Origin of the sequence: Streptomyces sp. NPDC005181 (genome assembly GCF_040608395.1) — a bacterium.
GTDB lineage: Bacteria > Actinomycetota > Actinomycetes > Streptomycetales > Streptomycetaceae > Streptomyces.
Genome location: NZ_JBEXID010000003.1, coordinates 170,508 through 218,092, shown reverse-complemented (window position 1 = coordinate 218,092; position 47,585 = coordinate 170,508). Strand labels below are relative to the sequence as shown.

The following is a 47,585-nucleotide window of genomic DNA, read 5'->3' as shown; positions in this document are numbered from 1 at the left end:
AGGCATTTTCAGCCCGTGCCGCTAGCCGCAACGCGCTGACCAGCATCGATCCCCGACCTGACCCACCGAAACCCCGCCGAACTGTGGAAGCCGGGCCCTATCCGTGTGATGAATGCGAGCAGTGGTTCGCCGCCGTGCGGGGCGGAGCGCGGGTCGGCGAGCCAGGCATCCATCGCGGCCGGTTCACGGGCCGCCACCTCATGCAGGGTCAAGCCGCGCCAGCGGCCCATGTCGCAGTCGCGCAGGGCCGGTTGGGCCATGGGGGCGTAGCCGAGCGCCTCCCCGGTGGCGCGGCTGCGTGCCGTCGGTGAGCAGTAGCGCAGTTCGGCGGCGCCCAGGGGCACCAGGGCCTGCGCGGCGAGCTGCACCTCGTGCCAGCCGGCCTGGTCGAGCGGCCGGTCGTCGTCGAATCGCTCGGCGAGCAGAGAGGAGCTGCGCGCCGCGGCGACGAGCGAGACTCGAACACTCATGGCGGAGATCGTGGAGCGGAACGCCGCCCAGGTCAAGGGGGAGCCTCGTCAGACGGATCCGAGGGCGTCGAGCCGGAGGTACATCCACTTCTCGGGGTTCCGCAGCGGCTTGAACCCGACTCTCTCGTAGACCCCGTGGGCGTCGTCGGTGGCGAGCGTGAGCCTGCGGATGCCGGTCGGGGCGAGGTGGTCGCGCACGGCGGCGGCGAGCCGGGTGCCGAGACCGTGACCGCGGGCCGGCCGCTCGACGTACACATCACAGAGCCAGGCGAAGGTGGCATGGTCCGTCACCACCCGGGCATAGCCGACCTGCTCCCCCGAAGTGGTGTCGTACGCACCGAAGTTGAGCGATCCGGCGATGGCCAGGTCCTGCTTCTCGCGGGTACGGCCGAGGGCCCAGTAGGCGTCGGTGGAGAGCCAGTGGTGGATCCGGGCCGGGTCCAGCCGGGCCGGATCGGACGAGATCTCGTAACGCTGCCGGGGGATGTCAGTCATGTCCGGAGGATAGGTGGTGCGGGCCGGGGGCGGCGAAGAGCTTGTCGCAGGCGGCGCGCAGCCGCCGTACGCCCTCGGTGATCTCGCCCGCTCCGGCGACCGCGGCGAAGCTCAACCGCACCTGGGCGGACGGGGGTTCGGCGCAGTAGTAGGGACGGCCCGGTGCGATCGCGACGCCCGCGCACAGGGCTGCCGAGACGAGCGCCACTTCGTCCGGGCCGGTTTCGGCGTCGGGCAGCCGCAGCCAGAGACTGCCGCCGCCCGCGGGGACGTGCGGGAGCTGGAAGTCGGGCAGTTCCAGCCGCAGCGCGGCCGTCATGGCGGTCCGCCGGTTCTTCAACTCGGCCGATACGGACCGCAGATGGTGTCCCCAGGCCGGAGAGCCGACCAGTTCCAGAGCCGCTTCCTGGAGCGGGCGGGGGACGAAGAAGCTGTCGACGACCTGGAGGGCGCGCAGCCGTTCCAGTACCGGGCCACGGGCGGCCAGCGCTCCCACCCGCAGGCTGGGCGAGGTGACCTTGGTGAGGGAGCAGACATGCACGACGACGCCGTCGGGGTCGTCGGCTGCGAGGGGCGCCGGCAACGGGCCCGCGTCGTCGTGGACGAGCCGGCGGGCGAAGTCGTCCTCGACGACGAAGGCCCCCGCCTCGCGGGCGATCCGGACGACCTCGCCGCGCCGGCCCGGAGCGAGGACCGCACCGGTCGGGTTCTGGAAGAGCGGCTGGCACACGAAGACACGGGCGCCGGTGGCCCGGAAGGCGGCGGCGAGCAGTTCGGGTCGCACCCCGTCGGCGTCGACCGGCACCGGGACCGGCCGCAGTCCGGTGGCGCGGGCGGCCGCCAGCATGCCCGGGTAGGTGGGCGATTCGACGAGGACGGGGGCGCCGGGCGGGGCGAGGGCGCGCAGGGCGGTGGTCAGGGCGCTCTGGCCACCCGCGGTGATCAGCACATCGGCAGCGGTGAGCGAGGGCCCGATCTCGCGGGCGAACCAGGCGCGCAGTTCGGTGAGGCCGTCGGTGGGCGGGCGGCCCCAGGCGCCGGGGCGGCGGCCGGCCCGGGCGAGGGCGGCGGCGAGTGCCCGTTCGGGCTGGAGCGTGGGGTGGAGGTAGCCGCCGTTCAGTTCGATGACACCGGGCGGCGGTGCGGTGAGCGTGACCAGGACACCGGACGCGTCGACGGTACGCGGCACGGACTCGGGGCCCCCGTCACCGTTGAGGGAGATCTCCTGCCAGGAGGTGTCGCCGGGCGGGGGCACGTCGGTACGGGGCTGCGCCCGGAAGGCGCCGGAGCCGGGGCGGGTGACGACAAGCCCCTCGGCGGCGAGCTGCGCGATGGCCCGGGAGACGGTCACGGGGCTGACCCGGAAGCGCTCCACGAGGGCCCGACTCGACGGCAGCTTCCCACCGGGTGAGTAGCGGTTCAGCTCGCCACGGAGGGAACTGGCCAGCCCGGTGACGCTGTTACGCTCTTGCATGACAACACAGGATAGCGCTACCCACCCTGCATCGATAGCGATTGTCCCGCCGACCGGCAGGAGCGGCACTCTTCTCGCCGGGCTCGGCGTCGTCGCCTTCTCACTGACGTTTCCGTCCACCGTCTGGGGGCTGGAGAGCTTCGGACCCTGGTCGCTGGTGACCCTGCGCAGCCTGCTCGCCGCACTGATCGCGGGCGGCGTGCTCCTGGCCGGACGGGTCCCGGTGCCGGACCGCCGCCACTGGAGCGGGCTCGCGGTCGTCGCGGGCGGCGTGGTGGTGGGCTTCCCGCTACTGACGACGCTGGCCCTGCAGACCTCCACGTCGTCGCACGCGGCGGTCGTGGTGGGACTGCTGCCGCTGACCACGGCGGTGTTCTCGTCGCTGCGGACCGGGACGCGTCCGCCGCGTGCCTTCTGGATCGCGGCGCTGGCCGGGGCGGCCGTGGTCATTGCCTTCACCGTGCAGCAGAGCGGCGGCGCGCTGTCCGCGGGCGATCTGTATCTTTTCGGCGCGCTGCTGGTGTGCGCGGCGGGATACACGGAGGGTGGCAGGCTGGCGGCGGTGATGCCGGGGTGGCAGGTGATCGGCTGGGCGCTGATCCTCGCGGCGCCGCTGATGGTGGCGGGCGCGGCGGTCGCGCTCTCCTTCGAGCCGGTTCGGCCGACCGCCCACGGGATCATCGGCCTGGTGTGGGTGGCGGTGGGCTCCACCTTCGTCGGCCTCTACGTCTGGTACCGCGGCATGGCGGAGATCGGTGTTCCGCGGGCCAGTCAGCTTCAGCTCGCGCAGCCGCTGCTGACCCTGGTGTGGTCGTTCCTGCTGCTCGGCGAGGAGGTCTCGGCGGCCGCGCCATTGGCGGCGGTGGCCGTGCTGGTCTGCATCGCGGCCACCCAGCGGTCGGGGGCCCGGCGGTAGTCCGTCCGGTGCACGCGGGCGTCCGGTCATAGACTTGTCGACAAGGACCGCCACCCGTGAGGAGGTCACTCCCGATGGAGGCACACCCGGGCGACCGGCTGCTGACGCACGGCAGGACCGTGGGCCAGCCCGACAGGGTCGCAGAGATCGTCGAAGTGCTCGGTGACGGGGGCGCTCCCCCGTACCGCGTCCGCTCCGACGACGGACACGAACACCTGGTTTCACCAGGTCCTGACACCGTCGTCCAGCACACCGTGGTCCGGCACCGGGGCCCGGAGACCCCGTAGGGCCCCCGGGCGGACCATCCCCGACCGCAACCACAGCCAGGTGCGCTCCCCTCCGGCCCCTCGGGTCAGCGAGGAGGGCGCACCCTGTGTCGATAGTGGTCGGCGACCACGTGAGCCATCGTGCCGATCCGGTCGGTCACGACGTCCTTCCCGGAGAAGTAGACATGGCCGCGGACCCCGTCGTAGGCGGCGGCGAAATCGAGATGGCGGGAGAGCTCGGCAGGGTCCTGCCAGGCGGCGGGCTGGGCCGGGTCGCCGGCCTTGTAGAGCGCCTCGCCGACGAAGAGATCGACGCCGGTGCCCCGTACGACCTCGTCCCACCAGGGCAGCAGCTTGGCGTAGTCCGCGGCGGCGAAGCCGATGTTCCAGTAGACCTGCGGGCAGATGTAGTCGATCCAGCCCTTCTTGATCCAGCCGCGGGTGTCCGCGTGCAGATCGTCGTAGGTCTGCACACCTGCCCTGGTGTCCGAGCCCAGCGGGTCGGTCGCGACGTTGCGCCAGACTCCGAACGGGCTGATCCCGAAGCGGACGTTCTTGTTGATCTTCTTGATCCGCTCCGCCGTCTCGCGCACCAGCTTGTCGGTGTTGTCGCGGCGCCAGGCGGCCTTGTCCGGGAAGTCCGCGCCGTACTTCGCGTACGTGGCGTCGTCGTCGAAGACCTGTCCGGCGACCGGGTACGGGTAGAAGTAGTCGTCCCAGTGGACGGCGTCGATGTCGTAGCGGCGGACCGCGTCGAGCATCGCGTCCTGGACGAAGCGGCGGACCTCGGGCAGTCCGGGGTTGTAGTAGAGCTTCCCGCCGTACGGCAGGACCCAGTCGGGATGCAGACGTGCGGGGTGGGTGGGGATCAGCCGGGACGGGTCGGTGTGGTTGGCGACCCGGTACGGGTTGAACCAGGCGTGCAGTTCGAGGCCGCGCCGGTGCGCCTCGCGGACAGCGGTGCCCAGCGGGTCCCAGCCGGGGTCCTGGCCCTGGACCCCGGTGAGGTACTGGGCCCACGGCTCGTAGGGCGACGGCCAGAGCGCGTCGGCGGTCGGCCGCACCTGGAGGATCACGGCGTTCAGCCGCCGGTCGACTGCCTGGTCGAGGTAGGCGATCAGCTCGGCCTGCTGCTCCGCCGCCGTCAGGCCGGGCGCCGACGGCCAGTCGATGTTGGCGACGGTGGCGACCCACATGCCGCGCAGCTCGCGCCTGGCGGCGTGTGAGCGGGCCGCCTGGCCGGACGACGCACCTGGCCGGGCCGCCGGAACAGTCTGCGGTACGGCGACGGCCGCACCCGCCCCGGCCGTTCCGGCCACCACCCCCGCGACCACTCCGGCCGCACCCGCCACAAAGCCTCTTCGGGCGATTTGCCGCATTCCGTTGCCACCTACCGTCTCTGTGTCCTCGTCCGTCACCCTGGTATCCGGGCGTAACGCTGAGCATGCCCGCCCCGGCCCGTCATGACCCGTAGGCCGCGGAGTAACGTCGGGGGGTCGAGGCGCGACCCGGAATCAGACGGGTGTCCGCCGAACGGAGATCAGCGAAAGGCACGAGGTGACGGACTCTATGGCCGACATTGCACGCGTCGGAGTGGTGGGCTGTGGCCAGATGGGCGCAGGCATCGCGGAGGTGTGCGCCCGCAGCGGCCTCGAGGTCAAGGTGGCCGAGACCACCGGCGAGGCGCTGGAGATCGGTCGCACCCGGCTCCACAACTCCCTCTCCAAGGCCGCCGAACGCGGCAAGATCACTGAGGCGGAGCGCGACGAGACACTCGGCCGCCTCAGCTTCACCACCGACCTCGGCGAGTTCGCGGATCGCGATCTCGTCATCGAGGCCGTCGTGGAGAACGAGCAGGTCAAGACCGAGATCTTCCAGGTGCTCGACCAGGTGGTGACCCGGCGGGACGCGATCTTGGCCTCCAACACCTCGTCCATCCCGCTGGTGAAGCTGGCCGTGGCGACCTCCCGTCCGGACCAGGTCGTCGGCATCCACTTCTTCAACCCGGCCCCGGTGCAGAAGCTCGTCGAGCTGATCCCCGCGCTGACCACGTCCGACGAGACGGTCAAGCGGGCCGAGGCCCTGGTGCAGGACGTGCTCGGCAAGCACCCGATCCGCGCCCAGGACCGCTCCGGCTTCGTCGTCAACGCACTGCTGATCCCGTATCTGCTCTCCGCGATCCGGATGTTCGAGTCGGGCATCGCCAGCCGCGAGGACATCGACAACGGCATGGAGCTCGGCTGCGCCCACCCGATGGGCCCGCTGAAGCTCTCCGACCTGATCGGTCTGGACACCGTGGCCTCGGTCGCCGACTCGATGTACGCCGAGTTCAAGGAACCGCTGTACGCCGCTCCCCCGCTGCTCCAGCGGATGGTGGACGCGGGCCGGCTCGGCCGCAAGACGGGCTCGGGCTTCTACCCGTACTCCTGACCGCTGATGGGGCCGCACGGGGCCGGCCAGGGGTGCCCGGCCGGCCCCGCGTGCGTGGCTGTCACGGAGCCCGGGTCCCGTCCGAGCGGCGGTCCGGGCTCACCCCAGCCGTAAGTGATGGAGCATCATCAGCCCGGCCACCATGTTGGCGGCCGGGACCTCGCCCCGGGCGATCATGTCGGGCACCAGCTTGAGCGGTATCCACTCGCGCCGCGACGACTCGAAGTCGTCCTGCGGATGGCCCGTCCAGCTGGCCTCCTCCGCCCAGTAGAGGTGATGCCGGGCGTCGGTGAGTCCGTTCGACGGCTCCACCGTCAGCAGCGGCCGCAGCGGGCCGGGGCGCCAGCCGGTCTCCTCCTCCATCTCCCGGGCGGCCGCGGCGGCGATGTCCTCGCCGTCCTCGACGACGCCCGCGGCCAGTTCCCACCCCCAGCTGTCGGTGATGAACCGGTGCCGCCACAGCAGGAGTACCTCATTGGCCTCGTTGACGACGGTTGCCACGGCGACGGGTCGCAGCCGCACGAGGTAGTGGTCGAGGTGGCGGCCGTCGGGGAGTTCGACGTCCGCCAGATTGACCCGGAACCAGCGGTTTTCATACACCGTTTGTTCGTTCAGATTCGTCCACTGCACAGTTCTGCCACCTTCCGACACGTTGGTGGCAACATCGCAGCAGGAGCAGCCTCGGAGGGGAACGCTCAGAGCGGTACGCGCAGCGCCCCTTCGATGAGTTCGGCGGCCCGCTCCGCATCGGCGCAGCCGCTCGCGATCAGGTCCTTGCGCACCGCCCGCAGCCGGTCCCGGAGCCGCTGCGACTCCATCCCCCGGACCCGTTCCGCCATTTCGGCCGCCGTGCCGGCCGCCCGGTCCGCCTCCCCCTGCCGCAGCTCGATATGGGTCAGTATGGCCAGCCGGTGCACGCGGCCCCGGTCGTGCGCCGGGGTCCGTACCGCCGCGGCGGCGTGTTCCCGCGCCCCCGGCAGATCGCCGAGGCGGAGCAGCGCCTCGGCCACCTGCACATTGACCAGGCCCGGCTCGACGTACCCCGTCTCGTCGGGCTCGTGCCCGGGACGGATGTGCCCGGCCTCGGACTCGGCGCGCCGGATGCACTCCAGGGCGTTGTGGCCGTCGCCGAGATGGGCGTACGCCTTGGCCTGCATCGCGTACAGATCGGCGGCCAGCGCGGGTGTGACGTCCCGGCCCGCGGCCCGCAGCGCCGCTTCCGCGAACGCGACGGACTGCCGGTACTCCGCCAGGAACAGTGACTGGTTGACGAGCAGGGCGATCACATACCCGCCGAGCCCCCGGTCCCCGCTCGCCTTGGCCAGGCGCAGCGCCTGGTGGAAGTAGCGCTGGGCAAGACCGTGCGCGTCGGAGTCGTAGGCGCAGATGCCCGCGACGGCCACCAGCCCGCCGGTCGCCCGGTGCAGCTGGCGGCCCAGCGCATCGCTGTAGCCGCCGCGCAGCAGTGGGGCGGTCTCGGCGTTGAGGAAGCCGACGATGCGGGAACGGGTCGCGATGCCGCCTGCCCTGCGGTACATCAGTTCGTAGTGGGAACGGGCCGCACGCAGCATCGCTATGTCGGCCGGGAGGACGCGGGTCGTACCGGCACGGGAGACATCGGCGTCCTCCGGCGGGTTCTCCCACTCCCAGACGGGCATCACCGCCGTCGTGCCGGTGACGGCCGCCGAGGCGAGGACGTGCGGGCGCTGCTGTTCGTCGGAGCGCCACAGCGCGGTGGCCCGCTCGACGAACCCGGTGAGCGTGGAAGCCGGCACGGGTGAGCTGCCGCCGGGGCACGCCATGCCGATGTCGTCGAGCGAAACCGGCCGGTGGAGCCGGTCGCCGAGCACCTCACAGATCAGGTCGGGCACCCGGCCGCGCGGGCGCTGGCCCTTCAACCAGCGCGCCACGGCAGTGTGTTCGTACCGCAGGGACAGCCCTCGGGCGCACCCGGCCCGGTTGATGTGCGCGGCGAGGCCCGCCCGGGAGACGCCCGCCTCGTCGATCAGGGCCTCGAGCAGAATGTTGGGCTCCATTGCCCCTCCTCCGCCGGACACGCCTTGAGACGTGTCGCCCCAGTGGAGCACGTTTCACACGGGGTGTGAACGGAATGCCCGAACCGTCCCGCTGCGCACTCTGTTGCGCCGGGCCGCTGATCGGTTGAATCAGTCGCCTCGCAAGAGGCGGCCGGGTCGTCTGCTCCCCCTCGTACAGTCGACGACCCGCACCCGCGCCGTTCGCCCTGCCGACCTGCCCGACACTCCGTGGCAGCGCGGGCGGCGCCGGATCGCACGACCCACTGCCCACTGATCGGAGGGTGGCTGCGGGGCCGTACCGGAACCGGGTTCCCCCGGGCCGGGACGGGGCCCGCGTGCGGTCCCCCGCCGTTCTGCGAGCACAGAAGGAGGGGGCGTATCCGGCCACCGGATACGCCCCCTCCTCACCTCTTGCCGTCACGTCCGTCCGGCCCTCGCACCCCAAAGGGCGCGCGCACCTGCCGGCCGGTCACCGTCGGCGTACTACGCTCCGCGCAGCACCGCGCCGGTCTGCTCGGCGGCCAGGGCGACCGCCGCATCGCGGGCGGCCGTGGCCTCGTCGACGGTCAGCGTGCGGTCCGGGGCCCGGAACCGCAGCGCGTACGCCAGCGACTTCTTGCCCTCGCCGATCTGCTCGCCGGTGAAGACGTCGAACAGCCGCAGCGATTCGAGGAGTTCACCCGCGCCGGCACGCAGCGCCTGCTCCACCGCGGTGGCGGGCACGTCCTGCGCGACGATCAGCGCGACGTCCTGGGTCGCCACCGGGAAGGTGGAGATCCGCGGCGCCTGGAGCGCACCGTCGACGGCCTGCTCCAGGAGGTCGAGCTCGACCTCCATGGCGCAGGTCCGCTCCGGCAGATGGAGCTCCTTGACGACACGCGGGTGCAGCTCACCGGCGTGGCCGACGAGGGTCTCCTCGCCGGCCACCGTCACGAACAGCGCGGCGCAGCGGCCGGGGTGCCACGGCGCGTGCTGGTCACTGCGGACGGTCAGCTCGACGCCCGCCTCACGGGCGATCGCGCGGGCGGCCTCGATGGAGTCCGCCCAGTCGGCCGGGCGGCCCTTGCCCCACCAGCCGGCCTGCTCGCGGGCGCCCGCCAGGACGACCGCGGCGCGGCGCGGCTGACGCGGCAGTGCGGCATTGAGTCCGGCGATCTCGTCGTCGGTGGGACGGCGGTCGACGGGCAGCCGTACGGCCTTCGTCTCGTTGCCGGTCGGCCTGAAGACCAGACCGGTCTCGAAGAGCGCGAGGTCGTGGCTGCCGCGGCCGTCGTTGCGCCGCAGTGCGCCGAGCAGGCCCGGCAGCAGCGTGGTGCGCAGCGCAGGCTCCTCGTCGGAGAGCGGGTTGACGAGCTTGACCGTACGGCGGCGGGCGTCGTCGGCGTCGAGTCCGAGCTGGTCGAGCACGGCGTCGCCGATGAACGGGTAGTTCAGCGCCTCGACATAACCGGCTCCGGCGAGCGCCCGGCCGACCCTGCGGTACAGCCGCTGGCGGTCGGTGAGCCCGCGGCCGGACGGCGGCGTCGGCAGGGTGGACGGAAGGTTCTCGTACCCCTCCAGCCGGATGACCTCTTCGGCGAGATCGTTCGGCTCGCTCAGGTCGGGCCGCCAGGACGGCCCGGTGACGAGGAGCTCGTCCTGCCCGTAGACGTCGCAGCCGACCTGCTGGAGACGGCGTACGACGGTCTCGCGGCCGTAGACGACCCCGGCCACCCGGTCGGGGTGGTCCGCGGGCATCGCGATGGTGCGGGGCGCGGACGGGGTCGTGATCGCGGTGACACCGGCCTCGGCGGTGCCGCCGGCGAGCAGCACGAGCAGGTCGACGGTGCGCTGCGCGGCAGCGGCCGCGGCCTGCGGATCGATGCCGCGCTCGAAGCGCTTGGACGCCTCGGAGGACAGCTTGTGGCGGCGCGCGGTCCGGGCGATCGAGATCGCGTCGAAGTGCGCGGCCTCGATGACGACCTCGGTCGTGCTGTTCTCACCGTTCTGGACGTCGGCGATCTCCGTGTTGGCGCCGCCCATGACGCCCGCGAGGCCGATCGGCCCGCGGTTGTCGGTGATGACCAGGTCCTCGGCGTCGAGGACGCGGACCGTGCCGTCGAGCGTGGTGAGCTTTTCGCCCTGCTGGGCGCGGCGCACCCCGATCGGCCCGTCGACGCGGGTGCGGTCGTAGGCGTGCAGCGGCTGGCCGAGCTCCAGCATCACGTAGTTGGTGATGTCGACGGCGAGCGAGATGGGGCGCATCCCGGCCTTCTGCAGCCTGCGCTGCAGCCAGATCGGGGAGCGTGCCTCGGGCTCCAGACCGACGACGGTGCGCGCGGTGAACCTGTCGCAGCCGATCGGGTCGTCGACCTTCACCGGGTAGCCGAACGCATTCGGCGTGGGGACGTCCAGGAGCGCCGGGTCGCGCAGCGGCAGCCCGTACGCGATGGCGGTCTCGCGGGCCACGCCCCGCATGGAGAGGCAGTAGCCGCGGTCGGGTGTGACGGCGATGTCGAGGACCTCGTCGACGAGCTCGAGCAGCTCGATCGCGTCGGTGCCGACCTCGTGCTCCGGCGGCAGCACGATGATGCCGTGCGTACCGTCGTCGCCCATACCGAGCTCGTCGGTGGAGCAGATCATGCCGTGCGAGGTCCTGCCGTACGTCTTGCGTGCGGCGATCGCGAAGTCGCCGGGCAGCACGGCGCCCGGGAGGACCACGACGACCTTGTCGCCGACGGCGAAGTTACGGGCTCCGCAGACGATCTCCTGCGGCTCACCGGTGCCGTTGGCGGAGCCGACGTCGACGGTGCAGAAGCGGATGGGCTTCTTGAAGCCCTCCAGCTCCTCGATGGTCAGTACCTGTCCGACGACGAGGGGGCCCTTGAGGCCGGCGCCGATCTGCTCGACGGTCTCGACTTCGAGACCGACGGCGACGAGCTGGGCCTGTACGTCACGGCCGGTCTCCGTCGCCGGCAGGTCGACGTACTCCCGCAGCCAGGAAAGCGGGACGCGCATCAGATCTCCATCCCGAACGGCCGGGTGAACCGGACGTCACCCTCGACCATGTCTCGCATGTCTTCGACGTTGTGGCGGAACATCAGCATCCGCTCGATACCGAACCCGAAGGCGAATCCGCTGTACTTCTGGGGGTCGACACCGCAGGCGATGAGCACCTTGGGGTTGACCATGCCGCAGCCGCCGAGCTCGATCCAGCCCTCGCTGCCGCAGGTGCGGCAGGGGCGGTCCGGGTTGCCGACGGACTCGCCGCGGCAGACGTAGCAGACCATGTCCATCTCGGCGGACGGCTCGGTGAACGGGAAGAAGTTCGGCCGGAGCCGGGTCTTCATGTCCGGGCCGAAGAGCGCCTGGACCATGTGGTCGAGGGTGCCCTTGAGGTCGGCCATGGTGAGGCCCTCGTCGACGGCGAGCAGCTCGATCTGGTGGAAGACCGGGGTGTGCGTCGCGTCGAGCTCGTCGGTCCGGTAGACCCGGCCGGGGCAGACGACGTAGACGGGCGGCTCCCGGTCGAGCAGTGTGCGGGCCTGGACCGGCGAGGTGTGCGTGCGCAGCACGATGCCGGACTCGTCGCCCGTGGTCGGCTTCTCGTCGGGCGTCGTGCCCTGGACGAAGAAGGTGTCCTGCATCTGCCGGGCCGGGTGGTCGGGCACGAAGTTCAGGGCGTCGAAGTTGAACCACTCCGCCTCGACCTCGGGGCCCTCCGCGATCTCGTAGCCCATGGCCACGAAGACGTCCGCGACGCGCTCCATGATGGTCGTCAGCGGGTGGCGGGCGCCGGCCGGAGTGCGGTCGTACGGCAGCGTGACGTCCACCGCCTCCTCGACCAGCACACGGGTGTCCCGCTCGGCCTCCAGCTCCGTCTGACGGGCGGCGAGGGCCTTGCTCACGGCGCCGCGGGCCTGGCCCACGCGCTTGCCCGCCTCGGCCTTGGCCTGGGGCGGCAGGGCGCCGATCTCCCGGTTGGCGAGCGACAGGGGCGAGGTACCACCGGTGTGCGCGGTCTTCGCCTGGGCGAGCGCGTCGAGGTCGCCCGCGGCGGCGAAGGCGGCGAACGCCTCGTCCCGCATGCGCTCGATCTCTTCCGGTTTCAGTGCCTCGACCTCGACTGGGTCGTACGACTTGTTCGGTGCCGACATCTCTTCCCGTGCTTCCGATTGGCTGATACTGCTCTTACCGGGGGATACCCCGGACCCCCGTGGCCCCGCTCGACGACTGGAGGACACAAAGGTGCCAAGGGTCGAGTCTAAAGGGCCGCGAGGGATCGAAGAAGCCCGCGGGCTGCTCAGGCCAGGTAGGCCGGTGCCCCCACGGGCAGAATAAATCGGAACTCGGCGCCGCCGCCGGGGCCGCGGCCGACCGTGATCGTGCCGCCGTGCGCCTCCACGATGCCCTTGACGATGTAGAGGCCCAGGCCCGTCCCGCCACGCTTGCTCCCGCGCCAGAAGCGGGTGAAGACACGGCCCATCGACTCCTCGGGGATGCCGGGGCCTTCGTCGCTCACGGTGACGGCCGTTCCCTTCTCGTCGCTCGTCGCGGGTGCGACCTCAATGGTGACGGTTCCCTCGCCGTGGCGCACCGCGTTTTCCAGCAGGTTTCCCAGCACCTGGTCGACCTTGTCCGGGTCGGCCCATACCGTGGGCAGCGGCTGCCGGGTACGGACGAGGAAGCGGTCGGGGGCCAGACCGGTCGCGGTGAGGGCCTGGATGTGCCGTTCGACGGCGGCGGAGAGATCGACCGGCTGGCGGCGCAGCTCCAGGCGTCCCGAGTCGATCCGGGAGATGTCGAGCAGTTCGGCGATGAGCCGGGTGACGCGGTTGGCGTCGGCGTCGACGGTCTCCAGCATCAGCCGCTTCTGGTCGTCGGTGAACCGCTCCCACTTGGCGAGCAGGGTCGCGGTGAAGCCCTTGACGGAGGTCAGCGGGGAGCGCAGCTCATGGGCGACGGTCGCGATCAGTTCGGCGTGGCTGCGCTCGGTGCGGCGGCGGGCCTCGGTGCCGCGCAGGCTGATCACCAGCCGGCGTACGGGCCCGGTGGGGTGCTCGCGTACGTACCGGGCGGAGACCAGGACCTCACGACCGCCGGGGAGCAGCAGATTCCGCTCGGGCTGTCCGACCCGGGTGGCGAGGCCGCCGTACGGATCCGTCAGCGCCCACCAGCGGCGGCCCTTCAGGTCCTCCAGCGGCAGTGCGTGTTCCAGCGGGCGGCCGAGAGCGGCGGCCCGGGGGACGGCGGTGATCCGGGCGGCGGCGGAATTGAAGCAGATGACCCGGCCCGTCTCGTCGGCGATGACGAGGCCGTCGGGAAGGTCGTCGGGGTGGATGGCTCCGTCCGCGTCCGAGGCCGTGGTGACGGCCGCGGTGCTGTCCGCGCGGTCGATGTGCGACGCGCGCGGCCTGCTCATGCCGACTGCCATATTCCCGTACCCCACCTCTCGAACCGGTGCAGTGGGCCCCCGAGTTCGTCACCCTACTAGTCGTCGGTGACAGAGCGACACCCTGTGGGAGCGCACCGCTGCGATGCGCCGGGCGGCGGGGTACGGGCCGGGGAGTGCGGGGCGGTCAGCCGGTGGTGCGGCGGGGGCGCTGGGCGCGCGCCGAGGCGTACAGACAGACGGCCGCGGCGGTGGCGAGGTTGAGGCTCTCCGCCTTACCGTGGATCGGCACCCGTACGACGGCGTCGGCGAGCGCCCTGGTCTCCTCGGGCAGGCCCCAGGCCTCGTTGCCGAAGACCCAGGCCGTCGGCCCGCCCATGGTGCCCGCGTCGAGCTCGTCGTCGAGGTCGTCGTCGCCCGCGCCGTCGGCGGCGAGGATCCGTACACCCGCGTCCCGCAGCCCCTGCACGGCCTGTTCCACCGGTACACCGACGGCGACCGGCAGATGGAAGAGCGAACCGACGGACGCACGCACGGACTTGGGGTTGTACAGGTCCACGGAGGCGTCCGTGAGAACGACGGCGTCGGCGCCTGCGGCGTCGGCGCAGCGCAGCACCGTACCGGCGTTCCCGGGGTCGCGTACGTGGGCGAGGACGGCGACCAGGGTGGGCTTCGCCGCGAGGATGGACTCGAACGGCGAGTCGAGGAACCGGCAGACACCGATCAGGCCCTGTGGGGTGACGGTCTGCGACACATCGGCGAGCGTGTCGCCGTCGGCGAGGTGCACCCGGGCGCCGGCCGCGTGGGCGGCGTCGACGATGCCGGCGTACCGCTCGGCCGCCTCGACGGTGGCGAAGAGCTCCAGCAGCGTCGGCTGACCGTCGCTGCCGCGGTGCTCGGCGGCCTCGCGCACGGCCTGTGGCCCCTCGGCGATGAACCGTCGCTCCTTGCCGCGGAAGTTGCGCCTGGCAAGGCGCCGGGCGGCGGCGACACGCGGCGATCGCGGGGAGATCAGTTCGGGGGTGCCCATGGTCGGCGGCGGGCCTCTCTGCGTGCGGAGGTACGGATGAGGCGGAGGTACGGAACATGTCGTCCAACGCACCGGACCCGCAGACGGCGAGCGCCTGCGGGTCCGGCTCAAAAACCAAGAAGTGTGCCCTGGATCAGGCAGCCTTCGGGGCGTTGACATCGCTCGGGAGGGCCTTCTGGGCAACCTCGACGAGGGCGGCGAACGCGTTGGCGTCGTTGACCGCGAGCTCGGCCAGGATCTTGCGGTCCACCTCGATGTTGGCGGCCTTCAGACCCTGGATGAGGCGGTTGTACGTCATGCCGTTCTGGCGGGCAGCGGCGTTGATGCGCTGGATCCACAGCTGACGGAAGTCGCCCTTGCGCTTCTTGCGGTCGTTGTAGTTGTAGACCAGGGAGTGGGTGACCTGCTCCTTGGCCTTGCGGTACAGGCGCGAGCGCTGACCGCGGTAACCGCTGGCGGCCTCGAGGATTGCCCGGCGCTTCTTGTGGGCGTTGACTGCCCGCTTGACGCGTGCCACTTGTTAACTCCTTGTAGCGGGGCCGTGGTTGGACTCACACGGCCCGGAAACGAATTGGTCCCGGTGTGACAGAGGTCGCGCCCCCGGATTCACCGGAGGCCGGGCCTCACTTGCCGAGAAGCTTCTTGATCTTCTTGGCGTCGGCCGGAGCCACGACGACCGTGCCGGTCAGCGAGCGGGTCTTCTTGGACGACTTGTGCTCGAGCAGGTGGCGCTTGCCGGCCCTCTCGCGGAGCACCTTGCCGGAGCCGGTGATCTTGAAGCGCTTGCTGGCACCGCTGTGCGTCTTGTTCTTCGGCATCGCGCCGTTCTCTCCTCGTCAGTGGCGCCCCTCGCGGTGCGGGCACCGGACAACAGGGGCGTCAGATCTTGGTGGGAATTCCGGGGGGACCCGGGGCCGCCTGGATGGCGCCCCCTGAGGTCACGCCTCGGAAGATGTATCGGCCGAAGCCTCGGACTGCGCTTCGGCCGGGGCCTCGGCAGTCTCTTCCGCAGCCTCGGCGTCGGGGGTGTAACCCTGACGCTCCGCCTTGCGAGCGGCCTGGGCCTCACGGGCCTCGGCCATGGCTTCGGTCTTCTTCTTGTGCGGGCCCAGAACCATGATCATGTTCCGGCCGTCCTGCTTCGGGTTGGACTCGATGAAGCCGAGTTCCTCGACGTCCGAAGCGAGACGCTGGAGCAGTCGGAAGCCCAGCTCAGGGCGGGACTGCTCACGACCACGGAACATGATCGTGATCTTGACCTTGTCGCCCTGCTTGAGGAACCGAACGACGTGACCCTTCTTGGTGTCATAGTCGTGCGGGTCGATCTTCGGCCGGAGCTTCATCTCCTTGATGACCGTGTGCGCCTGGTTCTTGCGCGCCTCACGGGCCTTCATGGCCGACTCGTACTTGAACTTCCCGTAGTCCATGAGCTTGCACACGGGCGGACGGGCGGTCGCCGCCACCTCGACCAGGTCGAGGTCGTACTCCTGTGCGAGTTCCAGGGCCTTGGCAAGCGGAACAATCCCGACCTGCTCGCCGCTGGGACCGACAAGTCGCACCTCGGGAACGCGAATCCGGTCGTTGATGCGGGGCTCGGCGCTGATGGATCCTCCTCGGTAGCACCACGCGGCCGTCTGGCGGACAGCCACGTAACGTCTGTTTCGTGAGACCAACCGCACGAGTGCATCAAAAATGCCCCGGACGGGACACAGGCGGGGCTCCTGGAAAACCGGAACACCGCCGCGGTCAACCGCGGGGCGCATCGGGCGGCTCCATCGTCCGTACGGAACGATGGGCGCCACCTGACCGGTGACCTGCCGTCCCGGAGGATGGTCAGGTGGGAGATCGGAGCCTCCACTTGCGGGCCGAGCACATAGATGCCCAGCCGGTCGTTACACCAGGTTAGCAGCTCCCCCGGGGTGGTGCGAACCCGCGCGGGGGTGACGGCTCGTGAAGCTCCCGCGGACGGGGGCCGGCAGGCGTGGGCCTATCGTATGCCTCATGAGTGACGCGACCCCCAGCAGTGAAACCCCCGGCTTCGACGACATGGCCCGCGACATCGCGGAGGTCCCCGCGGTCGAGGTGATCGTGACGGTCGCCGTCAATCTGATGAGCGCCGCCGCCGTGAAGCTCGGCCTGACCGAGGACGGCGACAAGCACAAGGACCTCGACGAGGCCCGCAAGCTGGTCCACGCGCTGGCCGGCCTGCTGGACGCGAGCACCACCGAGATCAGCTCGTTCCACGCGGCGCCGCTGCGGGACGGTCTGAAGTCGCTGCAGCTGGCCTTCCGCGAGGCGTCGCTCGTTGCGGACGAGCCGGGCCAGGGCCCCGGCGAGAAGTACACCGGCCCCGTCTTCGGCTGAGGCCACCCCCCGCCCCTCCTTCCGCTTTCCTCCTTTCGACGACCGTGAGGCCCCTGCCCGTCCGGGCAGGGGCCTCACGGTCGTTCGCGGGCCGGTCGGGTGATCAGCGTGCGAAGAACGGCTCACCCGGTGTGATCGCGTCGGCCGGAAGCAGCGCCAGGTCCAGGCCCCGCACCAGCCGGGCACGCAGCACCTCGTCGGCGGCCAGGGATTCCGCAACCCGGCGGGCCGCCTCGGCAGGGGCCGCGTCGGGCGCCAGGACCAGGGCAAGGGTGCCGCCGGCCCGGCCCGGGACGAGGTGGGCGCGGACCACCGCGGGTTCGGCGGCGACCGCCCCGCGTACCGCGGAGGTGACCGCAGGGTCGTCCAGCGGGTCGGCGCTGGTGCGGCCCTCGGCGAGCGCGAGCAGCGCGGAGCCGGTCAGCTCGAACGCGACGGGACCGGCGAGATCGAGCACCACCGTGTCCGCCTTCTCGTGCGCGGCGGCCTGCAGTGCCTGGTGCAGGGGCACGGCGACGGGGCGGGCCTGCGGGTCCCAGCGCGCCAGCGAGGCGGTCGAGGTGAAGGCGGGCAGGGCGCGGCGGTCCCCGGCCTGGAGGGTGGGCACGGCCATGTCACTGGTCTTCTCCCGGCGCAACCCGGTGTCGTCCTCCTCCACTTCCCCGAGGACGGCGACCACGGGAACCAGGAGGCGGGCGCCCTTCAGCGCTTCGAGGACTGGGCCGATGGCCGTACGGTCCTCGGCCCAGGCGGCGAGTGCCGCGGTCAGTACGGGGTCGGCCGTGCCATCGTCGTCGGAGTAACCGGAGTCCGGAATGTTCTTCTGCGCCACAGGGTGAGCGTAGTCGGTGCGGTTTCTCACGAAGCCCTCAGGTGGACCACAGCTCACGGCCAGGTGCCCTTCCTAACGTCCGGTTCCATGCCCCTGCCGATACCGAAGATAAGTACGAAGATGCGTACGTCCGCACTGTCCGCTTCCGTGACGGCCGTGTTCCTGCTGGCCGGTTCCGCCGCGGGCGGCATGTATCTGGTGGGCCGGGGATCGGATCCGGGGCCCGGCGCCATCGCCTCCGTATCACCGGCCGCGGCCCCGCCGGCTCCGGCCCCGCCGGCTCCGGCAGTGACGAGCGAGGAGCCCGAGGTGGATCTGGACGCGGAGCTGGCCGCGGCCGTGGCACCACTGGCCGGTGACTCCAGGGTGTCGGTCGCGGTGCTGGACACCGCAGGCGGGGCCGGTGCGGTGTACGGGAACCGGACGTACGCCACCGCGAGCATCGTCAAGGTCGACATCCTCGCCGCGCTGCTGCTCCGGGCCCAGGACCAGGGGCGGGAGCTCACCGGCTACGAACGCGGCCGCGCCGTCACCATGATCGAGAACAGCGACAACGCCGCCGCGACCGCGCTGATGCAGGCGATCGGCGGGGCGGCCGGGCTCGACGCGGCCAACACGCGGTTCGGCCTGACCAGCACGGCCGCCGCGGCGGCGTGGGGACTGACCCAGACCACGGCGGCGGATCAGCTGGTGCTGCTGAAGACGGTGTTCGGTACGCACTCGGAGCTGACCGATGACTCCCGTGCGTACCTGCAGAGGCTGATGCGGAACGTGGCGGCCGATCAGCATTGGGGGGTGTCCGCGGCGGGCAGCGACTGGGCGCTGAAGAACGGGTGGATGCCACGGAGCGCCACCGGGCTGTGGGACATCAACAGCATCGGGCAGGTGAAGGCCCAGGGGCACACCTACCTGGTGGCGGTGCTCTCCGCCGGGCAGCGGACGATGGCGACGGGGATCGAGCGGGTGGAGTCGGTCGCGAAGGCCGCGGTCGGGGTGCTCGACGGGGCGCGGTGAGGACGTAGGACGCGGCCGGATATCCGGGTGGCCGCCACGGCTTCAGCGGCGTGCGGAGGTTCTCCTGTCGCGCCACAGCAGCACGGCGAGCGCCAGCAGTACGGCTCCGAGGCCGCCCGCGGCCGGGGCGAGCCAGCCTGCGGGACCGCCGTCCCGGTGCTGCGCGGTGGGACCGGGGCCGAAGTACCGCTTGCGGTAGCCGGCCTTCGCGGAGTCGGCGGAGCCGGCCGACTCCGTCTCCGCCCGCAGACCGGCCTTGCCCAGCTTGCCGCCCGCCTTGATCGCGGCGGCCGGGTCGACGATGCCGTAGCCCCGGGAGTCGTCGCGGCCGCCCGCCGGGGAGCTGCGGGCGGTGTCCGTCAGGAGCTTCTTCACCTGGGCTGGCGAGAGCCCCGGATGAGCGGCCCGGACCAGCGCGACCGCGCCGGAGACGAACGCGGAGGCGGCCGATGTGCCCCACTCGATGTAGTAGTGACGGTCGGGGGCCGGGACCACTATGTCGACGCCGGGGGCGCTGACGGTGGCGTACCAGTGGCGGGTGGAGAACGCCGCGTGGGTGCCGTACCGGTCGACGGCGGCGACCGCGATCACGCCGGGGTAGGCGGCGGGGTACGAGACGTGGTCGCCCTTCTCGCCCCCGTTGCCCGCCGACGCGACGACTACGGCGCCCTTCTTCAGCGCGTACTGGATGGCTGCGTCCTCGCCGCCCTCGGGATGCGCGGACGCGCTGTCGTCGCCCAGGGAGAGGTTGATGACGTCGGCGCCGTGGTCGGCGGCCCAGCGGATGCCGTCGGCCAGGGCCGTACCGCGGGACTCGCGGGCCCTGGCGCGGGACGGGTCGGAGGCCTCGAGGATCACCCGGACGGGGAGGATCTTCGCCTCGGGGGCGATGCCGAGCACCCCGTCGGCGCGGCCGACGCCGTGGCCGCGGCCCGCGATGATCCCGGCCATCGCGGTGCCGTGCCGGGCCCAGGAACGGTCGCCGCGCCCGGCGCCGAAGCCGATCAGGTCCTTGCCGGGCAGCACCTGGCCCGCCAGGTCGGGGAGGCTGTCGTCGACCCCGGTGTCGACGACGGCGACGGTGATGCCCTTGCCCTTGGTGGTCTGCCAGGCCCGGTCGGTGTGGAGCGCCTGCAGCCCCCACTGCTGCGGCCGGATGGTGTCCGCGCGGGCGGGGACGGCGGGGAGCAGCGTGAACGCGGTGGCGGCGCAGAGCGCGCCGAGCGCGCGGCGGTGGCGGCGGCTGTTCATTGCGGCTTCTCCGCGAGGTCGGTGAGCGTCCGGCGCAGCCCGCGCTCGATCCGGTCGGCGATGCCCTTGGCCTCATGGCCGAGGCCGGCCTGGGCGGCGGCCGTGGTCGCGTCTGCGGCGAGCGCCTTCGCGACCGGCTGCGGGTCGCTGACCGTGCGCCCGTCCGCGAACCCGGAGACGGCGAACACGACGACCGGCACCTCGGTCAGCACATGAACGGTCCAGCTGGCGCGCTGCCGGTCGCCGAAGCCGGCGGCGACCGTGCCCTTGACCGCGTAAGTACGGGGCATCAGGTCGGTGCGCGCGTCGAGGTGCTGATCGGAGAATCTGGTGCTCAGCGCTCTCATGGCATCCGTGGAACCCTCGGTGAAGATCATTCCGACCGTGGTGACGCTGCTGGAGGTGGCGTCCACGTAGGTGGCGCGCAGCAGCCGCGCGCAGCCGACCGGGCGGATCGTCTTGAGCAGCAGCGGATCCAGGGCGGTCGCACAGCCGCTGTCCGGGGCGACGGCGATCCGGGTCCAGACCCGGTCCGCTGCCCCGGGCCCCGCGCCGTCCCCCTTGAGGGTGCGGGGGAACAGAGTGTCCACGGGGGCGTTGTGCCAGACGGTGCGCCCCGTGGCGTAGGGGTTGCGCGCACCGGCGTCGGCCGAGGAGTCACTGGTGAGCCAGCTGCCGGTGACCGCCCCGCCGATCAGCCCGAGCCCGAGCACGACGCAGGCCGCCGCGGCGGCGGTCCTTGCGGGGCGGCGGGTACGGACGGGACGCAGCCGGGTGGTGGTCTCGGCGGGCGTCTCGGGCCTGAGGTACGGGTACGGGTGCGGGTATGCGTGGGCGTGCGTCTGCGCCGGCGGGAAACCGCCGCCCGGACGGTGCGGGGTCGCGCCGCCGGGGCGCGGCGTGAGATCCACAGCCCCGACGGGCCGCCGCCGGGTCGCCGGGGGCGGCGCCGTTCCGGGGCGGGACGGGGCGCTGGGCGCCGGGGCGGCGGAGGCCGCGGGCACGACGCGGAGCCGGGTGGTCGTCTCCGCCGGCTGCGGTTCCGGCTGGTACGGGGAGGTCGGGGCTGCGGCAGGGACGTGCGGTGCGTGCGTGGGCGCGTCCTGCGCGGGAACGGCGGGTGCGGTGCGCTCGGGCGCGCTGGATGCGGGCGCATCCGGAGCCTGGCCGGCCTGGGCAGAGCTCCGGGGGGCCGGAGCCGTCGGGTGCGGGCCCGGGGTCGGGGGTGTCGTGGTCGTACGTCCCGGGTTGCCGGGGGCGTCCGGTGTGGCCGCCGGGCGCGGTGGCGCCGTCGGACGGGGCGGGACGGGAGCGCGCTGCGCCTCGGTACTCATCCGCCCCCCTGGTCCACGTTCCGTACCGATCGCGGATCACCGTCACAGGCAGGCCCGTTGGTTGCCGCGTGCCGTTACTCTACGGGCTGGGGCGGGTCCGGTGGGAGCCGGGCGCCGTGCCCCTGGGGGATCTGCCCCGATCGTCCCTCTACCCAGCGGTAGAGGCGTCTGGCAAGCTGCGGCCATGACTGCGCGTGCCGCTGACCGGACCCGTTACGAGCGGGCCACCGCACATCTCGACGCCCCGATCGCGGTAGTCGATCTGGATGCCTTCGACGCCAACGCCGACGACCTGGTCCGCCGGGCGGCGGGGAAGCCGATCCGGGTCGCGAGCAAGTCGGTGCGCTGCCGGACGCTGCTGGAGCGGGTGCTCGCGCGGCCGGGGTTCGCCGGGGTGATGTCGTTCACGCTCGCCGAGTCGCTGTGGCTGGCCCGGGCCGGTTTCGACGACGTGCTGCTGGCCTATCCGTCGGCCGACCGGTCCGCCTTCGCCGAACTGGCCGGGGACCCGAAGCTGGCCGCCGCCGTCACGGTGATGGTGGACGACCATGCGCAGCTGGAGCTGATCGACGCGGCGCGGGCCGGTGGTCAGGAGGAGATCCGGGTCTGTCTGGAGCTGGACACGTCGCTGCGGCTGCTCGGCGGCCGGGTCAGGATCGGGGCGCTGCGTTCGCCGCTGCGCTCCCCCGCCCAGCTGGCGGAGCTGGCCCGCTCGGTGACGCGCAGGCCCGGTTTCCGGCTCGTCGGTCTGATGGCGTACGAGGGGCACATCGCCGGGGTCGGGGACTCGGTCGCGGGCCGGCCGCTGCGTTCCCGGGCGATCCGGCTGATGCAGGCGACGGCCCGCAAGGAGCTGGCGGCCCGGCGGGCGGAGGTGGTCCGGGCGGTGCGGGCGGTGGCGCCGGATCTGGAGTTCGTGAACGGCGGCGGCACCGGCAGTGTGCAGCACACGGCGGCGGAGCCGGCGGTCACCGAGATCGCGGCCGGGTCGGGGCTCTACGTGCCGCGGCTGTTCGACAACTACACGTCGTTCTCGGCCCGCCCGGCGGCGCTCTTCGCGCAGCCCGTGGTGCGGCGTCCCGGCGTGGGAGTGGTGACCGTGCTCGGCGGCGGCTACCCGGCGTCGGGGGCCGCGGGGGCGGACCGGCTGCCCGTTCCGTATCTGCCGGAGGGGCTGCGCTACGACCCGCAGGAGGGGCCGGGCGAGGTGCAGACACCGCTGCTCGGCGCCCCGGCCGACGATCTGCTGATCGGCGACAAGGTGTGGTTCCGGCACGCGAAGGCCGGTGAGCTGTGCGAGCGTTTCGACCAGCTGCACCTGATCGAGGGCGACCGGGTGACGGCGACCGTGCCGACGTACCGGGGCGAGGGGCAGACGTTCCTCTGACCTCCTGACCGGGTGTCAGGGGGCCACGGAACTGCCGACGCCGCCGCTGGTCTCGCTGTCGTCGATCGGCCGGATGGCCCGGGTGAGGGTGTCCATGAGAGAGAGCGGCGGTCCGTCGGGTCCCGCGTCGAAGGCGTAGCGCACGATGACCGGCGATTCGCTGCCGACCGTCGACGGGAAGACGAGCGACTGCACATAGCCGCCGAGGCCCTTGGCCGTGTGGACCCGCCAGCGCACCTCGTAGCCCGTCCGGCCCGCCACGCTGACCGATGCGGACCTCAGCTGCTCGTGGGAGGTGATGCCCCCGTGGATCCGGTCGCCGACGATGTTCTCGTCGTACGCCTTGTCGGCCGCGGTGGTGATGTCCTGTTTGGCCAGGGCCTCGGCGGAGGTGAGGTCCGTCTCGCTCGCGGTACGGGTGGTCACCGTGCCGTGGTAGCAGAAGGCGGAGGAGTCGCCGGGGCAGGTGTAGGAGTTGACCGTGCGCATGGTGAGCGCCTTCTCGACGGTGCTCTCCGGCTTCTCCCAGCCGTCGGGGATCGGCAGCGTGATGCCGTTGAGCTGGTCGACGAGCAGCGTCGGGTCCGTGGTCGGACTGTCCCCGCCGGCCGTGGTGGTGGCGGTGGGGAGCGGTGCGGAACGGGTCGGCCCGGACGACCTGGGTTCCGTACCGGAGTCGTCCCTGCCCAGCAGGACGACTCCGGTCACGGCCGCTCCGACAACGACCAGGGCTGCCATCGCGAGGGCCACGATCCGGGTGCCGCCCCCGCTGCCACGGCCTGCGCTCACGTGCGGGGGTGGGGCCGGCTGCTGCGGTACGGGGGTGTTCGGCCGGGTGTGAGCGGTCCATGCCGTGCCGTCCCACCACCGGTCGGTGCCCGGTGCGGCGGCGTCCGGATACCAACCGGGCGGTGTCGCGTTGCTCATGCCTCCACTCTAGGGTTCCGCCGTCAACGGGAGCCCGGCGCGGGCGGTTTGACATGGGCCGACGTGGAGCCATGAGCAAGCGCGTGCCGAGAGGCCGATCAGACGGGCGTGACGTACGCGCCGGAGATTCCGCCGTCGACAAGGAAGTCCGTGGCGTTCACGAACGAGGAGTCGTCGCTCGCGAGGAACGCAACCGCCGCCGCGATCTCGGTGGCCTCCGCGAACCGGCCGACCGGGATGTGCACCAGCCGGCGGGCCGCGCGCTCCGGGTCCTTCGCGAACAGCTCCTGGAGCAGCGGGGTGTTGACCGGCCCGGGGCAGAGCGCGTTGACCCGGATGCCTTCGCGGGCGAACTGGACACCGAGCTCGCGGGACATGGCGAGCACGCCGCCCTTGGACGCGGTGTACGAGATCTGGCTGGTGGCCGCGCCCATGACGGCCACGAACGACGCGGTGTTGATGATCGAGCCGCGGCCCTGGCGCCGCATATAGGGGAGGGCGGCCTTGCAGCAGAGGTAGACGGAGGTGAGGTTGACGTCCTGGACGCGCTTCCAGGCCTCCAGCCCGGTGGTGAGGATGGAGTCGTCGTCGGGCGGCGAGATGCCCGCGTTGTTGAAGGCGATGTCGACGGAGCCGTAGGTGTCGTACGCGGCCTTGAAAAGGGCCTCGACCTGTTCGGGGTCGGTGACATCGGTGCGTACGAAGATGCCGCCGGCCTCGTCGGCCGCGGCCTTGCCCGCGGTCTCGTCGATGTCCGCGCAGACGACGTGGGCGCCCTCGGATGCCAGGCGGCGGGCGGTGGCGAGGCCGATGCCGCTGCCGGCGCCGGTGATGACGGCGGTGCGGCCGACCAGGCGGCGGCAGATGTTCTCGGTGTCGGTGGTCATGCTGGTTCAGGCCTCCGTACTGATGAAGACGTTCTTGGTTTCGGTGAAGGCGGTGAGGGCGTCGGGGCCCAGTTCCCGGCCGAGACCGGACTGCTTGTAGCCGCCGAACGGGGTCCAGTAGCGAACGCTGGAGTGGGAGTTGACGGACAGGTTCCCGGCCTGGACCGCCTGGGAGACGCGCAGCGCGCGGCCGACGTCACGGGTCCAGATGGAGCCGGCGAGGCCGTACTCGGTCGCGTTCGCGAGCCGGACGGCGTCGGCTTCGTCCTCGAAGGGCAGGACGACGGCGACCGGTCCGAAGACCTCTTCGGTGGCCACGGGCGAGTCGGGACGGGCGTCGGTCAGCACGGTCGGCGGGAACCAGAACCCGGGGCCCTCGGGCGCGCCGCCCCGGATCGCGGTCGCGCCCTCGGGGACGTACGACCGTACGCGTTCCAGCTGGGCCCGGGAGATCAGCGGCCCCATCTGGGTCTTCTCGTCGGACGGGTCACCGACGACGACCGAGGCGACGGCCGGGGCGAGGAGTTCGAGGAAGCGGTCGTAGGCGGAGCGCTGGACGAGGATGCGGGTGCGGGCGCAGCAGTCCTGGCCCGCGTTGTCGAGGAACGCCATGGGGGCGGCGGCCGCGGCGGCCTCGATGTCGGCGTCGGCGAAGACGATGTTGGGGCTCTTGCCGCCGAGTTCGAGGGTCAGTCGCTTCACACGGTCGGCGCACCTGGCCATGATCTGCTTGCCGACCCGGGTGGAGCCGGTGAAGACGATCTTGGCGACGCCGGGGTGCTCGACGAGGGCGTTGCCCGCTTCGGCGCCCGCGCCGGGCAGTACCTGGAAGAGATGCCCGGGAAGGCCCTCGTCCAGGGCGAGTTGGGCGAGCCGCAGTGCGGTGAGCGGGGTGGTCTCGGCGGGTTTGAGGATGACGGCGTTGCCTGCGGCGAGGGCGGGGGCGACGCCCCAGGCGGCGATCGGCATGGGGAAGTTCCACGGAGCGATCACGCCGACGACGCCGAGGGGTTCGAGCAGGGTGAGGTCGATGCCGCCGGGGACCGGGATCTGCCGGCCGCTGAGCCGCTCGACTCCCCCGGCGGCGAATTCGAGCAGATCGCGGACGTTGCCCGCTTCCCACCGGGCACTCGCGAGGGTGTGGCCGGCCTCGCGGACCTCCAGCCGGGCCAGCTCCTCGCGGTGTGTGTCGACGGCGGCGGCAAAGCGGCGCAGCAGGCGGGCGCGGTCGGCGGGGGCCATTGCCGCCCAGATCCGCTGGGCGGCCGCTGCACGGCGCACAGCGGTGTCGACCTCGGCCGCGGTGGTGGCCGGGACGGTCGCGACAACTTCTTCGGTCGCCGGGTTGAGTACCTGGTGCTCGGTGGTCACGGAGTGCCTCACAGACGTTCGAAGGAGCGGCGGAGCTCCCAGTCGGTCACCACGGCGTCGAATGCTTCGAGTTCGACGCGCGCCATGTTGCGGTAGTGCGCGACGACGTCGTCGCCGAAGGCCGCCTTCGCCAGGTCGCTCTTCTCCCAGAGGTCCGCGGCTTCGCGGAGTGTGGTGGGGACGTGGTCGTATGCGGCGGTGTAGGCGTTGCCCTCGCAGGGTTCGGGGAGTTCGAGTTTCTGCTCGATGCCGTGGAGGCCTGCGGCGATCAGCCCGGCGACGGCGAGGTGCGGGTTGACGTCACCGCCGGGCAGCCGGTTCTCGAACCGGGTCGAACGGCCGTGGCCGACGACGCGGAGCGAACAGGTGCGGTTGTCGTGGCCCCAGGCGACCGCGGTCGGGGCGAACGAGCCGGGCTGAAAGCGTTTGTAGGAGTTGATGTTCGGCGCGTAGAGGAGGGAGAACTCGCGCAGTGCGGCGAGCTGTCCGGCGACGAAGTGGCGCATCACCGGGGACATGCCGCCGTCTTCGCCTGCCATCACGTTGCGCCCGTCCGCGTCCTGGAGGGAGAGGTGGATGTGGCAGGAGTTGCCCTCGCACTCATTGAACTTCGCCATGAAGGTGAGCGCGACGCCCTCCTGGGCGGCGATCTCCTTGGCGCCGGTCTTGTAGACGGCGTGCTGGTCGCACGTGACCAGGGCCTCGGCGTACCGGAAGACGATCTCGTGCTGGCCGGGGTTGCACTCGCCCTTCGCGGACTCGACGGTCAGGCCCGCGGCCGCCATCTCGTTGCGGATGCGACGGAGCAAGGGTTCGATCCGGCCGGTGCCGAGGACCGAGTAGTCGATGTTGTACTGGTTGGCCGGGGTCAGGTCACGGTAGTTGCGGTCCCACGCCTGTTCGTAGGTGTCCTTGAAGACGATGAATTCGAGCTCGGTGCCGACGTGCGCGGTGAAGCCGTGCCCGGCGAGACGCTCCAGCTGACGGCGGAGGATCTGGCGGGGCGCGGCGACGACGGGCGAGCCGTCCTCCCAGGCGAGGTCGGCGATGACCATGGCCGTGCCGTCGTTCCACGGGACGCGGCGCAGGGTGCTGAGGTCGGGGTGCAGGGCGAAGTCGCCGTATCCACGCTCCCAGGAGGACATGGCGTAGCCGTCGACGGTGTTCATCTCGGTGTCGACGGCGAGCAGATAGTTGCAGCCCTCCGTGCCGTGTTCCAGGACCTCGTCGAGGAAGAAGCGGGCGGCGAACCGCTTGCCCTGCAGCCGTCCCTGCATGTCGGGGAAGGCCAGGACGACGGTGTCGATCTCACCGCTCTCGACGAGGATCCGTAGTTCCTCGACCTCCAGCGGGGGTGTGCGGTCTGCCACGGGAAGAACCTCCTTCGGTCAGCCGGAGTAATAAGGTATGGGCAAGAACCATTGTTGGGAAGGGAGGACGGGACGTGGCGCAGGAAGGCGAGTCCGCCCGGCACGAGTCCGCGCGGCACCTGCGGCCCGTGCTGCGGCCCGTGCGCGCGGGCAACGGCTTCGAGGAGGCGCTCGAACAGATCCTCCAGGTGGTCAGGCTCGGCCTGGTGCCCGGCGGCGAGCGGCTGCCCGCCGAGCGCGAACTGGCCGAGCTGCTCGGGATCAGCCGGGTCACGCTGCGCGAGGTACTGAAGGTGCTGCAGGACCAGCGACTGGTGGAGAGCAGGCGGGGGAGGTACGGCGGTACGTTCGTGCTCCCCCGCGCCGACAGCCCCGGCGAGGACGAGCTGCGCCGCCGGGTGGCGGCCGTCGACATCGAGGACGTCCTGCGCTTCCGTGAGGTGCTGGAGACCGGGGCGGCCGAACTGTGCGCCACGCACGGCTTGACGGACGAGGGCGCGGAGCGGCTGCGTACGGCTCTGGCTGCGACACACGATGCACCTCTGCCCGACTACCGCAGGCGCGACACCCTTCTGCATCTGGCACTGGCCGAGCTGTCCGGCTCCGCTTCCCTGACCGCGCAGTACGCGGCCGTCCGGGCCACGGTGAACGACCTGCTGGACTGCATACCGCTGCTCGTGCGGAACCTGGAGCACTCGCAGCATCAGCACACCGCGCTCGTCGAGGCGGTGCTCGACGGGGACGCGGAGGCGGCGCGCGCCCTGATGCGCGAGCACTGCGCGGGCACGGCGGCGCTGCTGCGCGGATTCCTGGCCTGACCGCTTGCGCGGCAGCCCGCCCAAAGGCAAAGGTATTCGTCAGCACCATTGAACCTGGTCCGCCCGCAGGCGGCCGACCGGAGGGCCCCGCCATGTCCGTACCGCTCATCGGCGTCACCACCTACCTGGAGCCCGTCGCCCGCTGGGGTGTCTGGGAACTGCCCGCTGCCCTGCTCCCGTCCGCCTACCCCCGGCTGGTCCAGCGCTCCGGGGGCCTCGCCGCCCTCCTGTCGCCGGACGCCCCGGCGCGGGCGGCGGCAGCCGTGGCCCGGCTGGACGGTCTCGTCATCGCGGGCGGCGCCGATGTCGAGCCTGTGCGGTACGGCGCGGAGCCCGATCCGAGGACCGGACCGCCGAACCGGGAGCGCGACGCCTGGGAGCTGGCCCTGCTCGATGCCGCCCTGGAGTCCGGCACACCGGTGCTCGGCATCTGCCGTGGCATGCAGCTCATGAACGTGGTGTTCGGCGGCACCCTGATGCAGCACCTGGACGGCCACGCCGGCCCGCACGGCACGGCCGGGGTCCTCGGCGAGCACCCGGTGACACCGGTGCCGGGGACGCGCTACGCATCGATCGTGCCCGAGGAGTCCCCCGTACCGACCTACCACCACCAGGCCGTGGACCGCCTCGCACCGGACCTCGTGGCGTCGGCCCACGCGGCGGACGGCACGGTGGAGGCGATCGAACTGCCGGGGGCACCGTGGGTGCTGGGGGTGCAGTGGCATCCCGAGATGGGTGACGACCTGCGGGTGATGCAGGCGCTGGTGGCGGAGGCGGCGCGCGGCTGATCGTTCGCCGGCCGGCGGCTACGGCGTACGCATTCCGAGCCTGCCGCGCAGCCATTCCAGCGCCGCCGCCCCCTGCGCGCCCTGGAATGCCCGTACGGTCGGCAGCCCCGGCGGGTCCGGCATCAGCGAGTGCGCGACGAAGCAGCCGGCGAGCGCGGCAAGCACCGCGTTCACACCCGCCGGGTCGGCGGTGTGTCCCAGTGGGTGGGTGGTGAACACGGTGTCCGGGTCGGGGCCGCCCTGGGCCGCCACGCTCGGCAGCATCATCAGCAGATCGAGCCAGGGTGCGGCTCGCAGCGCGTGGGGCCAGTCGACGAACACCACCCGGTCATCGGTGAGCAGGATGTTGTCGGCGCGCAGATCCCCGTGGGCGAGGCTGTCGCCGGTGGCGGGCCCGGCCCACCCGGACTCCAGCTCCGCGAGTACGTCGAGGTGGCGTGCGGCCCACGGGTCGAGCCGACCGGGCGGCCCGTCGGTGTCGCGCGCGGCAAGCAGGGTCCGCCAGCCGCTGAACGTCTCGGCCTCGCTGTCGGCGACGGCGGGCGCCTCGATCGGTGCCGGGGTCAGGGTCCGGTTCAGCTCGCCGACCGCTGCCAGGACCCGGTTCAGCTCGGCGGGGATCCAGGGGATGTGTGGCTGCCGGCCGTCGATGTCCTGGAGGACGAGGGCGACCCGGGTGCCGTCGTCGTACGACCCCAGCAGCCGCGGTACGGCGGCGTCGGGCGGGAGAGCGGCGGTGTTCCGGGCCTCGGCGCGGTGCAGGTCGGGGCTGCCCGGGTTCACCTCGGCGCTGACCGCCTTCACGAACGCGCGCCGGCCGTCGGCGAGCCGGACCCGGGCGGCGACTCCCGGTGAGAACCCGCCGCTCTGGCTCTGCGCGTGGACGACACGGGCGCCGAGGATGTCCTCGACGGCGCTGCGTACCGAGTCCGGGAGGTCGGCCCAGTGGTGGCGGACGCCGGCGGCCGGCGTGGCGGTCACTGTCATCTGTGCATCCTTGGCCCCGGGGCACAGGCCGGCCAACCGATTTTCGTGCGGCGAAGGCGTGCATCCCCCGCTGTCCTCAATGGCCCGCTGTCCTCAAACGCCGGACGGGCTCGATCGGTCCGTCAGCGACAGCAGATCGCGGGCCGGGCCCGCCGGCCGGTGTCCCGAAGGCCAGACCGCCCGCAGCTGCCGTCTCAGCCGCACCCCCGCCACCGGGATCTTCACCAGCCGCCGTGAGGACAGCTCCTCCCCCAGCGCCAGTTCGCTCAGTACGCACGGCCCCGCGCCGCTCTCCGCCGCTCCCTTCACCGCCGTCGTCGACGACAGTTCGAGCAGTGGCTGCGCAAGACCGCCGTGCACGGCGAGTGCCGCGTCCAGGACCTGCCGGGTGCCGGAGCCGCGCTCGCGCAGGATCAGCGGGGTCGCGGCCAGTTCCTGTGGGGTCAGGGGGGTGCGGCGGCCGGCCCACGCATGGGACGGGGCGACCACGACGACAAGGCGGTCGTGTGCGATGACCGTGCCGTCGAGGCCTTCCGGTATGGACAGTCCCTCCACGAATCCGAGATCGGCCTCGCCGGCGAGCAGGCGTCCGGCGACCGCCGCCGAATTGCCCGCGAGCAGCGAGACCGCGGTGTCCGGCCGTTCGGCGCGCAGTGCGATCAGCCAGCTCGGCAGCAGATACTCCGCGATGGTCATGGAAGCGGCGACGCGCAGCCGGGAGTCACGCCGGTCGCGCAGCGCCTGCGCGCCCACATCGAATGCCTCGGCGGCCTCGACGATCCGGCGCGCCCAGTCGGTGACGAGCGCGCCCGCTTCGGTGAGCCGGGAGCCGCGCGGCGAGCGGTCGAGAAGGGCCACGCCGAGCTGTCGCTCCATCGACCGGATGCGGCTGCTGGCAGCGGGCTGGGTGATGCCGACGTCCCGTGCCGCCCGTCCCAGACTGCCGTGCCGGGCGACGGCGAGCAGCACCTCCAGCGCTCCGAGGTCGGGGACCCGATGGGACAGGAGGACGGGTACGGGTGTGTCGCTGGGCATAAAGCCAGCTTATGACCTCATAGAGACAAGCTCCCTGGTGGGGGACGACCCCCGGAACAAAGATCATGGCATGGCCATCTTTCCGCAGACCCACGCGCAGACGAGCGCTCCGCACCCCGCCGCTGTGCGGCTTCCTTCTCTGCGGTACATCGGCCCCAACTGGTACGCGACGGTCATGGGCACCGCCATCGTGGCCGGCGCGGGCGCGGCGCTTCCCGTGCACGTCCCCGGGCTGCGGGCGGCCTGCACGGTGGTGTGGGCGCTCGCGGCCGTGCTTCTCGCCGCCGTTCTCGCCGCCCGTGCCGGGCACTGGTCCGCCCACCGCGACCAGGCCCGCGCCCATCTCCTCGACCCGGCCGTCGCCCCGTTCTACGGCTGCCTCCCGATGGCGCTGCTGGCCGTGGGCAGCTCCACGATGGTGGTCGGCCGGGATGTCCTCGGGCATCGGGCTGCCCTCGCCGTGGACGTGGTGCTCTACAGCGCGGGCACGGCGATCGGCCTGGCCGTCGCGGTCGCGATCCCGTATCTGATGGTCGTGCGCCACCGTCCGGCGCCCGGGACCGCGTCGCCGGTCTGGCTGCTGCCGGTGGTGGCGCCGATGGTCTCCGCGGCGCTCGGCCCGCTGCTGGTGCCGGAGCTGCCCTCCGGCCAGTGGCAGGAGGCGATGCTGCTCGCCTGCTACGCAATGTTCGGACTGAGCCTGCTGGCAACGCTGACGATGCTTCCGCTGATCTTCGCGCGGCTGGTCCACCGGGGTCCGCTGCCGCTCGCCCTGACCCCCACGTTGTTCCTGGTCCTCGGTCCGCTGGGCCAGTCGACGACCGCGGTCGGTCAGCTCGCCGATGTGGCGCCGGGAGCGATCGGGGCGCCGTACGCCTCCGCGTTCAAGACGTTCGCCGTGCTGTACGGGGTGCCGGTGATGGGGTTCGCGCTGCTGTGGCTGGCACTGGCCGTGTCGATGGTGGTGCGGGCGGTACGGGGCGGCATGACGTTCAGCATGACCTGGTGGAGCTTCACCTTCCCGGTCGGCACGTGTGTCACGGGCGCGGCAGGACTGGCCCGGCACACCGGTCTGACGGCGTTCACCTGGCTGGCCGTCGCGCTGTACGTGCTGCTGGTGGCGGCCTGGTCGGTGGCCGGGCTGCGGACGCTGCGCGGGCTGTTCAGCGGAGCGCTGCTCGCAGCGCCGCAGGCGCCTCGGCCAGTGACGGCCCGTACCACGTGAGATACCGCCCGTCGACGAGGACGGCGGGCAGTGCGGGGAAGGCCTCGGGTCCGTCGGTCGCGGTGAAGCGGTACGGCTCGTCGGGCAGGACGACCAGGTCGGAGCCCGCCGCGTTCAGTTCGTCGAGCGGGATGCGGGGGTAGCGTTCGGCGTGCTCGGCGTACACGTTCCGCACGCCGAGCCGGGCCAGCAGGTCACCCGCGAACGTGTCGCGGCCGAGCACCATCCAGGGCCTGCGCCAGATCGGCACGATCGCGCGGCGCGCTGCGTGCGACGGCGGGAGCGCCGCCCAGGCGGCCTCGGCCTCGTCGAGCCAGCGGGGCCTGGCCAGCCCGCAGCCGGTCACCAGGACGCGGTGCAGTTCGGCGAAGGCCTGGTCGAGGGTGCGGATCTCGGTGGTGAGGACCTCGATGCCCGTGGCCCGGAGCGCGGCGAGGTCGGGTGCGCGGTTCTCCTCCTCGTTGGCGACGACGAGATCGGGGCGGAGCGCGACGATCGCGGCCACATCGGGGTTCTTGGTGCCGCCGATGCGTGCGGCGCTCAGACCGGCGGGACGGGTGCACCAGTCGGTGACGCCGACCAGAACGCCGGGGGCGGTGGCGGCGACGGCTTCGGTGAGCGAGGGGACGAGCGAGACGACGCGGAGCGCCGGCGCCGGAACAGGCACGGGTTCGGACACCGGGCCTCAGCGCCTCGGGTCGTTTGTGGCGTCGATGTGCTCCGCGACCGCGACGACCAGCAGCCGGGTCTCCGGCATCGTGGCCCGCCAGCGGTGCCGTACCCCACCCGACAGGAACAGCGTGTCGCCGCGCTCCAGCCGGTACGCCTGCCCCTCCGCCTCCACCTCGGCGGCTCCCTCCACGACGTACATCACCTCGTCGTTGCGGTGCTGGAACTCGCGCCCGAGATCCATTTCGCCGGTGAACTCAAGCGCGCTGAGCTGATGCCGTCCGCGCACCACCCTGCGTGCCCCGTCGCCCTCGCCCGCCCGGACCACCTCGACGGCGCGCGCCGAGTCGGCGGCGGCGCGCAGCCGCGCCGTGGTGGTCTCCAGAGCGTCGGCCACCCGGTCCAGCGACCGGGCGCTGGGCTTGGCCCGCTCGTTCTCGATCTGGCTGAGGAACGGCACGGACAGGCCGCTGCGGGTGGCGACCGCGGCCAGTGTGAGTCCCAGGGATCTGCGCCGACGGCGAACCGCGGCGCCCACGCGAAGTGTTTCCTTCTCGTCCATGTCCGGCTCCCTCCCGACTCGTCATCCTTCCGGTTGCCAGCACCTTACGCACACGGTTACGCAAGGACGGCCGGTAAAGGAACGTCACAGCAGCCGGAAGGGGTGGGCCCACCCATCGGCGGCGCCCACCCCTTCCGGCTGTGTCAGCTCCCTACCGGGGAGCCATTTTGTCCGTGATACCCGGATTCTTGTCCATCCAGGCCTTCACGGCTTCCTCCTCGTGTCCCGTGCCGCGCTTCTGGATCTGGTTCTCCAGGCCGGCCAGCTGCTGCTCGCTGAGCTTGAAGTCCTTGAACCACTTGGTGAGCTGCGGGTAGTTCTTCGGGAAGTCCTTGCTCGCGATCGTGCGGATGGTGTCACCGTTGCCGAAGGCCTTCTTGGGGTCCTTCAGCTTGGTGAGGTCGTACTCGTTGTACGCCCAGTGCGGTGTCCAGAGCAGAACCGCGATCGGCTCCTTCTTGGCGTACGCACGCTTCAGCTCGGCGAGCATCGACGGCGTCGAGCTGTCGACGACCTTGTACTCCTTGTCGAGCCCGTAGGCGGGCAGCACGTTGTTCTTCAGGTTGGCCATGGTGGCGGTGCCGGGCTCGATGCCGATGATGCGGTTCTTGAACTCGTCACCGCGGCCCTTGAGGTCCTTGTACGACTCGATGCCCTTGACGTACGAGGGGACGGCGATCTCCAGCGAGGTCGGCCCGTACCACGATCCGAGGTCGGTGAGCCGGGAGCCGTACTTGTTCCAGTAGTTCTTCTGGGTGTACGGCAGCCAGCCGTCGAACTGAACGTCGAGCTGGCCGCGGGACATCGCGGCATACATCGGACCGACCTCGAACTGCTTCAGGTTGATCTTGTAGCCGCGGTCCTCCAGGACGGCCTTCCACAGGTATGTGGCGGCGATGCCCTCCTCCCAGGGGAACCAGGCCATCTCGACGGTACGGTCGCGCTCGTCCTTGCCGCTCGCGCCCTTCGCCACCTTGGCCACGGGCGTCCACTTGTCGGCGACGTCCGGGTTGTCCTTCAGCCAGGCGCGGACGGCGTCCTGCTCCTTGCCCTTGCCGGTCGCCTGGATCTGCGCCTCGAGGCCGGTGAGCTGGTCCTCGCTCATCTTGAAGTTCTTGAGCCACTTGCCGACCTCGGGGTTGTCGTCGGCGAAACCCTTGCGGGTCAGGGTGTGGATGCCGTCGCCCTTGCCCCAGAGATTCTTGGGGTCCTTGAGCTTGGTGAGGTCGTACTGGTTGTACGCCCAGTGCGGCGACCACAGCGGGACGACGATCGGTTCCTTCTTGGCGTACGCGCGCTTCAGCTCGGCGAGCATCGACGGCGTGGAACCGTCGACGACCTTGTACTCCTTGTCGAGGCCGTAGCCCGGCAGGATCTTGTCCTTGAGCAGGCCCGTCTCACCGGCACTCGGCTCGATGCCGACGATCCGGCCCTTGAAGTCGGACGCCTTGCCCTTGAGGTCGTCGAGCGAGTCGACGCCCTTCACGTACGAGGGGACGGCCAGCTCCAGGGAGGTGGGGCCGTACCAGGAGCCCATGTCCTCCAGGCGGTCGTGGTACTTCTTCCAGTACGTGGCGTGGGTGACCGGGAGCCAGGAGTCGGTCTCGAAGTCGATCTGGCCGCCCGCCATACCGGTGTAGAGCGCGCCGGCCTCGTACTGCTTGACGTCGACCTCGAAGCCTCGCCGCTCCAGCAGCTCCTTCCACAGGAAGGTGGAGGCGATGCCCTCGTCCCACGGGATGTATCCCATGCTGATCTTCTTGCCGTTGCCGATGTTCGTGGCATCGGCGACGGCGCCGGTTTCCGGCTTCGACGTACCGAACATGCCCATGCCGCCTGCCACGAGGGCCAGGACGACAACGCCGACGACCGCGACAGCGGGCTGCGGCCGGTAGTTCCAGATCTTCAGTCCGCCGGCCATCGACTGGGCCTTGGCGAGCGCGCGACGGGCCAGCGGCGAGACCTCGCGGCCGAGCGCGCCGGTCATGCGGTCCAGGTACATCGCCAGGATGACGATGGAGACGCCCGCCTCGAAGCCGAGGCCGACATCGACGTTGCCGATGGCGCGGTAGACGGAGCCGCCGAGGCCGCCGCCGCCGACCATGCCGGCGATGACCACCATGGACAGGCCCAGCATGATGACCTGGTTGATGCCCGCCATGATCGTGGGCAGCGCGAGCGGCAGCTGGACCCGCAGCAGGGTGTTGCGCGAGGTGGTGCCGAAGGCCTCGGCCGCCTCGACGAGGTCGCCGTCGACCTGGCGGATGCCGAGCTCGGTCATCCGGACGCCCGGGGGCAGCGCGAAGATGATCGTGGCGATGATGCCGGGCACGACGCCGACGCCGAAGAAGATGACGCCGGGGATCAGATAGACCATGGCGGGCATCGTCTGCATGAAGTCGAGGACCGGCCGGGTCACCGCGGACACGGTCTTCGAGCGGGCCGCCCAGATACCGAGCGGTACGGCCAGCGCCAGCGTGACGATGGTGGCGACGAGCACCAGGGTGAGGGTGTCCATCGCTTCGTCCCACAGCTCGACGGAGTCGATGAGCGCGAAGCCCACGAAGGCGAGCGCACCCGCGAGCAGCCCGCGCAGCCACCAGGCGATGACGGCGAGGATGCCCGCGAAAAGCAGGGGGGCGGGGGCGGAGAGTACGGCGGCTATGCCGTCGAACATGCCGCTGACGACCGAGCTGATCGCGTCGAACAGCCAGGCCAGGTGGGTCTGCAGCCAGTCGACCGCACTGTCCACCCATTCACCGAGCGGGAACCTAAACATCGGCGGCCACCTTCTTCACGGTGGCGGCGGCAGCCTGCGGGACCTCGGTGGGGCTCATCGGCTCGCCGAGGACGGCGAGCAGCCGGGACCGGGGCACGACCCCGACCAGCTGACCGTCGGCGCCGATCACGGCGACCGCGACGCCGCTGCGCGAGCAGGGCGTGAACAGCTCGATGATCGGTGTGGACTCGGAGACCGTGGCCGGCGCCGACCGGAGGACGTCGGCGGGCGTACGGAGCTCCGTGCCGTCGTCCGCCTCGGTGCCCAGGACGGTGTGCGGCTCGGCCATGATGGCGCCGGCGGTCAGCACCCGGGAACGGTCGACGTCCTGGGTGAAGGACGCGACGTAGTCGTTGGCCGGAGTGACGAGGATGTCCTCGGCCGTGCCGAGCTGGACGATCTTTCCGTCCCGCATCACGGCGATCCGGTCACCGAGACGCATGGCCTCGTTGAGGTCGTGGGTGATGAAGACGATGGTCTTCTTGAGCCTCTTCTGCAGTTCGAGCAGCTGGTCCTGCATGTCGCGGCGGATCAGCGGGTCGAGCGCGCTGAAGGACTCGTCCATCAGCAGCAGATCGGCGTCGGTGGCCAGGGCACGGGCCAGACCGACGCGCTGCTGCATACCGCCGGACAGCTCGTCGGGCCAGGACTTCTCCCAGCCGGCGAGGCCGGTCAGCTCCAGCGCCTCGGCGGCGCGCTTCTCACGCTCGGCGCGCGGCACACCCTGCACCTCGAGACCGTACGCGGCGTTCTCCAGGACACTCCGGTGCGGGAAGAGAGCGAAGTGCTGGAAGACCATGCTGATCTTCGAGGAGCGGACGGTGCGGAGTTCGCGGGGGCTCAGGGCGGTCAGGTCCTGACCGTCGAACAGCACGCGGCCGGCTGTGGGGTCCAGCAGCCCGTTGAGCATCCGCAACAACGTGGACTTGCCGGATCCGGACAGACCCATCACGACGAAGATCTGGCCCGGTTCGACGGTGAACGAGGCGTCGATCACCGCTGCGGTCGTTCCGTCGGCGCGCAGCTCGTCGCGGTCCGTGCCGCTCTCGAGCTTCTGCACGGCTTGATCGGGTCGTCTGCCGAATACCTTGTACAAGTGTTCGGCTTGCAGCCTTGACACATACACCTCACGCGTTGAACCGAGAACGGTCTGCCACCCCCTCCGGCAGACCGTGGAGCGGCACGGATTCGGCCCGCTTGGCACGCGCTGTCGTTGCAATTGCGACGTGATCCGCTCCGGTGGCGCGCCTGCCCATACTTATCCGGGCCAAACAGAACAGTGATCCAGTTCACTTCCGGGCCGGTGTCAGTGAGGTGCGGCATGATCGGGGTGTGACGCGACGCCTGATGCTCCTCGACACCGCCTCCCTCTACTACCGCGCCTATTTCGGGGTCCCCGATTCGGTGCGCGCGCCCGACGGCACACCGGTCAACGCCGTGCGCGGACTGCTCGACTTCATCGGGCGGCTCGTCCAGGACCACCGGCCGGACGATCTGGTGGCCTGCATGGACGCGGACTGGCGGCCGCACTGGCGGGTCGAGCTGATCCCTTCGTACAAGGCGCACCGCGTCGCGGTGGAGACCGCCGACGGGCTGCCCGACGAGGAGGAGACCCCCGACACGCTGGCTCCGCAGGTCCCGATCATCGAGGACGTGCTCGACGCGCTCGGCATCGCCCGGGTCGGTGTCGCGGAGTACGAGGCGGACGACGTGATCGGCACGCTCACCGGCCTGGCCACCGGGCCGGTGGACATCGTCACCGGCGACCGGGACCTCTACCAGCTGGTCGACGACGCCCGCGGGGTGCGGGTGCTCTACCCGCTGAAGGGTGTCGGGTCGCTCCAGCTGACGGACGAGGCGTGGCTGCGCGAGAAGTACGGGGTGGACGGCTCCGGCTACGTCGATCTGGCACTGCTGCGCGGCGACCCGAGCGACGGGCTGCCGGGGGTTCCCGGGATCGGCGAAAAGACGGCGGCGAAACTGCTGGACGCCTTCGGCGATCTGGCCGGGATCATGGCCGCGGTGGACGATCCGGCGTCCAGGCTGACGCCTTCGCAGCGCAAGCGGCTCGACGAGGCGCGGGACTACGTGGCCGTCGCGCCGACGGTGGTCCGGGTCGCCGGTGACGTACCGCTGCCCGGGTTCGATCCCGCGCTGCCGACCGAGCCGCGCGATCCCGCCGCCCTCGAGGCGCTGGCCGGCCAGTGGGGGCTGGGCGGCGCCCTGCAGCGCCTGCTCTCCACGCTCCGGGCATGAAGTGCTAACTTAGGCAAGCCTAAGTATTTGGAGCAGGGAGAACCTCGTGGCAGAACGACCGGCGCGGCAGGCACCCACGGCGCAGGGGGCCCAGGTCCTGCGCACCGAGCGGATCACCCCGCACATGGTGCGTGTGGTGCTCGGTGGTGACGGCCTGGCCGGCTTCGCGCTGTCCGGGTTCACCGACCACTACGTCAAGCTGTGCTTCGCGCCGGAGGGCGCGGACTATGCGCACCCGTTCGACATGGCCCGCATCCGCGAGGAGTACCCGCGGGAGCTGTGGCCCACCACCCGGACCTACACGGTCCGATCCTGGGACCCGGTCGCCCGGGAGCTGGCGATCGACTTCGTGGTGCACGGCGACGAGGGCCTGGCGGGCCCGTGGGCGCTGCGGGCGGCCCTGGGCGATCAGGTGACGTTCCTGGGCCCCGGCGGCGGGTACGGGCCGGACGCGTCTGCGGACTGGCACCTCCTGGCCGGCGACGAGAGTGCCCTGCCGGCGATCGCGGCGGCGCTGGAGCAGATGCCCGCGGGCGCGGTGGCGCACGCGTACATCGAGGTGGCGGACGCGTCCGAGGAACAGAAGATCGAGACGGCCGGCGGGGTGGAGCTCACCTGGCTGCACCGAGGCGAGCGTCCGGTCGGCGAGGCCGTGACCGCGGCGGTGAAGTCGCTGGACTTCCCCGCGGGCGAGGTCCAGGCGTTCGTGCACGGCGAGGCGGGGTTCGTGAAGGAGATCCGCCGGCACCTGCGTCTCGACCGGAAGATCCCGCTGTCGCAGCTGTCGATCTCCGGCTACTGGCGCCTCGGCCAGAACGACGACGCGTGGCGCTCGGTGAAGCGGGAGTGGAACGAGCAGGTGGAGCGCGAGCAGGAGCGCGCGGCGTAAGCCGCCGTACCCCGGCGCCCCTTGTGGGTACGTACGCCCCGGTGACCGTCCGCCCCGGACGGTCACCGGGGCGGACGTGTGTCACGGGCTCCCCGGCGGTGACCGGGGTGTGCGTGCGCCGCGGGCTCCCGGCCAGTCGGCGCCGCGGGGCTCCCCCGGCTCGTCGTCACCGTATGCCCTTGCCGACGCGTCCACGTGCGCGAGCCGACGCAGCGCACTGAACATCGCCTCGCCCAGCACCGTGCCGACGACCACACTCTCCACCAGGTCCTCGCGCGCCACCCGCCGCCCCACATAGTCGAGGTCGGCCCGGGCGACCGGTTCCGCGGCGTCCGCGTAGTCGTCGAGCAGCTCGACGAACCCCCCGTGCCCCGCCCGCCGCAGCGCGACCAGCACCCCTGCCAGGGTCTCGCCGGCCGGACTGTGCGCCTCGGCCCGCCAGCCACGCCGCTCCAGCAGCTCGGCCACCTCCTCGCGGGCGTCCTCCAGTTCGGGCCCGGGCTCGCTCCCCTTCAGCGCAGTGATCCGCGTGGCCGCGACGCCCAGCACGTTGTGCACCGGCTGCGCGGGGTCGTCGATCGTGCGCAGGACATCCCCGATCGCGGCGAGCGAGAGGCCGCCGACGTCCAGCAGGGCGCGGATCAGCTTCAGCCTGCGCTCGTGCCCGGAGTCGTACGACGCCTGGTTCGGGCTCGTCAACTGCCCTGCGGGCAGCAGACCTTCACGTACATAGAACTTGATCGTCGGTACCGGAACCCCGGACCTGCGACTCAACTCGCCGATGCGCACCGCTCGTTCTTCCTTCCGCCCTTGCCAACCCCGCACCCCATCATAGATAGTTCCACTATCGGATAGCGGTGAGTTCCACTATCCATAATGACTTCACTCTCACCGGGGGTACACCCATGCCGTCATGGCGTTCCTGGCACCGTCCCTTACTCCTCTTTGCTGCGGCAATGGCAGTCATGGCCGTCGTCTCCGGGGTGGGGCTGCTGGTGGACGACCGGGTCCTCGCGGGCTCGGCGATCTGGTTCAAGCCCTTCAAGTTCGCGGTCTCGTTCGTGGCGTATGCCCTGGCGCTCGCCTGGATGCTGACGCTGCTCACCCGTGGCCGGCGCACCGGCTGGGTGGCCGGGTCCGTGGTCGCGCTCGCGGGCCTGGTCGAGATGGTGATCATCACCGGACAGGTGATCCGGGGCAGGCGCAGCCACTTCAACCACGCCACCCCCTTCGACGAGCGGCTGTTCACCGTGATGGGCGCCACCATCGTCATCCTCTGGACCGGGACCCTGGTCATCGCGGTCCTGCTGCTGCGCGCCCGAATCCCGGACCGCGCCGCCGCCCTGGCGATCCGCTCGGGTGTGGTCATAGCCCTGGTGGGAGCCGCACTCGGCTTCCTGATGACGCAGCCGACGCCCGGGCAGCGAGCCGCCGGCAACCTCGACACCGCCGATGTCGTCGGCGCGCACTCCGTCGGCGTACCGGACGGCGGCCCCTCGATGCCGCTCACCGGCTGGTCGACGACCGGCGGCGATCTGCGTATCCCGCACTTCGTCGGGATGCACGCGCTCCAGCTGCTCCCGCTCTTCCTGTTCGCCCTGGCCGCACTGGCCCCGCGCCTTCCCCGGCTGGGCGATCCGCGGGTCCGGCTGCGTCTGGTGCTCGTCGCCTCCGGGGCGTACGCGGCGGTCGTCGCCCTCGTCGCCTGGCAGGCGCTGCGGGGGCAGCCACTGGTCCACCCCGACGGCGCGACGCTCGGCGCCGCGGCCGCGGTCCTGGCCGCCACCGCCGCCGGTACGTACGCGGCGCTGCGGCCGATTCCCCTCTCCCGTAAGGCGGATGCCGTCAAGAAGGAGTTCATGGCATGACCGGCGCACTCTTCGAAGTCTCGTTCTGGCTGGCCGCGCCCTTCTGGCTGCTGATGATCCTGGCCCCGCACTGGCGGCCCACCGCACGCCTCGCCGCGTCACCGCTCACGGTGCTGCCCGTACTGGTCGTCCATCTCGTCATGGCCGTGCCGGTCTTCCCCGAGCTGTGGACCGCGGTGCGCAGTCCCGACATCGACACGTTCCGCGACCTGGCCGCACTGGCCAACGGCGCCGGGGCGATCTGGGCCCAGGTGATCGCCTGGGATCTGCTGCTGGGCCAGTGGATGTTCCTGGAGGGGCGGCGGCTGGGCATCCCTGCGCTGGTGATGAGCCCTCTGCTGGTGGTGACGATTCTGCTGTCGCCGTTCGGCCTGCTGGTCTTCCTGGTGGTGCGCGCGTTCCGGAAACCGCGGAGCCGGCCCGGGGAGACGCTCCCGGACCGGCTCCATGATGCGGCGCAGTCGTAACTCCCGCCGCAGCGCTCGTGGTTCCCGCCGCGCCCCTGGCCGTCAGACGGACTTCTGGTACGAGCGGAAAGTGCGGGTCGACAACCAGACCGCCACCACCGCGAGGACCAGCAGCGCTCCCCCGCGGCTGAGCACCAGACCCCAGTCGGGGTCGGCGGTCAGCGCCGAACGGCCTGCCACCATGGCCCAGTTGACCGGGTTGAAGTCGGCGATCTGCCGCATCCACGACGGCATCTGGCTCGGCGCCATGAACGAGGACGAGAGGAAGGTCAGCGGCAGCAGGAGAAACGTGTTGATGCCGATGATCGACTCACGCTGGCGGACCAGCATCCCCAGGGCGTTGGAGAGCGCACCGAAGACCGTACCGAGCAGGATCGACGCGACGAGGAGGATCAGCAGTCCGCCCGCCCCGCCCGGGTAGGTGGCACCGGCGGCCCAGCCGAGCAGCACGATGATCACCGACTGCACGGCGGTGCTGATGCCGTTCTGCACGACGTTGGCGTTCATCAGCGCGTTCCGGCTGACCGGGGTGGTCAGGAAACGGTTGAGCGTGCCCCGCTCGATCTCCTCCAGGGTTCCCATCCCGGCCCACATGCTCGATCCGAGGGCACTCATCACCACGATGCCCGGGATCAGATAGTCCAGATAGGACGTGGTCCCGAAGCCGCCGAGTTCGACGACCTTCTTGAAGAGGTTGCCGAACAGGAACAGCCAGATCACCGGCTGGATCAGGGAGATCGCCAGGAAGACCGGCTGCCTGATGATCGCCATCAGCTGCCGCTGGGTCATGTACCAGGTCTGGGCGAGGGTCTGGCTGCTCATCGGGTGCCTCCTGCGGCGATCTGAGCGGGGGCCTGCCCGTCACCTGCGGCCTCGGCCTCGGAGAAGCGGCGTCCGGCGTAGCGCAGATAGACGTCGTCGAGGGAGGGGCGGGCGACGGTGGCGGCGGCGACCGACGCACCGGCCCGCTCCAGGGCGGTGAGCAGTACGGGGACGGCGGCGGCGCCGTCCTCGGCGCGGACGCTCACCCGGCGGCCGTCGGCCAGCACCTCGTACACCCCGGGCACTGCGGCGACGGCGGCGGTGATCGCCGTACGGTCGCCGTCGGCGCGCAGCTCCATGTGGACGGCGTCGCCCCGGAGTTCACCCTTGAGCTCGTCGGGGGTGCCCTCGACGACGATCCGGCCGCGGTCGACGATCGCGATGCGTTCGGCGAGCCGGTCGGCCTCCTCCAGGTAGTGCGTGGTGAGCACGATGGTGAGGCCTTCGTCTCCGGCCAGGCGGGAGATCTCGTCCCACATGGCCGTGCGGGCCTCGGGGTCGAGTCCGGTGGTGGGCTCGTCGAGGAAGAGCACTTCGGGCCGGTGGACCAGACCGAGCGCCACGTCGAGGCGGCGCTGCATGCCGCCGGAGTACCCCTTCACCTGGCGCCTGGAGGCGTCGGTGAGATCGAAGCGGTCCAGGAGCTCATCGGCGCGGCGCTGGATCGCGGCGCCCCGCATCCCGTAGAGCCTGCCCTGCAGTACCAGGTTCTCCCGGCCGGTGGCGACGGGATCGGCGCCGGACTTCTGGGCGACGACGCCGATCGCGCGGCGGACCCGGTCGGGGTGGCGCAGGACGTCGTGTCCGGCGACTGTCGCGGCTCCGGAGTCCGGGCGGGCGAGGGTGGTGAGGATCTTCACGGTGGTGGACTTTCCGGCGCCGTTGGGGCCGAGGAGTGCGAAGACCGTGCCGGCGCCGACGGTAAGGTCCATGCCGTTCAGCGCAGTGACATCGCCGGGATAGGTCTTGATCAGTTGTCGCGCCTCTACTGCGGGCGCACGGGTGCTCATGACGGAGCTCTCCTGTGGTCAGCGGGGTGTTCGGGCATGCCGAGCCGATCCGCGTGAAGAGAGCCGGGCTATCCTGGGTGTGCCGCACCTCGATCGCCTGGCTCGCCCTCACGGCGTGGCCGGTCCGGGGTTCGAAACCCTGGCGGGCGCTGCTCCAACAGCCCCTGCCAGGGTCTTTCTTCGTCCCCGGTAGTTCTTCTCCGGTAGTGCTCCTGCTGCTTCTGCGGTACGCGCTGCGCTACGTCTTCCGCTCCGGGTCGAGGACGATCTCCTGTTCGTCCAGATCCTGCCAGTCCTGCGGCACTTCACCGGTCTCGTGGAAGGACTTCCACTCCTCGATACCGCTGATCGTGGCGTCGACGAGTTCCGCGCGGAATTTCTTGATCCACTCCAGCTGCGCGTCGATCATGTGGAGCTGGTACTCGCTCTCCACGACGAACACCCGGGGCAGCTTCTCCGTCAGCTGGCCGAGGACACCCCGGAGCGCCGCGGACTGGAGCTCCAGTGCCGCCTCCCGGGTCTCCAGCAGCTCCGTCACGTCCTCCGGCGGCAGCACCGGCAGCAGCGAGAGCGCGGTCTCGAAGACCGGGTACTCGGCGGCCGGCGCAGCCAGCAGATCGGAGAGCCAGTCGACCATTTCGGCGCGCCCCGCCTCGGTGAGGCCGTAGAGCGTGCGCTCGGGGCGGTTGCCCTGGCGCTGCACACCGGCCACCTCGACGTAACCGTGCTTCTCCAGGTTCTGGACGACGGTGTACAGCGAGCCAAAATTGATCTTGACGCTGTGTTCCTTGCCGCGTCGGCGAAGCGTCTGGGCGATCTCGTACGGATGCATGGACCGCTCCGCGAGCAGCACCATCACCGTCAGCGCGAGTGGATTGCTGAGCTTGCGCCGCTTGGCCACCGCCCCCACCCCGCCCTTCACTTCGCCGTTCATCACTTCGTCATCGAATACTCGTGTACGAACATATCGCGAGCGCTCTTACGCGTCAACCGCGATGTATCGCGAATTCGGGGCGGCGTGGAAAGATTTCGCGCACTGACCAATCCGCGCTGCCGTCGGCTCCGAATCACTTAACGAAACCGATGCGCATCCTGGGAGGAAGCCCGCGTGAAAGAAGCCGTGCACATCAGCGGAGCACCATCGGCGGGGCCCGATCTCCAGGAGCTCCTGGGGCTGGTGGCCCGGGGCGACCAGGATGCGTTCGCCAGGGTGTACGACGCGGTCTGCGGCCCGGTCCTCGGTCTCGTACGAAGTGTGCTGCGCGACCCCGCGCAGTCGGAGGAGGTGGCGCAGGAAGTGCTGGTCGAGGTGTGGCGGACCGCCCCGCGCTTCCAGGCTTCCCGCGGCAGCGCCATGAACTGGGTACTGACACTGGCCCATCACCGGGCGGTGGACCGGGTGCGCTCCGTCGAGGCGACGACGGCCCGGGAGCACCGGGCGGCGCTGCTGGACCGCACGCCGGAGTTCGACGAGGTCACCGAGCAGGTCGAGAGCCGACTGGAGCGGGAGCAGGTACGCCGCTGTATGCGGACCCTGTCCGAGCTGCAACGGCAGTCCGTCACGCTGGCCTACTACCGCGGTCTGACCTACCGCGAAGTGGCGGAACTCCTCTCCGTACCGATCGGGACGATCAAGACACGACTGCGCGACGGGCTGATCCGGCTGCGCGACTGCCTCGGGGTGAGCGCATGAGCAAGGTGGATCGCGTGAGCGGGGCCGAACTGCACACGCTGACCGGGGCGTACGCCCTGCACGCGCTGCCGGACGCGGAGCGTGGGGAGTTCGAACGCCATCTCGGCGACTGCGAGGCCTGCGCCGTGGAGGTGCGGGAGCTGTCCGAGACCGCCACCCGGCTCGGGCTCGCGGTGACCGCGGCCCCGCCGCGCGAGCTGCGCGACCGGGTGCTGCGGGAGATCACGGCCGTGCGGCAGGAATCCCCGTCGCACGGGCGGCGCTCCCGCTCGGCCCCCTCTGCCCAGCGGGCCGGCCGCTGGCCGAAGTTCGCACTCGCCGCGGCTCTGGCCGCTGCTGCCGGGTTCGGCGGTATCGCGGTGTGGCAGAACCAGGTCGCCCGCGACGCACAGCAGGAGACGCACCGGGCGCAGCAGCAGAGTGAGCAGGTGGCGCAGGTCCTCGCGGCACCGGACGCCACGACGAAGTCCGGCGCGCTGAAGGGTGGGGCGAAAGGCACGGTCGTGGTCTCGCAGAGCGAGAACCGGGCCGTTTTCGTGACCTCGGGGATGGCGCCGCCTCCCAGCGGCAAGGTGTACCAGTTGTGGTTCGACGACGGCGGGACCATGCGGTCCGCGGGGCTGATGAACCGGGCGGCGACGAGCAGCACGGTGCTGCTGGACGGTCCGGTCGACGGGGCGTCGGGCATAGGGATCACCGTCGAGCCGGCCGGCGGCTCCGCGCAGCCGACGTCCGCGCCGCTGGCACTGCTGACCTTCCCGACCGTATGAGGGGCCCCCTGCCATGACCGTCTCGGTGGCGCTGTTCACCTCCGATCTGCGGCTGCACGACAACCCCGTCCTGTCCGCGGCGGTGCGCGAGACGGATGCCGTCGTCCCCCTCTTCGTCGAGGACTACGGCATCCGCCGGGCCGGCTTCGACGCGCCGAACCGGCGGGCGTTCCTCGCCGACTGCCTCGCCGGTCTCGACGCGGGGCTGCGCCGCCGCGGCGGCCGGCTCGTCGTCCGCCGCGGCGACGTGGTCGCCGAGGCCTGCGCCGTGGTCGCGGAAACGGGTGCGCGGAGTCTGCACATCGCCGCCGGGGTGAGCGGGTACGCGCGGAAACGCGAGGACCGTCTGCGTACGGCTCTCGGGGCTGCCGGCTGCACCCTGCACGTCCATGACGCAGTGGTCACCGCGCTCGCCCCGGGCCGGGTCGTCCCGGCGGGGCGTGACCATTTCGCGGTGTTCACCCCGTACTTCCGCCGCTGGGAGGCGGCCGGGGTACGGGGCACACTGACCGATCCCCGGACGGTACGGGTGCCGGACACCACGCCGTCCGCACCGCTGCCTGCGCGAGCGGAGGTCACGGGCGTCTCACCGGGTCTCGCCGAGGGCGGCGAGACGGCAGGGCGCAGACTGCTGGCCTCCTGGCTGCACGGCCCGATGGCCGACTACGGGACCGGCCACGACGACCTCGGCGGGGACGCGACGTCCCGGCTGTCGCCGTATCTGCACTTCGGCTGCCTCTCCGCGGCCGAACTGGTGAACCGGGCACGGGAGAAGGGCGGACCGGGCGCCGACGCGTTCGTACGGCAGCTGGCCTGGCGGGACTTCCACCACCAGGTCCTCGCCGCCCGGCCGGACGCGGCATGGGCCGACTACCGTCCGCGGGGCGACCGGTGGCGGTCCGCTCCCGACGAGATCGAGGCGTGGCGTGCCGGACTCACCGGCTATCCGCTGGTCGACGCGGCGATGCGACAGCTGGCGCACGAGGGCTGGATGCACAATCGGGGCCGGATGCTGGTCGCGAGCTTTCTCACGAAGACGCTGTACGTGGACTGGCGCGTCGGCGCCCGTCACTTCCTGGATCTCCTCGTCGACGGGGATCTGGCGAACAATCAGCTCAACTGGCAGTGGGTGGCGGGCACCGGCACGGACACCCGCCCCAACCGGGTGCTCAATCCGGTGGTCCAGGGCAAGCGGTTCGATCCGCAGGGCGCCTACGTACGGCGCTGGGTGCCGGAGCTGGCAAGCCTGGAGGGCGCTGCGGTCCACGAGCCGTGGAAGCTCACCGGCCCGGAACGGGCGCGGCTCGGCTATCCGGATCCGGTGGTGGACCTGGCCGAGTCACGCGCCCGTTTCGAACGGGCGCGCGGCCTCGACTGACGGCCGACTGCCGACTGCCGACTGCCGACTGCCGACTGCCGACTGCTCAGCGCTTCCTCGGCGGCCGCGGGAAGAACCCGCTGATCCGGGCGGTGTACTCGGCATGGCCCGGCCGCCCCGAGCCGACGCGGTGCATACGTCCGTGCGTCGTACAGCGTCACTTCGTGCGCCCGACCGAGCACATAGGCGGCGGTCGGTCCCGCCACCCCGCTGCCCAACACGGCTGTCCGCCGCCGTGATTCGCAGCCGGGCCGTGAGGGATTGGCCGATGACCGTTTCTGATCCGATCGCGCCGCGGACCAATCCGCAGGCCGTCCGGTGACGAACCCCAGATGTGAGCGAAG

General features: G+C 71.4%; 45 protein-coding genes and 1 pseudogene. 16 read left to right on the top strand and 30 right to left on the bottom strand.

The features are described from left to right. Nucleotides 1-95: 95 nt before the first annotated feature. From ABZV38_RS04015 to ABZV38_RS04005, 3 genes and pseudogenes are all read right to left on the bottom strand, one after another. Nucleotides 96-470: pseudogene (locus ABZV38_RS04015) on the bottom strand (histidine phosphatase family protein); the annotation flags it as partial. Between the two features lie 48 nt (nt 471-518). After that, the gene (locus ABZV38_RS04010; RefSeq protein ID WP_356324269.1) at nt 519-965 is read right to left on the bottom strand and encodes a GNAT family N-acetyltransferase; all 447 of its coding nucleotides are present in this window, start codon (nt 963-965) and stop codon (nt 519-521) included. Beyond that, entirely contained in the window at nt 958-2,439 is a 1,482-nt protein-coding gene (locus tag ABZV38_RS04005; protein ID WP_356324267.1) for a PLP-dependent aminotransferase family protein, read from the bottom strand. The genes ABZV38_RS04010 and ABZV38_RS04005 overlap by 8 nt, the downstream gene beginning before the upstream one ends. On the opposite strand from ABZV38_RS04005, the gene ABZV38_RS04000 reads away from it, so the two are divergent. Together ABZV38_RS04000 and ABZV38_RS03995 are read left to right on the top strand one after the other, a co-directional pair. Further along, nucleotides 2,438-3,355: a DMT family transporter gene (locus tag ABZV38_RS04000; protein WP_356324265.1), complete on the top strand. Its 918-nt coding sequence runs from the start codon at nt 2,438-2,440 to the stop codon at nt 3,353-3,355. The genes ABZV38_RS04005 and ABZV38_RS04000 overlap by 2 nt on opposite strands. Before the next feature lie 74 nt (nt 3,356-3,429). Continuing rightward, nucleotides 3,430-3,642: a DUF1918 domain-containing protein gene (locus ABZV38_RS03995; RefSeq protein WP_356324263.1), complete on the top strand. Its 213-nt coding sequence runs from the start codon at nt 3,430-3,432 to the stop codon at nt 3,640-3,642. Nucleotides 3,643-3,707: 65 nt separating this feature from the next. Here the strand turns inward: ABZV38_RS03995 and ABZV38_RS03990 are convergent, their stop codons facing one another. Next, complete coding sequence (locus tag ABZV38_RS03990; RefSeq protein ID WP_356324261.1) at nt 3,708-5,000, bottom strand: family 10 glycosylhydrolase; 1,293 nt, start codon at nt 4,998-5,000, stop codon at nt 3,708-3,710. Nucleotides 5,001-5,190: 190 nt separating this feature from the next. Here ABZV38_RS03990 and ABZV38_RS03985 point away from each other — a divergent pair, with 190 nt between their 5' ends. Further along, entirely contained in the window at nt 5,191-6,051 is an 861-nt protein-coding gene (locus ABZV38_RS03985; RefSeq protein WP_356324258.1) for a 3-hydroxybutyryl-CoA dehydrogenase, read from the top strand. A gap of 99 nt (nt 6,052-6,150) precedes the next feature. Here ABZV38_RS03985 and ABZV38_RS03980 read toward each other — a convergent pair whose 3' ends face one another. The 9 genes from ABZV38_RS03980 to infC all read right to left on the bottom strand — a co-directional run bounded on the left by ABZV38_RS03980 (nt 6,151) and on the right by infC (nt 16,137). Next, nucleotides 6,151-6,681, bottom strand: a complete 531-nt coding sequence (locus ABZV38_RS03980; protein WP_356324256.1) for an NUDIX domain-containing protein — start codon at nt 6,679-6,681, stop codon at nt 6,151-6,153. Nucleotides 6,682-6,746: 65 nt separating this feature from the next. Next, nucleotides 6,747-8,087 carry a transcriptional regulator gene (locus ABZV38_RS03975; protein ID WP_356324255.1) on the bottom strand — a complete coding sequence of 447 codons (1,341 nt, stop codon included), beginning with the start codon at nt 8,085-8,087 and terminating at the stop codon, nt 6,747-6,749. Between the two features lie 483 nt (nt 8,088-8,570). After that, a complete protein-coding gene (pheT, locus tag ABZV38_RS03970; RefSeq protein ID WP_356324253.1) occupies nt 8,571-11,084 on the bottom strand; it encodes a phenylalanine--tRNA ligase subunit beta in 2,514 nt (837 codons plus the stop codon). Beyond that, nucleotides 11,084-12,223: a phenylalanine--tRNA ligase subunit alpha gene (gene pheS / locus ABZV38_RS03965; RefSeq protein ID WP_356324251.1), complete on the bottom strand. Its 1,140-nt coding sequence runs from the start codon at nt 12,221-12,223 to the stop codon at nt 11,084-11,086. The genes pheT and pheS overlap by 1 nt, the downstream gene beginning before the upstream one ends. A 146-nt stretch (nt 12,224-12,369) precedes the next feature. Next, on the bottom strand, nt 12,370-13,500 hold the full coding sequence (locus ABZV38_RS03960; RefSeq protein ID WP_356324249.1) for an ATP-binding protein: 1,131 nt from the start codon (nt 13,498-13,500) through the stop codon (nt 12,370-12,372). Between the two features lie 145 nt (nt 13,501-13,645). Further along, nucleotides 13,646-14,488: an RNA methyltransferase gene (locus ABZV38_RS03955; protein ID WP_356324247.1), complete on the bottom strand. Its 843-nt coding sequence runs from the start codon at nt 14,486-14,488 to the stop codon at nt 13,646-13,648. A gap of 133 nt (nt 14,489-14,621) precedes the next feature. After that, nucleotides 14,622-15,005 (bottom strand): 50S ribosomal protein L20, encoded by a 384-nt coding sequence (rplT, locus tag ABZV38_RS03950; RefSeq protein ID WP_003970214.1) that lies wholly within the window; start codon nt 15,003-15,005, stop codon nt 14,622-14,624. Between the two features lie 106 nt (nt 15,006-15,111). Then, nucleotides 15,112-15,306 (bottom strand): 50S ribosomal protein L35, encoded by a 195-nt coding sequence (gene rpmI / locus ABZV38_RS03945; protein ID WP_003970213.1) that lies wholly within the window; start codon nt 15,304-15,306, stop codon nt 15,112-15,114. 120 nt (nt 15,307-15,426) lie between these two features. Then, nucleotides 15,427-16,137, bottom strand: a complete 711-nt coding sequence (gene infC / locus ABZV38_RS03940; RefSeq protein ID WP_356324245.1) for a translation initiation factor IF-3 — start codon at nt 16,135-16,137, stop codon at nt 15,427-15,429. Between the two features lie 352 nt (nt 16,138-16,489). Between infC and ABZV38_RS03935 the strand changes: the two genes are divergently transcribed. Further along, the gene (locus tag ABZV38_RS03935; RefSeq protein WP_356324243.1) at nt 16,490-16,852 is read left to right on the top strand and encodes a DUF1844 domain-containing protein; all 363 of its coding nucleotides are present in this window, start codon (nt 16,490-16,492) and stop codon (nt 16,850-16,852) included. A gap of 103 nt (nt 16,853-16,955) precedes the next feature. On the opposite strand, the gene ABZV38_RS03930 is transcribed toward ABZV38_RS03935, so the two are convergent. Continuing rightward, the gene (locus ABZV38_RS03930; protein ID WP_356324241.1) at nt 16,956-17,684 is read right to left on the bottom strand and encodes an SseB family protein; all 729 of its coding nucleotides are present in this window, start codon (nt 17,682-17,684) and stop codon (nt 16,956-16,958) included. Between the two features lie 87 nt (nt 17,685-17,771). Here ABZV38_RS03930 and ABZV38_RS03925 point away from each other — a divergent pair, with 87 nt between their 5' ends. Beyond that, a complete protein-coding gene (locus ABZV38_RS03925) occupies nt 17,772-18,698 on the top strand; it encodes a serine hydrolase (protein ID WP_356324238.1) in 927 nt (308 codons plus the stop codon). A gap of 42 nt (nt 18,699-18,740) precedes the next feature. Here ABZV38_RS03925 and mycP read toward each other — a convergent pair whose 3' ends face one another. Together mycP and ABZV38_RS03915 are read right to left on the bottom strand one after the other, a co-directional pair. Then, complete coding sequence (gene mycP, locus ABZV38_RS03920; protein ID WP_356324236.1) at nt 18,741-19,949, bottom strand: type VII secretion-associated serine protease mycosin; 1,209 nt, start codon at nt 19,947-19,949, stop codon at nt 18,741-18,743. Continuing rightward, entirely contained in the window at nt 19,946-20,860 is a 915-nt protein-coding gene (locus tag ABZV38_RS03915; protein WP_356324287.1) for a hypothetical protein, read from the bottom strand. The genes mycP and ABZV38_RS03915 overlap by 4 nt, the downstream gene beginning before the upstream one ends. A gap of 607 nt (nt 20,861-21,467) precedes the next feature. On the opposite strand from ABZV38_RS03915, the gene ABZV38_RS03910 reads away from it, so the two are divergent. Then, nucleotides 21,468-22,670: an amino acid deaminase/aldolase gene (locus ABZV38_RS03910; RefSeq protein WP_356324234.1), complete on the top strand. Its 1,203-nt coding sequence runs from the start codon at nt 21,468-21,470 to the stop codon at nt 22,668-22,670. Between the two features lie 15 nt (nt 22,671-22,685). On the opposite strand, the gene ABZV38_RS03905 is transcribed toward ABZV38_RS03910, so the two are convergent. The 4 genes from ABZV38_RS03905 to ABZV38_RS03890 form a co-directional block, all read right to left on the bottom strand. After that, on the bottom strand, nt 22,686-23,597 hold the full coding sequence (locus tag ABZV38_RS03905) for a DUF2510 domain-containing protein (protein WP_356324232.1): 912 nt from the start codon (nt 23,595-23,597) through the stop codon (nt 22,686-22,688). A 98-nt stretch (nt 23,598-23,695) separates the two neighbouring features. Then, on the bottom strand, nt 23,696-24,484 hold the full coding sequence (locus tag ABZV38_RS03900; RefSeq protein ID WP_355760178.1) for a 3-oxoacyl-ACP reductase: 789 nt from the start codon (nt 24,482-24,484) through the stop codon (nt 23,696-23,698). A 6-nt stretch (nt 24,485-24,490) separates the two neighbouring features. Then, nucleotides 24,491-25,855 (bottom strand): aldehyde dehydrogenase family protein, encoded by a 1,365-nt coding sequence (locus ABZV38_RS03895; RefSeq protein ID WP_356324230.1) that lies wholly within the window; start codon nt 25,853-25,855, stop codon nt 24,491-24,493. An 8-nt stretch (nt 25,856-25,863) separates the two neighbouring features. Then, nucleotides 25,864-27,225: a glutamine synthetase family protein gene (locus ABZV38_RS03890; protein WP_356324228.1), complete on the bottom strand. Its 1,362-nt coding sequence runs from the start codon at nt 27,223-27,225 to the stop codon at nt 25,864-25,866. 74 nt (nt 27,226-27,299) lie between these two features. Here ABZV38_RS03890 and ABZV38_RS03885 point away from each other — a divergent pair, with 74 nt between their 5' ends. Together ABZV38_RS03885 and ABZV38_RS03880 are read left to right on the top strand one after the other, a co-directional pair. Continuing rightward, complete coding sequence (locus ABZV38_RS03885) at nt 27,300-28,043, top strand: FCD domain-containing protein (RefSeq protein ID WP_356324226.1); 744 nt, start codon at nt 27,300-27,302, stop codon at nt 28,041-28,043. A 92-nt stretch (nt 28,044-28,135) separates the two neighbouring features. After that, complete coding sequence (locus ABZV38_RS03880; RefSeq protein ID WP_356324224.1) at nt 28,136-28,831, top strand: gamma-glutamyl-gamma-aminobutyrate hydrolase family protein; 696 nt, start codon at nt 28,136-28,138, stop codon at nt 28,829-28,831. 18 nt (nt 28,832-28,849) lie between these two features. On the opposite strand, the gene ABZV38_RS03875 is transcribed toward ABZV38_RS03880, so the two are convergent. After that, entirely contained in the window at nt 28,850-29,818 is a 969-nt protein-coding gene (locus tag ABZV38_RS03875; RefSeq protein ID WP_356324222.1) for an aminoglycoside phosphotransferase family protein, read from the bottom strand. Between the two features lie 93 nt (nt 29,819-29,911). After that, a complete protein-coding gene (locus tag ABZV38_RS03870) occupies nt 29,912-30,853 on the bottom strand; it encodes a LysR family transcriptional regulator (RefSeq protein ID WP_356324220.1) in 942 nt (313 codons plus the stop codon). Between the two features lie 70 nt (nt 30,854-30,923). On the opposite strand from ABZV38_RS03870, the gene ABZV38_RS03865 reads away from it, so the two are divergent. Then, on the top strand, nt 30,924-32,078 hold the full coding sequence (locus tag ABZV38_RS03865; protein WP_356324218.1) for a TDT family transporter: 1,155 nt from the start codon (nt 30,924-30,926) through the stop codon (nt 32,076-32,078). On the opposite strand, the gene ABZV38_RS03860 is transcribed toward ABZV38_RS03865, so the two are convergent. From ABZV38_RS03860 to ABZV38_RS03845, 4 genes are all read right to left on the bottom strand, one after another. After that, on the bottom strand, nt 32,017-32,757 hold the full coding sequence (locus ABZV38_RS03860; protein WP_356324216.1) for a helical backbone metal receptor: 741 nt from the start codon (nt 32,755-32,757) through the stop codon (nt 32,017-32,019). The genes ABZV38_RS03865 and ABZV38_RS03860 overlap by 62 nt on opposite strands. A gap of 6 nt (nt 32,758-32,763) precedes the next feature. Then, a complete protein-coding gene (locus tag ABZV38_RS03855) occupies nt 32,764-33,309 on the bottom strand; it encodes an XRE family transcriptional regulator (protein WP_356324214.1) in 546 nt (181 codons plus the stop codon). Between the two features lie 151 nt (nt 33,310-33,460). Continuing rightward, the gene (locus ABZV38_RS03850; RefSeq protein WP_356324212.1) at nt 33,461-36,088 is read right to left on the bottom strand and encodes an ABC transporter permease/substrate binding protein; all 2,628 of its coding nucleotides are present in this window, start codon (nt 36,086-36,088) and stop codon (nt 33,461-33,463) included. Beyond that, complete coding sequence (locus tag ABZV38_RS03845) at nt 36,081-37,148, bottom strand: glycine betaine/L-proline ABC transporter ATP-binding protein (protein ID WP_356324210.1); 1,068 nt, start codon at nt 37,146-37,148, stop codon at nt 36,081-36,083. Before ABZV38_RS03845 ends, ABZV38_RS03850 begins: the two co-directional genes overlap by 8 nt. Nucleotides 37,149-37,435: 287 nt before the next feature. Between ABZV38_RS03845 and ABZV38_RS03840 the strand changes: the two genes are divergently transcribed. Beyond that, nucleotides 37,436-38,344 (top strand): 5'-3' exonuclease, encoded by a 909-nt coding sequence (locus ABZV38_RS03840; protein ID WP_356324285.1) that lies wholly within the window; start codon nt 37,436-37,438, stop codon nt 38,342-38,344. A 46-nt stretch (nt 38,345-38,390) separates the two neighbouring features. Continuing rightward, nucleotides 38,391-39,233: a siderophore-interacting protein gene (locus tag ABZV38_RS03835; RefSeq protein ID WP_356324208.1), complete on the top strand. Its 843-nt coding sequence runs from the start codon at nt 38,391-38,393 to the stop codon at nt 39,231-39,233. Nucleotides 39,234-39,314: 81 nt separating this feature from the next. Here ABZV38_RS03835 and ABZV38_RS03830 read toward each other — a convergent pair whose 3' ends face one another. Then, nucleotides 39,315-40,022, bottom strand: coding sequence for a MerR family transcriptional regulator (locus ABZV38_RS03830; protein ID WP_356324206.1), 708 nt, complete (start codon nt 40,020-40,022; stop codon nt 39,315-39,317). 167 nt (nt 40,023-40,189) lie between these two features. On the opposite strand from ABZV38_RS03830, the gene ABZV38_RS03825 reads away from it, so the two are divergent. Next, the gene (locus tag ABZV38_RS03825) at nt 40,190-41,101 is read left to right on the top strand and encodes a hypothetical protein (RefSeq protein ID WP_356324204.1); all 912 of its coding nucleotides are present in this window, start codon (nt 40,190-40,192) and stop codon (nt 41,099-41,101) included. Next, nucleotides 41,098-41,568 carry an ABA4-like family protein gene (locus tag ABZV38_RS03820; protein WP_356324202.1) on the top strand — a complete coding sequence of 157 codons (471 nt, stop codon included), beginning with the start codon at nt 41,098-41,100 and terminating at the stop codon, nt 41,566-41,568. Before ABZV38_RS03825 ends, ABZV38_RS03820 begins: the two co-directional genes overlap by 4 nt. Before the next feature lie 42 nt (nt 41,569-41,610). Here the strand turns inward: ABZV38_RS03820 and ABZV38_RS03815 are convergent, their stop codons facing one another. The 3 genes from ABZV38_RS03815 to ABZV38_RS03805 all read right to left on the bottom strand — a co-directional run bounded on the left by ABZV38_RS03815 (nt 41,611) and on the right by ABZV38_RS03805 (nt 44,334). Further along, the gene (locus ABZV38_RS03815) at nt 41,611-42,390 is read right to left on the bottom strand and encodes an ABC transporter permease (RefSeq protein WP_352266068.1); all 780 of its coding nucleotides are present in this window, start codon (nt 42,388-42,390) and stop codon (nt 41,611-41,613) included. Further along, complete coding sequence (locus ABZV38_RS03810; protein ID WP_356324200.1) at nt 42,387-43,400, bottom strand: ATP-binding cassette domain-containing protein; 1,014 nt, start codon at nt 43,398-43,400, stop codon at nt 42,387-42,389. The genes ABZV38_RS03815 and ABZV38_RS03810 overlap by 4 nt, the downstream gene beginning before the upstream one ends. 238 nt (nt 43,401-43,638) lie before the next feature. Continuing rightward, nucleotides 43,639-44,334, bottom strand: coding sequence for a PadR family transcriptional regulator (locus ABZV38_RS03805; protein WP_356324199.1), 696 nt, complete (start codon nt 44,332-44,334; stop codon nt 43,639-43,641). Nucleotides 44,335-44,508: 174 nt separating this feature from the next. Between ABZV38_RS03805 and ABZV38_RS03800 the strand changes: the two genes are divergently transcribed. Genes ABZV38_RS03800 through ABZV38_RS03790 form a run of 3 tightly spaced genes read left to right on the top strand, consistent with a single transcriptional unit; the run spans nt 44,509 to nt 47,241 of the window. Further along, entirely contained in the window at nt 44,509-45,093 is a 585-nt protein-coding gene (locus tag ABZV38_RS03800) for a sigma-70 family RNA polymerase sigma factor (RefSeq protein ID WP_356324197.1), read from the top strand. A 14-nt stretch (nt 45,094-45,107) separates the two neighbouring features. Further along, entirely contained in the window at nt 45,108-45,863 is a 756-nt protein-coding gene (locus ABZV38_RS03795; RefSeq protein WP_356324282.1) for an anti-sigma factor, read from the top strand. Nucleotides 45,864-45,876: 13 nt separating this feature from the next. Then, entirely contained in the window at nt 45,877-47,241 is a 1,365-nt protein-coding gene (locus tag ABZV38_RS03790) for a deoxyribodipyrimidine photo-lyase (protein ID WP_356324195.1), read from the top strand. Nucleotides 47,242-47,585 lie beyond the last annotated feature (344 nt).

Coding starts and splice junctions, on each gene's coding strand:
- ABZV38_RS04010 (WP_356324269.1), bottom strand. CDS start 965: ATGACTGACATCCCCCGGCAGCGTTACGAGATCTCGTCCGATCCGGCC.
- ABZV38_RS04000 (WP_356324265.1), top strand. CDS start 2,438: ATGACAACACAGGATAGCGCTACCCACCCTGCATCGATAGCGATTGTC.
- ABZV38_RS04005 (WP_356324267.1), bottom strand. CDS start 2,439: ATGCAAGAGCGTAACAGCGTCACCGGGCTGGCCAGTTCCCTCCGTGGC.
- ABZV38_RS03995 (WP_356324263.1), top strand. CDS start 3,430: ATGGAGGCACACCCGGGCGACCGGCTGCTGACGCACGGCAGGACCGTG.
- ABZV38_RS03990 (WP_356324261.1), bottom strand. CDS start 5,000: ATGCGGCAAATCGCCCGAAGAGGCTTTGTGGCGGGTGCGGCCGGAGTG.
- ABZV38_RS03985 (WP_356324258.1), top strand. CDS start 5,191: ATGGCCGACATTGCACGCGTCGGAGTGGTGGGCTGTGGCCAGATGGGC.
- ABZV38_RS03975 (WP_356324255.1), bottom strand. CDS start 8,087: ATGGAGCCCAACATTCTGCTCGAGGCCCTGATCGACGAGGCGGGCGTC.
- pheT (WP_356324253.1), bottom strand. CDS start 11,084: ATGCGCGTCCCGCTTTCCTGGCTGCGGGAGTACGTCGACCTGCCGGCG.
- pheS (WP_356324251.1), bottom strand. CDS start 12,223: ATGTCGGCACCGAACAAGTCGTACGACCCAGTCGAGGTCGAGGCACTG.
- ABZV38_RS03960 (WP_356324249.1), bottom strand. CDS start 13,500: ATGGCAGTCGGCATGAGCAGGCCGCGCGCGTCGCACATCGACCGCGCG.
- ABZV38_RS03955 (WP_356324247.1), bottom strand. CDS start 14,488: ATGGGCACCCCCGAACTGATCTCCCCGCGATCGCCGCGTGTCGCCGCC.
- rpmI (WP_003970213.1), bottom strand. CDS start 15,306: ATGCCGAAGAACAAGACGCACAGCGGTGCCAGCAAGCGCTTCAAGATC.
- ABZV38_RS03935 (WP_356324243.1), top strand. CDS start 16,490: ATGAGTGACGCGACCCCCAGCAGTGAAACCCCCGGCTTCGACGACATG.
- ABZV38_RS03925 (WP_356324238.1), top strand. CDS start 17,772: ATGCCCCTGCCGATACCGAAGATAAGTACGAAGATGCGTACGTCCGCA.
- mycP (WP_356324236.1), bottom strand. CDS start 19,949: ATGAACAGCCGCCGCCACCGCCGCGCGCTCGGCGCGCTCTGCGCCGCC.
- ABZV38_RS03910 (WP_356324234.1), top strand. CDS start 21,468: ATGACTGCGCGTGCCGCTGACCGGACCCGTTACGAGCGGGCCACCGCA.
- ABZV38_RS03905 (WP_356324232.1), bottom strand. CDS start 23,597: ATGAGCAACGCGACACCGCCCGGTTGGTATCCGGACGCCGCCGCACCG.
- ABZV38_RS03900 (WP_355760178.1), bottom strand. CDS start 24,484: ATGACCACCGACACCGAGAACATCTGCCGCCGCCTGGTCGGCCGCACC.
- ABZV38_RS03880 (WP_356324224.1), top strand. CDS start 28,136: ATGTCCGTACCGCTCATCGGCGTCACCACCTACCTGGAGCCCGTCGCC.
- ABZV38_RS03875 (WP_356324222.1), bottom strand. CDS start 29,818: ATGACAGTGACCGCCACGCCGGCCGCCGGCGTCCGCCACCACTGGGCC.
- ABZV38_RS03870 (WP_356324220.1), bottom strand. CDS start 30,853: ATGCCCAGCGACACACCCGTACCCGTCCTCCTGTCCCATCGGGTCCCC.
- ABZV38_RS03865 (WP_356324218.1), top strand. CDS start 30,924: ATGGCCATCTTTCCGCAGACCCACGCGCAGACGAGCGCTCCGCACCCC.
- ABZV38_RS03855 (WP_356324214.1), bottom strand. CDS start 33,309: ATGGACGAGAAGGAAACACTTCGCGTGGGCGCCGCGGTTCGCCGTCGG.
- ABZV38_RS03850 (WP_356324212.1), bottom strand. CDS start 36,088: ATGTTTAGGTTCCCGCTCGGTGAATGGGTGGACAGTGCGGTCGACTGG.
- ABZV38_RS03840 (WP_356324285.1), top strand. CDS start 37,436: ATGCTCCTCGACACCGCCTCCCTCTACTACCGCGCCTATTTCGGGGTC.
- ABZV38_RS03825 (WP_356324204.1), top strand. CDS start 40,190: ATGGCAGTCATGGCCGTCGTCTCCGGGGTGGGGCTGCTGGTGGACGAC.
- ABZV38_RS03820 (WP_356324202.1), top strand. CDS start 41,098: ATGACCGGCGCACTCTTCGAAGTCTCGTTCTGGCTGGCCGCGCCCTTC.
- ABZV38_RS03815 (WP_352266068.1), bottom strand. CDS start 42,390: ATGAGCAGCCAGACCCTCGCCCAGACCTGGTACATGACCCAGCGGCAG.
- ABZV38_RS03810 (WP_356324200.1), bottom strand. CDS start 43,400: ATGAGCACCCGTGCGCCCGCAGTAGAGGCGCGACAACTGATCAAGACC.
- ABZV38_RS03805 (WP_356324199.1), bottom strand. CDS start 44,334: ATGAACGGCGAAGTGAAGGGCGGGGTGGGGGCGGTGGCCAAGCGGCGC.
- ABZV38_RS03790 (WP_356324195.1), top strand. CDS start 45,877: ATGACCGTCTCGGTGGCGCTGTTCACCTCCGATCTGCGGCTGCACGAC.